Annotated in this window: 54 protein-coding genes and 3 pseudogenes (2 of these 57 cut by a window edge); 11 read left to right on the top strand and 46 right to left on the bottom strand. The window is 62.6% G+C overall.

Annotation, left to right across the window (positions count from 1 at the left end):
* The 5 genes in view from BC1002_RS28100 to BC1002_RS28080 are tightly spaced (at most 37 nt apart) and all read right to left on the bottom strand, a layout consistent with a single transcriptional unit that may run on beyond the window.
* Positions 1–564: the 5' portion of an ABC transporter ATP-binding protein gene (locus BC1002_RS28100; protein WP_013093376.1), read on the bottom strand. The gene continues 507 nt to the left of window position 1, outside the view; 564 of the gene's 1,071 nt are visible here — the first part of the coding sequence; it begins with the start codon at positions 562–564; its stop codon lies off the left edge, out of view.
* Between the two features lie 32 nt (positions 565–596).
* The gene (locus BC1002_RS28095; RefSeq protein ID WP_013093375.1) at positions 597–1,526 is read right to left on the bottom strand and encodes a carbohydrate ABC transporter permease; all 930 of its coding nucleotides are present in this window, start codon (positions 1,524–1,526) and stop codon (positions 597–599) included.
* Positions 1,513–2,424 (bottom strand): carbohydrate ABC transporter permease, encoded by a 912-nt coding sequence (locus BC1002_RS28090; RefSeq protein ID WP_013093374.1) that lies wholly within the window; start codon positions 2,422–2,424, stop codon positions 1,513–1,515. The genes BC1002_RS28095 and BC1002_RS28090 overlap by 14 nt, the downstream gene beginning before the upstream one ends.
* Before the next feature lie 10 nt (positions 2,425–2,434).
* Complete coding sequence (locus BC1002_RS28085; RefSeq protein ID WP_013093373.1) at positions 2,435–3,766, bottom strand: ABC transporter substrate-binding protein; 1,332 nt, start codon at positions 3,764–3,766, stop codon at positions 2,435–2,437.
* A gap of 37 nt (positions 3,767–3,803) precedes the next feature.
* Entirely contained in the window at positions 3,804–4,787 is a 984-nt protein-coding gene (locus tag BC1002_RS28080; RefSeq protein WP_013093372.1) for a TauD/TfdA dioxygenase family protein, read from the bottom strand.
* 132 nt (positions 4,788–4,919) lie between these two features.
* On the opposite strand from BC1002_RS28080, the gene BC1002_RS28075 reads away from it, so the two are divergent.
* Entirely contained in the window at positions 4,920–5,174 is a 255-nt protein-coding gene (locus BC1002_RS28075) for a type 2 periplasmic-binding domain-containing protein (RefSeq protein WP_013093371.1), read from the top strand.
* 19 nt (positions 5,175–5,193) lie between these two features.
* On the opposite strand, the gene BC1002_RS28070 is transcribed toward BC1002_RS28075, so the two are convergent.
* From BC1002_RS28070 to BC1002_RS28005, 14 genes are all read right to left on the bottom strand, one after another.
* Complete coding sequence (locus BC1002_RS28070; RefSeq protein ID WP_041735562.1) at positions 5,194–6,834, bottom strand: rhodanese-like domain-containing protein; 1,641 nt, start codon at positions 6,832–6,834, stop codon at positions 5,194–5,196.
* Positions 6,835–6,875: 41 nt separating this feature from the next.
* Positions 6,876–7,508: a cysteine dioxygenase family protein gene (locus tag BC1002_RS28065; protein WP_013093369.1), complete on the bottom strand. Its 633-nt coding sequence runs from the start codon at positions 7,506–7,508 to the stop codon at positions 6,876–6,878.
* A gap of 58 nt (positions 7,509–7,566) precedes the next feature.
* Positions 7,567–8,616 carry an ABC transporter substrate-binding protein gene (locus BC1002_RS28060; RefSeq protein WP_013093368.1) on the bottom strand — a complete coding sequence of 350 codons (1,050 nt, stop codon included), beginning with the start codon at positions 8,614–8,616 and terminating at the stop codon, positions 7,567–7,569.
* 27 nt (positions 8,617–8,643) lie between these two features.
* Entirely contained in the window at positions 8,644–9,381 is a 738-nt protein-coding gene (locus BC1002_RS28055) for an ABC transporter ATP-binding protein (protein ID WP_013093367.1), read from the bottom strand.
* Positions 9,374–10,207 (bottom strand): ABC transporter permease, encoded by an 834-nt coding sequence (locus BC1002_RS28050; protein WP_013093366.1) that lies wholly within the window; start codon positions 10,205–10,207, stop codon positions 9,374–9,376. Before BC1002_RS28050 ends, BC1002_RS28055 begins: the two co-directional genes overlap by 8 nt.
* 10 nt (positions 10,208–10,217) lie before the next feature.
* Entirely contained in the window at positions 10,218–11,573 is a 1,356-nt protein-coding gene (locus tag BC1002_RS28045) for an LLM class flavin-dependent oxidoreductase (RefSeq protein ID WP_013093365.1), read from the bottom strand.
* 37 nt (positions 11,574–11,610) lie between these two features.
* Positions 11,611–13,275 (bottom strand): rhodanese-like domain-containing protein, encoded by a 1,665-nt coding sequence (locus BC1002_RS28040; RefSeq protein WP_013093364.1) that lies wholly within the window; start codon positions 13,273–13,275, stop codon positions 11,611–11,613.
* A gap of 75 nt (positions 13,276–13,350) precedes the next feature.
* Complete coding sequence (locus tag BC1002_RS28035) at positions 13,351–14,574, bottom strand: acyl-CoA dehydrogenase family protein (protein ID WP_013093363.1); 1,224 nt, start codon at positions 14,572–14,574, stop codon at positions 13,351–13,353.
* 59 nt (positions 14,575–14,633) lie between these two features.
* A complete protein-coding gene (locus tag BC1002_RS28030) occupies positions 14,634–15,791 on the bottom strand; it encodes an LLM class flavin-dependent oxidoreductase (protein ID WP_013093362.1) in 1,158 nt (385 codons plus the stop codon).
* A gap of 32 nt (positions 15,792–15,823) precedes the next feature.
* A complete protein-coding gene (locus BC1002_RS28025; protein ID WP_013093361.1) occupies positions 15,824–16,819 on the bottom strand; it encodes an ABC transporter ATP-binding protein in 996 nt (331 codons plus the stop codon).
* Positions 16,809–17,828: an ABC transporter ATP-binding protein gene (locus BC1002_RS28020; RefSeq protein ID WP_013093360.1), complete on the bottom strand. Its 1,020-nt coding sequence runs from the start codon at positions 17,826–17,828 to the stop codon at positions 16,809–16,811. Before BC1002_RS28020 ends, BC1002_RS28025 begins: the two co-directional genes overlap by 11 nt.
* Complete coding sequence (locus BC1002_RS28015; RefSeq protein ID WP_013093359.1) at positions 17,825–18,688, bottom strand: ABC transporter permease; 864 nt, start codon at positions 18,686–18,688, stop codon at positions 17,825–17,827. Before BC1002_RS28015 ends, BC1002_RS28020 begins: the two co-directional genes overlap by 4 nt.
* Positions 18,685–19,710 (bottom strand): ABC transporter permease, encoded by a 1,026-nt coding sequence (locus BC1002_RS28010; RefSeq protein ID WP_013093358.1) that lies wholly within the window; start codon positions 19,708–19,710, stop codon positions 18,685–18,687. The genes BC1002_RS28015 and BC1002_RS28010 overlap by 4 nt, the downstream gene beginning before the upstream one ends.
* Entirely contained in the window at positions 19,703–21,298 is a 1,596-nt protein-coding gene (locus tag BC1002_RS28005) for an ABC transporter substrate-binding protein (RefSeq protein WP_013093357.1), read from the bottom strand. Before BC1002_RS28005 ends, BC1002_RS28010 begins: the two co-directional genes overlap by 8 nt.
* A 294-nt stretch (positions 21,299–21,592) precedes the next feature.
* Between BC1002_RS28005 and BC1002_RS28000 the strand changes: the two genes are divergently transcribed.
* From BC1002_RS28000 to BC1002_RS27990, 3 genes are all read left to right on the top strand, one after another.
* Complete coding sequence (locus BC1002_RS28000; protein ID WP_013093356.1) at positions 21,593–22,408, top strand: IclR family transcriptional regulator; 816 nt, start codon at positions 21,593–21,595, stop codon at positions 22,406–22,408.
* A 663-nt stretch (positions 22,409–23,071) separates the two neighbouring features.
* Positions 23,072–23,554: a hypothetical protein gene (locus tag BC1002_RS27995; protein ID WP_013093355.1), complete on the top strand. Its 483-nt coding sequence runs from the start codon at positions 23,072–23,074 to the stop codon at positions 23,552–23,554.
* Positions 23,555–23,767: 213 nt separating this feature from the next.
* The gene (locus tag BC1002_RS27990; RefSeq protein WP_013093354.1) at positions 23,768–24,679 is read left to right on the top strand and encodes a LysR family transcriptional regulator; all 912 of its coding nucleotides are present in this window, start codon (positions 23,768–23,770) and stop codon (positions 24,677–24,679) included.
* A gap of 13 nt (positions 24,680–24,692) precedes the next feature.
* Here BC1002_RS27990 and BC1002_RS27985 read toward each other — a convergent pair whose 3' ends face one another.
* The 8 genes from BC1002_RS27985 to BC1002_RS27960 form a co-directional block, all read right to left on the bottom strand.
* The gene (locus BC1002_RS27985; RefSeq protein WP_238538055.1) at positions 24,693–25,403 is read right to left on the bottom strand and encodes a gamma-glutamylcyclotransferase; all 711 of its coding nucleotides are present in this window, start codon (positions 25,401–25,403) and stop codon (positions 24,693–24,695) included.
* A 177-nt stretch (positions 25,404–25,580) separates the two neighbouring features.
* The gene (locus BC1002_RS27980) at positions 25,581–26,765 is read right to left on the bottom strand and encodes a thiolase family protein (RefSeq protein WP_013093352.1); all 1,185 of its coding nucleotides are present in this window, start codon (positions 26,763–26,765) and stop codon (positions 25,581–25,583) included.
* 135 nt (positions 26,766–26,900) lie between these two features.
* On the bottom strand, positions 26,901–27,185 hold the full coding sequence (locus BC1002_RS37990; RefSeq protein ID WP_157874803.1) for a hypothetical protein: 285 nt from the start codon (positions 27,183–27,185) through the stop codon (positions 26,901–26,903).
* The gene (locus BC1002_RS37985; protein WP_157874802.1) at positions 27,142–27,396 is read right to left on the bottom strand and encodes a hypothetical protein; all 255 of its coding nucleotides are present in this window, start codon (positions 27,394–27,396) and stop codon (positions 27,142–27,144) included. Before BC1002_RS37985 ends, BC1002_RS37990 begins: the two co-directional genes overlap by 44 nt.
* 135 nt (positions 27,397–27,531) lie before the next feature.
* Entirely contained in the window at positions 27,532–28,506 is a 975-nt protein-coding gene (locus BC1002_RS27975) for an alpha/beta fold hydrolase (protein ID WP_013093351.1), read from the bottom strand.
* 59 nt (positions 28,507–28,565) lie between these two features.
* Positions 28,566–28,970 (bottom strand): hypothetical protein, encoded by a 405-nt coding sequence (locus BC1002_RS27970; protein ID WP_238538054.1) that lies wholly within the window; start codon positions 28,968–28,970, stop codon positions 28,566–28,568.
* The gene (locus tag BC1002_RS27965) at positions 28,948–29,433 is read right to left on the bottom strand and encodes a hypothetical protein (RefSeq protein ID WP_013093349.1); all 486 of its coding nucleotides are present in this window, start codon (positions 29,431–29,433) and stop codon (positions 28,948–28,950) included. Before BC1002_RS27965 ends, BC1002_RS27970 begins: the two co-directional genes overlap by 23 nt.
* Before the next feature lie 14 nt (positions 29,434–29,447).
* A complete protein-coding gene (locus BC1002_RS27960; RefSeq protein ID WP_013093348.1) occupies positions 29,448–29,984 on the bottom strand; it encodes a tautomerase family protein in 537 nt (178 codons plus the stop codon).
* Between the two features lie 106 nt (positions 29,985–30,090).
* Here BC1002_RS27960 and BC1002_RS27955 point away from each other — a divergent pair, with 106 nt between their 5' ends.
* Positions 30,091–31,164, top strand: coding sequence for a GlxA family transcriptional regulator (locus BC1002_RS27955; protein WP_013093347.1), 1,074 nt, complete (start codon positions 30,091–30,093; stop codon positions 31,162–31,164).
* Positions 31,165–31,327: 163 nt separating this feature from the next.
* On the top strand, positions 31,328–31,642 hold the full coding sequence (locus BC1002_RS27950) for a DUF4148 domain-containing protein (protein ID WP_013093346.1): 315 nt from the start codon (positions 31,328–31,330) through the stop codon (positions 31,640–31,642).
* 262 nt (positions 31,643–31,904) lie between these two features.
* Here BC1002_RS27950 and scpA read toward each other — a convergent pair whose 3' ends face one another.
* The 10 genes from scpA to BC1002_RS27900 all read right to left on the bottom strand — a co-directional run bounded on the left by scpA (position 31,905) and on the right by BC1002_RS27900 (position 41,833).
* Positions 31,905–34,001, bottom strand: a complete 2,097-nt coding sequence (gene scpA, locus BC1002_RS27945; RefSeq protein WP_013093345.1) for a methylmalonyl-CoA mutase — start codon at positions 33,999–34,001, stop codon at positions 31,905–31,907.
* Positions 33,998–34,819, bottom strand: coding sequence for a Pnap_2097 family protein (locus tag BC1002_RS27940; RefSeq protein ID WP_013093344.1), 822 nt, complete (start codon positions 34,817–34,819; stop codon positions 33,998–34,000). The genes scpA and BC1002_RS27940 overlap by 4 nt, the downstream gene beginning before the upstream one ends.
* Positions 34,816–36,117 carry an MSMEG_0569 family flavin-dependent oxidoreductase gene (locus BC1002_RS27935; protein WP_013093343.1) on the bottom strand — a complete coding sequence of 434 codons (1,302 nt, stop codon included), beginning with the start codon at positions 36,115–36,117 and terminating at the stop codon, positions 34,816–34,818. Before BC1002_RS27935 ends, BC1002_RS27940 begins: the two co-directional genes overlap by 4 nt.
* A 70-nt stretch (positions 36,118–36,187) precedes the next feature.
* On the bottom strand, positions 36,188–36,472 hold the full coding sequence (locus tag BC1002_RS27930) for an MSMEG_0570 family nitrogen starvation response protein (RefSeq protein WP_013093342.1): 285 nt from the start codon (positions 36,470–36,472) through the stop codon (positions 36,188–36,190).
* 23 nt (positions 36,473–36,495) lie between these two features.
* The gene (locus BC1002_RS27925) at positions 36,496–37,665 is read right to left on the bottom strand and encodes an MSMEG_0565 family glycosyltransferase (RefSeq protein WP_013093341.1); all 1,170 of its coding nucleotides are present in this window, start codon (positions 37,663–37,665) and stop codon (positions 36,496–36,498) included.
* Positions 37,662–38,648 (bottom strand): sll0787 family AIR synthase-like protein, encoded by a 987-nt coding sequence (locus tag BC1002_RS27920; RefSeq protein ID WP_013093340.1) that lies wholly within the window; start codon positions 38,646–38,648, stop codon positions 37,662–37,664. Before BC1002_RS27920 ends, BC1002_RS27925 begins: the two co-directional genes overlap by 4 nt.
* Entirely contained in the window at positions 38,645–39,208 is a 564-nt protein-coding gene (locus tag BC1002_RS27915; RefSeq protein WP_013093339.1) for an MSMEG_0567/Sll0786 family nitrogen starvation N-acetyltransferase, read from the bottom strand. The genes BC1002_RS27920 and BC1002_RS27915 overlap by 4 nt, the downstream gene beginning before the upstream one ends.
* Before the next feature lie 2 nt (positions 39,209–39,210).
* A complete protein-coding gene (locus tag BC1002_RS27910) occupies positions 39,211–40,341 on the bottom strand; it encodes an MSMEG_0568 family radical SAM protein (RefSeq protein WP_013093338.1) in 1,131 nt (376 codons plus the stop codon).
* A complete protein-coding gene (locus BC1002_RS27905) occupies positions 40,313–41,332 on the bottom strand; it encodes a Nit6803 family nitrilase (protein ID WP_013093337.1) in 1,020 nt (339 codons plus the stop codon). Before BC1002_RS27905 ends, BC1002_RS27910 begins: the two co-directional genes overlap by 29 nt.
* Positions 41,333–41,350: 18 nt before the next feature.
* Entirely contained in the window at positions 41,351–41,833 is a 483-nt protein-coding gene (locus BC1002_RS27900; protein ID WP_013093336.1) for an MSMEG_0572/Sll0783 family nitrogen starvation response protein, read from the bottom strand.
* A 396-nt stretch (positions 41,834–42,229) separates the two neighbouring features.
* Between BC1002_RS27900 and BC1002_RS27895 the strand changes: the two genes are divergently transcribed.
* Complete coding sequence (locus BC1002_RS27895; RefSeq protein WP_013093335.1) at positions 42,230–43,621, top strand: aminotransferase-like domain-containing protein; 1,392 nt, start codon at positions 42,230–42,232, stop codon at positions 43,619–43,621.
* Between the two features lie 125 nt (positions 43,622–43,746).
* Here the strand turns inward: BC1002_RS27895 and BC1002_RS27890 are convergent, their stop codons facing one another.
* Positions 43,747–44,205 carry a YczE/YyaS/YitT family protein gene (locus BC1002_RS27890; RefSeq protein ID WP_193373064.1) on the bottom strand — a complete coding sequence of 153 codons (459 nt, stop codon included), beginning with the start codon at positions 44,203–44,205 and terminating at the stop codon, positions 43,747–43,749.
* Positions 44,206–44,310: 105 nt separating this feature from the next.
* On the bottom strand, positions 44,311–45,084 hold the full coding sequence (locus tag BC1002_RS27885) for an SDR family oxidoreductase (protein ID WP_013093334.1): 774 nt from the start codon (positions 45,082–45,084) through the stop codon (positions 44,311–44,313).
* Positions 45,085–45,178: 94 nt separating this feature from the next.
* Between BC1002_RS27885 and BC1002_RS27880 the strand changes: the two genes are divergently transcribed.
* Complete coding sequence (locus BC1002_RS27880; protein WP_013093333.1) at positions 45,179–45,805, top strand: TetR/AcrR family transcriptional regulator; 627 nt, start codon at positions 45,179–45,181, stop codon at positions 45,803–45,805.
* 508 nt (positions 45,806–46,313) lie between these two features.
* On the opposite strand, the gene BC1002_RS27875 is transcribed toward BC1002_RS27880, so the two are convergent.
* The 3 genes and pseudogenes from BC1002_RS27875 to BC1002_RS27865 all read right to left on the bottom strand — a co-directional run bounded on the left by BC1002_RS27875 (position 46,314) and on the right by BC1002_RS27865 (position 49,327).
* Positions 46,314–46,556 (bottom strand): hypothetical protein, encoded by a 243-nt coding sequence (locus BC1002_RS27875; RefSeq protein ID WP_049870298.1) that lies wholly within the window; start codon positions 46,554–46,556, stop codon positions 46,314–46,316.
* Between the two features lie 60 nt (positions 46,557–46,616).
* A pseudogene (locus tag BC1002_RS27870) lies at positions 46,617–48,642 on the bottom strand (pyridoxamine 5'-phosphate oxidase family protein).
* A gap of 31 nt (positions 48,643–48,673) precedes the next feature.
* Entirely contained in the window at positions 48,674–49,327 is a 654-nt protein-coding gene (locus BC1002_RS27865) for a glutathione S-transferase family protein (protein ID WP_041735830.1), read from the bottom strand.
* A gap of 128 nt (positions 49,328–49,455) precedes the next feature.
* Between BC1002_RS27865 and BC1002_RS36790 the strand changes: the two are divergent.
* Positions 49,456–49,797: pseudogene (locus tag BC1002_RS36790) on the top strand (LysR family transcriptional regulator); the annotation flags it as partial.
* Here the strand turns inward: BC1002_RS36790 and BC1002_RS39125 are convergent.
* The 3 genes and pseudogenes from BC1002_RS39125 to BC1002_RS27850 form a co-directional block, all read right to left on the bottom strand.
* Positions 49,791–50,040 (bottom strand): annotated as a pseudogene (locus tag BC1002_RS39125) (cation:dicarboxylate symporter family transporter); the annotation flags it as partial. The pseudogenes BC1002_RS36790 and BC1002_RS39125 overlap by 7 nt on opposite strands.
* Positions 50,016–50,987, bottom strand: a complete 972-nt coding sequence (locus tag BC1002_RS27855) for a shikimate dehydrogenase family protein (RefSeq protein WP_013093330.1) — start codon at positions 50,985–50,987, stop codon at positions 50,016–50,018. The gene BC1002_RS27855 and the pseudogene BC1002_RS39125, both read right to left, overlap by 25 nt.
* A gap of 188 nt (positions 50,988–51,175) precedes the next feature.
* Positions 51,176–52,222, bottom strand: a complete 1,047-nt coding sequence (locus BC1002_RS27850; RefSeq protein ID WP_013093329.1) for a Gfo/Idh/MocA family protein — start codon at positions 52,220–52,222, stop codon at positions 51,176–51,178.
* 1,132 nt (positions 52,223–53,354) lie between these two features.
* Between BC1002_RS27850 and BC1002_RS27845 the strand changes: the two genes are divergently transcribed.
* On the top strand, positions 53,355–54,872 hold the full coding sequence (locus BC1002_RS27845; protein ID WP_238538053.1) for an MmgE/PrpD family protein: 1,518 nt from the start codon (positions 53,355–53,357) through the stop codon (positions 54,870–54,872).
* A 178-nt stretch (positions 54,873–55,050) separates the two neighbouring features.
* On the opposite strand, the gene BC1002_RS27840 is transcribed toward BC1002_RS27845, so the two are convergent.
* Positions 55,051–55,968, bottom strand: a complete 918-nt coding sequence (locus BC1002_RS27840; RefSeq protein ID WP_013093327.1) for a LysR family transcriptional regulator — start codon at positions 55,966–55,968, stop codon at positions 55,051–55,053.
* A gap of 98 nt (positions 55,969–56,066) precedes the next feature.
* Here BC1002_RS27840 and BC1002_RS27835 point away from each other — a divergent pair, with 98 nt between their 5' ends.
* Positions 56,067–56,159, top strand: the 5' portion of a protein-coding gene (locus BC1002_RS27835) for an SDR family NAD(P)-dependent oxidoreductase (protein WP_041735558.1). Its footprint extends 654 nt past the window's final position; 93 of the gene's 747 nt are visible here — the first part of the coding sequence; it begins with the start codon at positions 56,067–56,069; its stop codon lies off the right edge, out of view.

Here is a 56,159-nt window from a genome sequence, read left to right as displayed (position 1 = left end):
AATCGTGGTGGTACGCAGCCGCTGATGCAAGGCCTTTATCTCCGTGCGCATCTTGACGCGCAAGCTCGCGTCGAGGTTCGACAGCGGCTCGTCGAACAGGAAGGCCTGCGGTTGCCGCACGATCGCGCGGCCCATCGCGACGCGCTGTCTTTGTCCCCCCGATAGCTGGCGCGGCAGGCGTTCAAGCAGCGGAGTCAGTCCAAGGCTTTGCGCCACGTCATTCACGCGTACCGCCATCTCCGCCTTGGACGCGCCTTTTAATTGCAGAGAAAAAGCAAGATTCTGCGCGACAGTCATATGCGGATAAAGCGCGTAATTCTGGAACACCATCGCGATGTTGCGATCTTTCGGCGCGAACTCGTTGATCGATTGATCGCCCAGCATGATGTCGCCTTCTGTGACCGACTCCAGTCCTGCGATCATCCGCAGCAACGTTGATTTGCCGCAGCCCGACGGACCGACGAGCGCCACGAATTCTCCTTCGGCGATTTCGACATCGATGCCGCGAATGGCCTCGGTATTGTCGTAGCGTTTATGAACATTGCGGATGCTGAGCGAAGACATGGCGCGTTGAATCCCCTATTTCGCAATTCCTTTTAGTCCTTCAGTCCGCCCGCGGTCAGGCCGCGCACCAGGTATGTACGGACCAGTACCGTAAACAGAACGACCGGCAGCATGACCAGCGTGCCGGCGGCGGCGACCTTGGTCCATTCCCAGCCTTCGTACTGGAGAAAATTCACGATCGACACCGGCGCGGTGATCGCATTAGTCCGCGTGAGAATCAAGGCGTAGAAGAAGTCGTTCCACGAGAAGATGAAGCACAGCACGGCAGTGGCCGCGAGTCCAGGCGCCGCAAGCGGCAGCGTGACGCGCCAGAAGGCTTGCCAGATGCCGCAGCCGTCGATCTGCGCGGCTTCTTCAAGTGTGCGCGGCACGGCCTCGAAGAAGGTTTGCATGAGCCAGACGACAATCGACAGATTGAACGTCAGATACACGATCACAAGGCCCGCGATTGTGTCCTGAAGTCCGAGCCACCGATAAGCGAGATAGAACGGAATCGTGAATGCGATTGGCGGCGCCATACGCGTGGTCAGAATCCATAGCGCGACCTGCTTGCGTGCGCGAAACTTCCAGCGCGTCAGCGTGTAAGCCGCCGGCACGCCGATCAGCAACGAGAGCAGCGTGGACAGCGTGCTGACTATGAGGCTGTTCACGAACGAGCCTACGAAGCTGCTATGAAATAGACCTCTGAAGGCATCGAGGGTCGGTTTGAAGAGCAGCCCGTCGTCGAATATCGTGTCAGCGGGACGCAACGCCAATTGCACGAGCCACAGGAACGGAAACAGCAGTACCAGCAGCAGCGCGACGACTACCACCGCGCGCGCATGAGATTGCAACGCCGCACCCAGCCGATACATCCTCGTGGCCTTGCGGCGTCGGCGGCCGACAGGCGCCGTGTGTCCGTCTTCGCTCACTCCAATTGCGCCGGGCAGATCGCGATCGATCGAACTACTAGTCTGCGTCATGGCTATTCCATCCGAGTTTGCCGACCAGCCAGCTCAGCAGGAAGACACCGACGAGGATGACCGTCGCTATCGCGCTCCCGTAGCCCCAATAAGAGAAATTGAACGCCTCGATGAAGCTGTAGTAGTTGGTGACTTCCGTTACGGTGCCGGGGCCGCCGTTGGTCAACACGTAGATCAATGGGAACGCCTTGAAGCTGTCGATGAGCCGAAACAATCCGCAGACCACCAGCACCGGACGCAGGTATGGCAGCACGATATAGCGGAACAATTGCCAGCGCCCCGCGCCATCGAGGCTCGCCGCTTCGAGCGGATCGTCGGGAATGGTCTGCAATGTGGCCAGCACCATTAGCATCGTGAACGGGAACCATTGCCACGTGTCGGCGGCGGCGACCGCCCACAGCGCGGTCGACGGATTCGCGATCAACGAACTCACCGGATAACCGGCCGACTCCAGCGCACGATGCAGCGGGCTGATATCCGGCGAATAAAGGATCTTCCAGATCAGCGCGGCGACAATCGGCGGCAACACCATCGGAATTAGAAAAACGGTACGCACGCCCCTGAGAAACGCCGACTTGCCGTCGAGCAGCAGCGCAAGCCCGAGGCCGATAGCCAGTTGTGACGTTACGCTCGCCACCGACAACTTGAGCTGCGTGCGCACCGAATCCAGAAACCGCGTGTCGTGCAGCAGTTGCCGATAGTTGACGAGTGGATCGTCGAAGCGAAAACTCGCGGCCGGGTTCGTGAGGCTCAGCGGAGTCAGACTGACGACGATGAGCACCACAGTCGGCACGAGCGTGACGGCCGCCAAGGCGATCAACGACGGTGTCAGCCCGAGCAGGAATGCGCGCCGCTGTTGCGACACCCAGCTCGCAGCGGGAAGTAATGGCGTCGACATATCGTAGCCGTCAGATCTTGATGCCGGCCCGTCTCAGTTCCGCAATCGACGCCGCTTGCGCCTGCTGCATCGCCTGGCGTGCCGACAGCTGCTTCGTCGCGATGCGCGCGATCGCCGCGTTGAGCTGCTGATCGACCTGCGGATAGACCGCGACTGTGCGGTACTTCATATGACCGGATTTCGCCGCGAGATCGATGGATTGCAGTGAAAGCTCCGCAAGATCGTGACCACTGATCAACTGCCGCGTGCGGAATTCCTTCGAGTCTATGTCCGAACGCCGCGCGGGCGATCCGTAACCGGCAGCGACGGTCCGCCGTGTGATCTGCTTCGACAGCGCCCACTGAATGAATGACCACGCCGCTTCCTTGTTCTTCGAGCCGGCGGGAATGCCCAGGCCGTGCACCGCGACGCCGGGAAAACGTCCGGCCGGTCCCTTCGGCACGAGCCCGAAGCTCGCAGTCTTCACGGTCCTGCTCGCCACGGGGTCGCCGAGTTGGGCGAGGTAGATCTGACCTGCATCCGTAAAATTCGTGCGGCCGAGCATCAGGGCCTGCGTGACCTGATCGGGCGTGTACGTCACACCACCGTCCGGACCGAACTCGCTGATCAGGTTCGCGTAATACTCCGCGGCGGCAATCGCCTCCGGCGTGTCGAGCGTGGGAAACAGGTCGTCTGGCGGCGCGCGGAACACATTGCCACCGAATGCCTGCAGATACGGGACGAAGGTCCAGCCATAGTGGCTGTCCGCGACGTAGCCCGCGACGCGTTCCTTCTTGTTGACGGCCCTCAGCACCTTGACGAGATCGTCGGTCGTGTCGGGATACGCGAAGCCCGCTGCCTTCACGAGATCGAAGCGCGACGAGCCTGACAGCAGTGCTTCGGCATTCCAGGGGATGCCATACAGCTTGCCGTCCTTGCCGGTTTCAGACGCGAGCGCGCCCGGCAGGAAATCCTTGACGTCCCAGTCCGCCGCGGTAAGCGCGGGATTCTTGATGAAGTCGTCGAGCGGTGTCAGCCAGCCCGAATTGATCCAGCGGCTACTGTAGATGAACGTGACGTTCAGCACGTCATACGCGGAACCCCGCGTGGACAACTCGAGGTCAGCGCGCTGGTTGTACACCGGAAACGAAGGTGTATCGAAGTTCACCTTCGCGCCGCTCGCTGCTTCGAATTCCGGCAACCATTGTTGAAGCAGTTTCGTGTATGCGGTGCTGAACACCGATACGTTGAGCGTCACACCGGCGTACTTCTTTGCGCCGGATTGCGCGCGAACCAGGCCCGGCAGCATCGCCGTTGCGCCCAATACGGCGGCGACCTGAAGCAGGCGTCGTCGTTGTGTCATGTGCGGAGTGCCTCGTAATGTTAATCGTCGAACCCGCTCAAGCGGCGGAAGCGGCCGGCTCGCGCGTGGCCTGCCTCGAGTCCACTTGCGTCGTCGGTTCCGGCCGCCGAAGCGTGCGGCTATGACGGCCGTCGACGGAAACCGCGCGCTCGCCCGCCACCGTCACGCGACGCACGAGGCGCTCCTGGGTGCCGTAATCGTTCACCGCGTAGTGTTGCGTTGCGCGGTTGTCCCAGATCGCCACATCGTTCTGACGCCACTGCCAGCGCACGGTGTTTTCGAGGCGGATCACGCGGTTTTGCAGGATCTCGAAGATTCGCGCGGACTCCGAACTCGACAAACCCACGATGCGTTTGATGAAGTGGCCCAACAGCAAGGCTCTTTCGCCCGACACTGGATGCACGTGCACGATCGGATGCTCGGCCTCGTAAACGGCCGAAACGAACACGTTCTGGTGATGCGCGAGACGCGCCGCGGCGGACTGCGTGTCGGTTCCTGCTATACGCTCTGCACCGTAGTCGTAATCGTTGGTATGCACGGCCCACAGGGAGTCGGCGAGCCGCTTCAGATCGTCCGGCAGACGTTCGTAGGCGACGGCCGTGTTGGCCCACACGGTATCGCCGCCGTAAGCCGGAATCTTCACGCCGCGAAGAATGGAAATCTTCGGGAACGCATCGACGAAAGTGACGTCCGTGTGCCAGGAATCTGCACGGCCGCCACCTTTGGACGCGTCCAGCTCGAACAGCGCCGTGCCTTCCGGCGACGGCACGGTCGGATGCGCGACGGTTTGGCCGAATCGTGCGCCGAACGCCTGGTGCGACACATCGTCCAGATGTCCCTGATCGCGAAAGAACAGCACCTTGTACTTCACCAGCGCGCGATGGAGCGTGTCGATCACGGACTCGTCGAGCGCTGGCGAGAGCTTGAAATCCTGAACTTCTCCGCCAATCAATCCCGCCACACGCCGGATGCGCAGATTTTCAAATGAGGTGTCCAGATTCGATTGTGCAGAGGAACTCACGGATGACACTCCTGTATGAAGAGCGACCAAGTGTAAGAACCCGCACGCCACGCACAAACCAATCAATCGGAATATTCATTCCGTGCGTGGCCTGATAAGCATTCTGCAGAATGAAAGAATGCGGTGATCGTGATGCCGTCGGCCGCGAGTGACATTCACGGTCGGTTTGATCGAGCATGCAGGCAGACGGCGCAGTGCCTGTCGCAGAACACGGCTATTCGGCTGGAAATCTGGACGCGGGCGCTGCCGCGGCTCGAATCGGGCGTCCACTATCCGCTCACCGACGAAGTCGTCAAGGCTCAGCAGGACTGCGCCGATCTCGCTTATCGCGAGCACGTCGTCCTGCGCAAGATCGATGCACGCGAAGCCATCGTCGATATCCGGTAGTCCGGGGACCACGCGATCATCAACGAATCGGCTGGGCAAGCGTGTCCGCGTGGGCCGCTTGCACGTCGATGCAAAACTGGCGAAGCTCGTCTGGCGCACACTGCGCAATCAAGCCGGTTTCCCACGCGAGATAGGCCCGCGCCGCATCGAGGTTACCTTCGTGGCGGTCATGCACAAAAAACAGGTAGTCGATCCGCTCACTATCCGCAGGGGTTCGCGGCGACGCTTCGATCGCGTAGCCTGCTTGCCTGAATGTATCGATGCCGTCTTTCGCAATCGATACATCGCTGAAGCGAGCCTCGCGCAGATCGAACGCGGCGAGCGCGGCCAACTCCTGTGAATCCGCCAGCAGCACGATGCGATGCGAGCGCCGCGCTTTCTCAAGTGCCGCAGCTAAGCGTGGACGGATCGACCAGCGCGCCCGCTCGGGATGGCCGCCGCGATACGCGGCGCTGGAGCGCAGATCGAGCACGTGCACGTCTGCTGCGCCGCGCAGCTTGCGCAGTCCGTCCGCATCGATCAGGTCCTCTTCGACCGGGCCATGCGCAGTGGCGTGCGGCCCGTGACGCTTCAGTGCGTGTGCATCCCGCTCCTGGACCAACGCGGTTTCAAGGCCCAGTTGCACGAGCCATGTCGCCATGACAGGCGCGCGTATGCCGTCGTAATCGACCAGCAGCACGCGAGCACGGCGCACGCCGATGGTCTGATCCGTTGCCTGAAGCAATTGTCCGCCGGGTGCGTGCACGGCGGCGGGCACGCCGTCGCGCGCGAACTCGGCGGCGCTGCGCACGTCGAGCAGATAGGTGGTGCGGTCAGCGGCGTCGAGCCATGCTTGCGCGGCTCGTGCGTCGAGCGTGGTCACGGCGAACCGTGCAGCAAGTGACGCCGCACGGTCACGCGCTTCGCTCGATATACTGTCTTCGACGCTATCCGGATAGCGTCGCGCGCTGCCGCGCTCCAGTTCCAGACCGGCAAGCGCCCAGCCTTGTGTGCCGTTTTCGAGCGCGACGACCGGATTCGGCACGCCCAGACTGCGCAGCAACTGCGCGCCGATGATGCTGCGCGTACGCCCCGCGCAATGAATCACGACAGGGGTGCGCGGGTCCGCCGCCAGCGCACCGAAACGATAAGCCAATTCGCCGTTGGGGCAGCTCACCGCGCCCGGAATCGTCATCTTCGTGTGCTCTTCGACGGTGCGTCCGTCCAGCAGAATCAGCGGCGCGCGCTCCGTCTTCAATCTGGCGAGATCGGCCGCCGAAATGTGCGGCGTCTCGTACGCATGCTCGACGAGTTCGCCGAAGGTTTTCGACGGCACGTTCACGCCCTTGAACAGCGTGTAGCCGGCCGCGGCCCAGCCGCGCGCGCCGTCTTTCAGAACGAACAGCCGCGTGTAGCCCAACGCATGAAGCCGACGTGCGGCGCGCCGTGAGATTGCTTCGTCATCCGCGCCAGCATCGAGCAGGACGATGCGTACTTCGCGCCGCGGCGCGAGGCGGACGATATCGAGTTCGAGCCGGCTATACGGCAATGGAACCGCGAAGAACGGATGGCCTTCGCCGAACTCGCCAGCTTCTCGCACGTCGAAGAAAGCGATCTCTTCGTCGTCGTTCAACCATTCACGGACGGTGGTCGCGGGGATCAGCGAAAAAGTGTCTGCCATTGGAGAATCGGAAAGCCCGAAGTTGGGATCGGACGATGCCATCAACCGACTGCCTGGGTCGCGCGCTGCAGGTGTTTCGCGTTGTAGCGCACCACGAGGCCGGTATCGGTTTCGAAGCCGAGGCGGCCCGTCAGCATTTCAAGCGGACGGCCATACAGATGAAGATGCAGCGTCGGCTCCGCGCCGCCGACGTGAATACTGTGGATATCGTCGGGAAGAAAGGCGATCGGAATGCCGGGCCGCACCACCACTTCGTGCAACAGTTCGAGCGTTGCGCGCTCCGGGTCGCGGCCATCGTCGGTGCGCCGGTAGATACGGTTAAGCTCCGCGCCTTCGATCGCCGCGATTACGGCCCATGTGTCGTGGTTGTGCGGAATCGTCGTCTTGCCGGGCAGCAGCGAATTCAGATACAACGCCAGTCCGTCTTCGCCGGGATTGAGCCTGTAGCGGGTCGAGGTATCGCCGCCGTCGAGGCGCGGCGGCGGAAAATCAGCGGCGTCGAACAGTGTGTGACGCGTCGCGAGCTCGAGTAGCAGCGCGCTGATCGCCTTCAATGCTTCGCGCGTAACGCCCTTTTCAAGGATGATCGAGCGGGCGTCGGCCAGCAGATTCTGTATCGCTTCACGGCGTTGTGCGGCGATAACGCTGCTCGATTCGTTCGTGGTTGTCGTCATGGTCGTGTGATCAGTTCTCGTGAGGACGTCGCGCGGCATCCGGGATCGCAACAGCGAATCAGTCCCTGGACGGGATCGGCCAGATCGCTTTCTGCGCGGCATTGAAGCGCGGATCGTATTCGACGTCGACCTTCACCTTCTTGCGGATCGCGTGTCCGTCGTACAGGATGTCGGCGATGTTCTGTTCCTCACCGAGCAGGCCCTTGTCGAACTTGACGAAGCTGCCGCTGCGAACCTGGTACTCGAACGCGGCGCGTTCATCGGAGATCTTCAGCGTGTCCTTGAGGATGCCGATCACCTCATCCTTGTGCGAATCGTGCCAGGACCAGTAACCCGACATGCGGGAGAAGAAATCCTGCAGTGCCGCGACCTTGGCGGGATCTTTCAGGTTGGCGGAAGTCGTCGTCCATACGTTGAGCGCCGGAATCTTCGTGTCGCGGTCGCTCAGCAGAACGTGGCCCGCGCCCGACCTGATCGTCGGCAGGACCGGGCCGAGGGCGCCCGAATAGACGTCGACCTGCCCCGCGTTGAAGCCCGCCGCCGATGTCGCGCCGTCCGCGAACTTGATCGGCTGCACGTCTTTCTCGCTCAACCCCGCCTTGACCAGCGTCGCCAGATATTGCGCATGGTTATAGCCGCCGTAGTTGTAGCCGAACTTGTGTCCCTTGATCGCCTGTACGCTCGTGATGCCCGAGCTCGTGCGCAGCGCCGTGATCTCCGGCGGATAGTCTTTGGAATACGCGTTGCGCCAGCCCGCGACGATGCGCAACGGCGTCGAGTCCTTGGTCCAATCGGTGCGCGCGTTGGCCTGCTCGATCGTGAGCGACGTGTCGCCCATGTGACCCAGATCGATCCGGCCCGCGTACAGTGCGGACAGATTCGCGGCCGGCCCGGTCAGCAGCACCCATTCGATCTGGTAAGGCGTTCCGTCGACCACGCCCGATTTGCGGATCAGCGCGGGAAATGCGGGGTCCTGATAGGCGATCACGAGCTTTGCGTTCTTCAGATCGGCCTGCTGGCTTTGGGCGTGAGCCGTACCCGAGGACGCGAGCGTGAAAGTAGCAAGCAATGCGGCAACACCTCCGAATAGCGATTTCTTTAGCGACATGGCAACCCCGGTGATGAATGAAAAAAGTCAGGACACGCTGAGCGAAAACTGCCGCAGCAGGTCACGCTTCAGTGCATTGAATTCGGGCGAGGTCACGTCACGCTCGCGCGGCAAATCGACCCGCGTTTCGTGGCAGATCCTGCCTTTGGAAAGAATTACGATCCGGTCGGCGAGTATCAATGCCTCGTCGAGGTCATGAGTCACGATCACGAGGCCGAACCGGTAGTGGTCCCACAGCTTCAGCACGAGACTCTGGATGCTTCGCCGTGTGAACGCGTCCAGCGCGCTGAACGGTTCGTCGAGCAGCATCAGGTCGGGCCGCCGATACAGCGCGCGAGCCACGGCCACGCGCTGCGCCTGGCCGCCCGAAAGGCTGACGGGCCAACTCGACAGCTTGTCTTCGAGACCCACGTCTTGCAGCGCGGCGCGCGCCCGTTCTTTTGCATCCGGCTTGCGCGCGTCGTCCAGCAGCACGTTCGCCCACACCCGCAGCGCTCCGATCAGGCGCGGTTCCTGGAACACCACCGAGGTATTCGCCGACACTTCCGCGCGGCCGCTCGTTGCCGATTCGAGTCCGGCGAGCAGTCGCAGCAACGTGGTCTTGCCGGTGCCGGACGGTCCGACGAGCGCGACCACTTCGCCCTTGTGCACCGTGAAGTCGACCTGATCGAGCACAGCGTTCTCGCCGTAGCGCTTGCCGACGCGCGACAGGCTCGCGACGACTGACGCCGTCTGCCGATCCGTCTGGTATGCGAGCTCAGACATGCGCACCTCGCCAGGCGAGCGCTTTGCGCTCGATGTAGCGCAGCAGCGCGTCGACGCTGATCCCCAGCGCCGCATACACGAGGATGCCCGCGATGATGATGTCGGTACGCTGGAACTGGTTGGCGTTGTTCAGGATGTAGCCGATGCCCGCGCTTGCGTTGATCTGCTCAGCGGCCACCAGCGCCAGCAGCGAGATCGCCGCCGCGTAGCGAACGCCGACGAGTATGCCGGGCAGCGACATCGGCAGGATGATCAGGCGGACCTGATGCGCGCGCGTCAGCCGGAACGTGCGGCCGAGTTCCAGCAGCTTGGGGTCGATACCGCGGATCGCGTGATAGGTGCTCAGATACATCGGCGAAATGGCCGCTCCCACGATCAGCGCGACCTTCGACACTTCGCCGATGCCGAACCACACGACGAAGATCGGCACGAGCGCGATGAACGGTATGGTACGCAGCATCTGCAGCACGCTGTCGAAGCCGCGTTCGGCGGACTTGCTCAAGCCGGAGGCCACGCCCAGCAGCATCCCCGCGCCCCCGCCGATCAGCAGGCCCAGCGCCGCACGCGCGAGCGACACCTTCAGCGCGTCCTGCAGATCGCCCGACTGCCACAACTCGCGATACGCGGCGAGCACCGACGCGGGCGACGGCAGCACGAATTCGCTCGCCACGCCCAGCGACGAAGCCAGCTGCCACACCGCGATCAGCAGCACCGGCACGAGGCAACGCAGCAACGGTTCGCGCAGCGTCAAGCGTCGCAGTAACATCGCGCCGGCAGCCGGCGCGGGAGTCACCGCAAAAGTGGAATCACGTGTGGTCATACTCATTTTCCCTCCTTCAAGAGACCGCATCGGCCGCGGCGGCGAGGCCCGCTTGCGCATCGGCATAGCGGCTGGGCGGCCGTGGCAGACCATAGTGTTCACGCAGCGTCGTGCCTTCGTACTCGCGGCGGAAGATGCCCTTGCGCTGCAACAGCGGCACGACCTGATCGACGAAATCCGCGAGCCCCGACGGAAACACATCCGCATTCAGATTGAAGCCATCCGCCGCGCGGCCGGTGAACCAGCGCTCGATGTCGTCCGCGATGGTCTCCGGCGTACCCACCAGCATCCGGTGCGCGCCGGGATTGCGATCGAGCAGATCGCGCACCGTCAGGTTCTCGCTGCGGGCGAGCAGCACCGTCGAGCGGATAAAGCCGCCGGAGACGTCGGAGCGCGCACCGCTGTCGATCAGCTCATACGGCAGCGGCTCATCGAGACGCAAATCGGTGGGCTCGACACCGAGCGCGCCGGCGAACTTCGCGAGTTCCGCACTGCGCTCGAGCAGCGCGTCCATCTCGGCCTTGCGTTGGCGCGCCTCGGCGAGCGTGCCGCCGATCACCGGATAGAGGCCGGGCAGGACCAGCAGATGAGCCGGATCGCGGCCGTGCGCTGCGGCGCGTGCCTTGATGTCGCGGTAGAACGCCTGTGCGCCCTCGAAAGTGGTCTGCGCGGTGAACACCGCGTCGGCATCGCGTGCGGCGAGTGCAACGCCGGCTTCCGATCCGCCGGCCTGCACGAGCACCGGCCTGCCTTGCGGGCTGCGCGGCAAATTCAGCGGCCCGCGCACCTGAAAATGCGGCCCACGATGCCCGATTGCGTGCACGCGCGCCGGGTCCGCATAGAGGCCGCTCGCGCGATCGGCGACGAGCGCATCGTCTTCCCAGCTATCCCATAGCTTCAGCACGACGTCGACGAACTCCGCCGCGCGCGCGTACCGCGCCGGCTTGTCCGGCGCTTCGCCGAAACTGAAATTGGCGGCCGCCTGCGGGTCGTAAGTCGTCACCGCATTCCACGCGACCCGCCCAGCGCTCAGATGGTCCACCGACGCGAAGCGGCGCGCGAGGTTGAACGGATCGTTGAACGTCGTCGATGCGGTCCCGATCAGCCCGACGTGTTGCGTCACGCCGGCGAGCGCCGTGAGCAGCACGGTCGGCTCCAGCGACTGCGAGGGCCCGTGCGCGTGACCGCGCAACGCCAGCGCGTCGGACAGGAACACCGCATCGAGCTTGCCGCGCTCGGCGATCCGGGCGATCGAGGTGAAGAAGCCGAGGTCGACAATCGACTTCGGGTTGTCGAGCGTGCGCCAGCCGGCGGGATGACGGCCCATGCCGGTAACGTTTGTGTTCAGATGCAGTCTGCGAGACGCGCTCATGTTTGTGTCCTTTGCAACGATCGATGGCCGTGCACGCTCACACCGTGCTCTGTAGCGTCGCCAGCCATTCGGCGCTGCGCGCGCGGGTGGCGGTGTCGAAGTCGATCACGTCGATCGACGCGATGCCGTCGCGTTCGAGCTGCGCCACCAGTTGCAGCTCCCATGCGAGGTACGACTCCATTTGCTGCGCGGCCTGGCCCGGCGGGTAGTGATACGGGCTGTACCACGCATCGTCGTCGCCGGTCAGATTGCCGTCGTCGCCCGCGGCCTGCGGCAGACCGAGTGCGAGCCAGCGCGCGGTACCCCCGAGCAGCGCCGCGACGTTCGCGTGCCGCTCGCGCAACTCGTCGGCGAGCAGGCCGGCGAGCACGCCGTCGCTCGACGTGAGCACGAGCTGGCGCGCCGGGTCGTCGATGCGAGGGACAAGATCCTGCAACGCGCTCGCGGCAATGAAGCGCGCGCCGGCGATATGCGCGCGGCGAAACGCGAGGCTGCTGTCCACGTCCACCACCTGCACGCTGCCCGCTTCGAGCGCGCGCGCGAGCCGATCCGCTTCGATCCATCGCGTGCGGCCAGGAGTCCGCAGCACTTCGCGCGGCTCGGGGCCGGCTTCGAAAGCGGCGGAAGCGTCGTCATCGGCCAGCACGAACACCTGCAGATAACCGAGCTGCACGAGCCACGACGCGGTCATACGCGCCCGCACGCCATCGTCGTCGCCGAGCACGACCCGCGCGTGCAACGTGCCGACGTACTCGTCGGTCGCCTGCACGAGCTGCCCGCCGGGCGCCGAGCGCCAGCCGGCGCGATGGCCCGCTTCGTATTCCAGCGGACTGCGCACGTCGAAGCGGTACAGCGTATGCGTCGCCGTTTCGCTTTCGAAGCGCGCAAGCGTCGCGCGGTCGATCTCGACGACACCCGCTTTGGCCGCCGCGCGCTGTGCAAGCGTGCGCGCGCCGGCGAGCGCGGTCTCGTCGGGACGCGGGGCCGTGCGGATCTGACCGCGCTCGAGTTCGAGCCCGGCCAGCAGCCATGACATCGAACCGCCGGTCAGCGCGGCGACCGGATTGGGGATGCCGGCATTGACGAGCGATTGCGCGCCGAGAATGCTGCGCGTGCGCCCCGCGCAGTTGACGACGATCAGCGTATCGGGCGAAGGCGCTGCCGCCAGCGCGCGATAGACGAGCTCGGCGCCGGCGCATTCGATGCCGCCCGGAATGTTCATCGTCTGGTATTCGGGAAACGGGCGGCTGTCGAGCACCACGATGTTCTCGCCCGCATCCTGCAGACGCTTCAGCGTCGGCGCATCGATATTCGGGGTGTGGAGGCGCTGCTCGATCACTTCGCCGAACGCCTTGCCGGGCACGTTGGTCCCGCTGAACACCTCGAAGCCGGCCGCCTCCCAGCCTGAGACACCTCCTTCGAGAATCGACACGTTCGTATAGCCGAAGCGGGCCAGCAGCGCGGCGGCGCGCGGCGTGTATTCGCCGGCTTCGTCGACGAGCACGATCGGTGTGGTACGGCGCGGCACGAGCTGCCCGACCACGAGGCCGAGCCGCCCGACGGGCGCGATGGACGAATAGAACAGCCGGCGGCGTGCGCAGACGCCCTCTTCGCGCACGTCGAGGATCGCGAGTTCGTCGCGGGCAGCAAGCGCGGCGCGCAACGCGGCGGGACCAATAAGCGGAACGTTGGATTGACTCATCGTCGGATGTCGGGGAAGTAAGAACTCTCGGGGTCCGCCTGTGGCCTCGCGGGCAGCAAGCGGAGCGGCAATCACTCAGAAGAAGGCGGCGGCCGGCAGCGGTACGCCGTTCAGCGCGTGGTTGCCGAGCACTCGCGCCTTGTAGAGCCCCGGGTTATGCGAGGCAATCGTGCGGATGTTGCGCCAGTGGCGGTCGAGTTGCGACGCCTGCTTCGCGGCGGACGCGCCGCCCACGTCGAAGATGCGCGTCGCGCCCTGCAGCGCGAGCTGATCGATCACGACCTTCGCTTTGGCGCTGCGCAGTGCCGCTTCCACGAACAGCGCATCGTCGGGCTGGCCGGCGATCGCGCTGTCGAACGCCTCGCCGAGCACGGCCGCCGCGTTCAGCACCGCGGCCTCGGCGACGAACGCCGCGCTCTGCAACTCGCCCACCGTTTCCTGCAGCAGCGGATCGTCGGCCGGGCGCGGCGCCACTGCGTGATAGAAGTTGCGCTGGCGCTGCTGCACCAGTTCCACCGCGTCCTTCGCGACGCGGCGCAAGATGCCGGCGATGATCGTCGTCAGATAGAGCTGCGCGAAGGTAGCCTGCTGCGGCAGCTGCACTTCGTCGGCGTAGACGAGCACGTCTTCGGCCGCGACCTCGACGTTGCTAAATACCGTGGTGCCGCTCGCGGTCTGGCGCTGGCCGATGCCGTCCCAGTCGTCGCGCACGTCGACGCCGGGCTGCCGCACCGACACGCGCGCGCCGACGAACCGGCCGTCCGAAGTCTTCGCATTGACGATGATGTGATCGAAGTACAGGTTGCCGGTGCTGTAGTACTTGGTGCCCGTCAGCCGGTAGCCGGCGCCGGCCGGCTCGAGGCGCGTATTGCCGTCGCCGTCGCCGATGTTCTGCGTGCCGAGCTCGCTCGCGCCGAGGCCGAACAGCTCGCCTGCGAGCACGCGTTGGGTCCAGCGCTGGTACTGCGGCAGTTGACGCGCGCGCAGTGCCTTCTCGACGAAGGCGAAATGGTTGCGCAGGATGTGCGGAATATTCGAGTCGGCCTCCGCCAGATCGAGCACGAGCTCGAACAGCTGCGGCAACGTGGCGCCCGCGCCGCCTTCGTGCTTCGGTACGCGGAAGACGCCGAGGCGCGCGGCGCGCACCAGTGCGATCGCGTCGCGCGCATCGCCCTCGCCGCGCTCGCGTGCCGCCGCGCCGGCCGCAATCGCCGTGACGAGCTCGCGCAGCGCCGTCGATTGCGGCTGCACGACTGCGAGCCCGGAATCGGCGGCCAGATTCGAATCGATCGTTCCCATCAGCAAGACTCCTCGTGTATCGGATGAAACCGTATGTGTTGTTTGCGCCTGCTATGTCACTAACCCGCGGACTGCACACGCACCCGCAGACCGGCCTGCTCGAGCAGCGGCAGCACCGCCTCGCCGAAGTACGCGAGATCGGGCTCGAAATCGTAGAAAGTCAGTTGCACGCCATCGATGCCAGCCGCTTTCAGACGCAGCAGATCGTCGACGACATGCTCGGGTGAACCGATGATCTGGATGTTGCCGCCGAGCACCCGCTGCTCGCGCTGATGGCCCTTCCAGGCCTGGGCGTCGCTGCGGCGTCCGGTGAAGCCATCGACCGCGCCGAAATCGGCATGCGAAAGGATCGCGTCGTGATACGCGCGCGCCTCGCGCTCGGTCGGCCGGCAGACGATGGTCGGGTTGATCAGCGTGCGCACCTGCCGGCCGTGCGACTGTGCCGTCGCCCTCACCTGGGCCGTGTGCGCCGGTAGCACGTCGAGCGCCGCGTCGATCTGCGCGCCGGCCGAGCTCGTGATGAAGATCAGGTCCGAGTGTTTCGCCGCGTAGTTGATCCCGGCCGGCGAACTCGTCGCGTTGACGAGCACTGGGCGCCCATAGCGCGGCTTCGGCGACACGAACGCGTTGCGCGTGTGATACCACTTGCCGTCGAACGTCAGGTTGTCGTCGAGCAACCACAGCCGCTCCATCAGTTCGATGAACTCGCCCGCCATCTCGTAGCGCTGGTCGTGTTCGAAATGGCCTTCGCGGCCGAACATTTCGGCCTCGTCGATCGAATGGCCAGTCACCATGTTCAGCCCCCAGCGGCCGCCCGAAATATGGTCGAGCGTCGCGCCGAATTTCGCGAGATGCAGCGGGTGCCAATTGCCGTACAGAATGTGCAGCGTCGAAACCAGCAGGATGCGATGCGTGATCGACGCGAGCGACGCGATCGTGATGAACGAATCGAGCGATTCGCGCCGGTAGCGCAGCGCGCCGCCGTGGCCGTCCTTGCCGAGCCACTGCGCGAGCCCGAACACGAGATCGAAGCCGAGGTCCTCGGCCTTGCGCGTGAGGCGCGCGTTGTAGTCGAAGCTCCAGTCGGTGGTGCGCGGCAGCGTCGACATCGACCAGCCGCCGCTCTGGATCGGCAGGAACAGACCGAGCATCAACGGCTGGGCGAGCGCTCGCGACAGCGGGCTATCGGGGAATTCAGCGGGAGACGGAATCGACATAAGCCACCGGATAGAAAATGAATGGAGCGCCGTCAGGCGTCGTGCACCGATGCGATCGGCGCCGGGTTCGAAACGTTGGACACATGCGCCCGCGCGTCGCGGCCGTATAGATGACAGGCCACCGCATGCGCGCCGCCGAGTGGGATCAGCTCCGGCGGCTGCTCGCCGCACCAGGACTTCGCATGCGGACAGCGCTGCTGAAACCGGCAACCGCGCGGCGGTGCGTACGGATCGGGCAACTCGGCCGCCGACGGCGCGGCGAGCCGCGCACCGCGCGCCGGGATCGAGTCGATCAGCAACTGCGTGTACGGATGCGCCGCGTGCCGCCAGAGCGCTTCCCGCGGCAGGATCTCGACGATCTGACCGAGGTACATCACGGCGATGCGATCGGCCAGATAGCCAACCGCCGCGAGGTCGTGACTGATGAACAGGCACGCGATGCCGCGCTCGCGCTGGAGGTCGGACAGCAGATTCAGCACCTGAGCCTGCAACGACACGTCGAGCGCCGAGACGGGCTCGTCGCAGATCAGCACGTCGGGATTCACGCTCAACGCCCGGGCGATATTGACGCGCTGACGCTGGCCGCCCGACAGCTCATGCGGCATCCGCTCGGCAAGCGTGGCGGCGAGGCCCACCTGGTGCAGCAGCGCATCGACGCGCTCGCGCCGCTCGGCCGGTGTGCCGACCCGGTGCACTTCGAGCGGCAGCGTCAGGCTGCGGCGCACGGTCTTGCGCGGATCGAGCGCGCTCAGCGGATCCTGGAAGACCATCTGCATGCGCCTGCGCCAAGGCAGGCGTTGCCGCTGCGAGAGCGCACCGAGGTCCTGGCCGTCGAGCCGCACGGTGCCCTCGGCGGGCTCGATCAGATGCACGATGGACTTGCCGAGCGAACTCTTGCCGCAGCCGGACTCGCCCACGAGCCCGAGCGTCTCGCCGCGCCGCAGTTGCAGCGACAACCCATCGACGGCGCTCAATACGCCGCGCCGGGTCGTATAGCGCACGCTCAGGCGATCGACTTCAAGCAGCATGACTCCCCCTGTCGTGAGCGTTAATGGCCCCAGCCCGAAGATCGAAAACACAGCCCACTCCGCCCTCGCCGATCTGCCGCCACGCCGGCACAGCTTCGCGGCAAGCCGCCTGCGCGAACGTGCAGCGCGGCGCGAATGCGCAGCCGCGCGCCACCGCGCCCGGGGCCGGCACCGCGCCGGGAATCTCCGCGAGCCGTGCCCGCGCGCCGCCGCGCAGCGGCCGCGCCTGCAGCAGACGTTGCGCGTACGGGTGCCTCGCATCGTCGAAAAGCTCCGCGGCGGGTCGTTCCTCGACCTTGCGGCCCGCGTACATTACGGCGACACGGTCCGCGAGTTGACCGACGATGCCGAGGTCGTGCGTGATCAGCAGCAACGCCATGCCGGTCTGCTGTTGCAGCCGTGCGAGCAGCGCGAGAATCTGCGCCTGGATCGTCACGTCGAGCGCGGTGGTCGGCTCGTCGGCAATCAGCAAGCGAGGCTGACCTGCCAATGCCATCGCGATCACGACGCGCTGACGCATCCCGCCCGACAGCCGGTGCGGATAATCGTCGATACGTCGCGCGGGTTCCGGAATGCCGACCTCGTGCAACAGCGCCAATGTTTCGTTGCGCGCTGCGCGCCCGGACAGACCACGATGCAGCTTCAACGCCTCGCCGATCTGGCGGCCGATCGTGCGCACCGGATTCAACGCGGCGAGCGGGTCCTGAAAGATCATGCCGATGCTGCCGCCGCGCAGACCGCGCCACGACGCCTCGGGCAATTCCAGCAAATCGGTGCCGGCGAAACGCAGCCGCGCGGCCTCGATGTGCGCAGCGCGCGCATCGAGCAGACCCATCAGCGCGAGCGCCGTCGTGGATTTTCCGCAGCCCGACTCGCCGACGAGCGCGAGCGTCTCGCCCGCGCGGATCTCGAACGACAATCCGTCGACCGCCCTCGCCGACGCACGGCCATGAGCGCCCGCGAAGGTGATGTCCAATTGCTCGACCTCGAGCAGAGCGGCGCCGTTCACAGCGTCCTCCCGCGATGCGGATTCGCGAGGTCGTTCAGACCGTTGCCGATCAGGTTCAGGCCCAGCACCGTAACCAGTACCGCACTGCCCGGCAGCGCGGTCATGTACCACGCGGTCTGCAGTGCCTCGCGGCCCGAGCCGATCATGCTGCCCCAGGTGATGACATTCGGATCGCCGAGGCCGAGGAACGACAGCACGGCTTCGGTCAGGATCGCGTTGCCCGCGAGAATCGACATCATCACGATGGCCGGCGTCGCCACATTCGGCAGCACGTGGGTGAGCACGATGCGCGGCCGGCTCATGCCGAGCACGGTCGCGGCCTGCACGAATTCCGCGCGGGCGACGCGCAGCGCATCCGCCCGCACCAGCCGCGCGACCTGAGGCCAGTTCGTCAGCGCCACACCGAGCACGATGGTCAGCACGCTCGGATGCACGACCACCACCAGCACGATCGTGAAGAGCAGCGCGGGCATCGTCTGGAACAGCTCGGCGATACGCATCAGCACGTCGTCGACGAGGCCGCCATAGAAGCCGGCCACCGCGCCGATCAGCAGGCCGGCGAGCGTGGCCAGCAACCCGGCCGCGATGCCGATCTCGACCGACACTCGCGCACCGTACGCAATGCCGCTGAACACGTCGCGCCCCATCATGTCGGTGCCGAGCGGGAACGCCGGGTCCGTTTGCGGCCACGTGAACGGCGTGCCGGCCATGTCGAGCGGGTCGTTATGCGTGAAGTACGGCGCACCGATCGCGAGCACGCAGATCGCGGCGAGCAGCAGCACGCCGATGCTCAGGCTCGGCGACTGGATGACACGCCGCCACGGGCGTGCGGGTTTCACCGTGAGCACGATGTCACTCATCGCTGCTCCTCGATGCGTGGATCGAACCACCCGTAGGCGAGGCCCATCGCCAGATTGACGATGAGCACCAGCACGGAACTGAAAAGCAGAATGCCGAGCAGCAGGTTCAGATCGCGCGAGGCGACGGCATCGAGCGCGAGCTGACCGAGCCCGGGCCAACTGAACACCGTCTCGATCGCCACCGAGCCGCTGAACAGCGTGCCGAACTGCAACGCGGTCATCGTGACGATCGGCAGCAGCGCATTCGGCACGACGTGCGCGCGGATCGTCGCGGCCCGCGACAGACCTTTCGCCCGCGCGGTACGGACGAAGTCGAGACCGGCCACCTCCAGCACGGAGGCGCGCATCAGCCTTGCGTAGATCGCGAGGTAATACGCGGCGAGGCAAAACACAGGCAGCGCCATGTGCGCCGCGATGTCGCCGACGCGGGTCCAGCCAGTCGCGGCGAGGCCCGGCGTCGTGATGCCGCCCGCCGGCAACCAGTGCAGATGCGCGGAGAACAGCACCATCAGCATCAGCCCCAGCCAGAACAGCGGCGTCGCGAAACCGAGTGTGGCGAGGATCGAGATCGCGATGTCGATCGAGCGCCGGCGCGACACCGCCGCCACCGTCCCGGCGACACAGCCGAACAGCAGCGCGATCACGAGTGCGCCCACCATCAGCAGCGCCGTCGCCGGCAAGCGTTCGAGAATCAGCCGCAGCACCGACTCGTTGTAGCGGAACGACCAGCCCAGATCGAGGTGAGCCATGCGGTCGAGGTAAGCGAGAAACTGCAGCGCGAGCGGCTGATCCGTGCCGAACTGATGGCGAAGCGCGGCGAGGTACTCGGGGGTCGCGGCGCCCGCCTCGCCCGCCATCACGTCGGCCAGATCGCCCGGCGCGAGACGCAGCCAGAAGAAGTTCAGCACCGCGATCGTGACGACGAGCGGCAGCGCCTGCAGCAGCCGGCGCAGCGGGTATGGGAGTGGCCGGCGGCGCTGGCGGGACGCCGACCTGCTGGCACGGATCGGCACGTCAGCCATGGGCGGACGCGCCGATGGTCACGTCGTCGAGCGACGCGTATACACCGATCGGTGTCGTGTTGACGTTCTGCAGGCTGCGCGAATAGATGCGGAAGAACTTCAGTTCCGCGAGCGAGATGGACGGCAGATCGCGTTGCGCAATCACCTGCATCTGGTGAATTGCCTGCGTGCGCTTGTCCGGGTCCTGCTCGGTCTGGATCGCCTCGATCACGCGATCCATCTCGGGCGACGCGTAGCCGGAGCCGTTGCTCCACGGGGCGCCGCTGATGATGTTCTTCGACCAGAAGCGGCGGATCACGCCGATCTGCGGATCGGCGAACGCCGCATAGAACACGTTCATTGTGTCGAAGTCGTGTTCCGTATAAATCTTCCGCAAATAGGTCGGCAGATCGTAATTGACGAGCGTGACCTCGACACCGATGCGCTTGAGTTGCTGTTGGATGAACTGCCCAGCGCGTTGGTAATCCTCACCATACGTGTGGTTCAGGTGATTGAAGCGCAGGCGCACGCCGTCGCTGCCGCGCGGAAAACCGGCGGCATCCAGCAGTGCCTCCGCTTTTTGCGGGTCGTACGGATACTGCGGTGTGTCCGCCGCATAGAAGCGGGTTTGGTAGCTGGGCACCGGTCCCGTCGCGGGAGTCGCAAAGTCGTAGAACACGGTCTTCGCCAGCAGCTTCAGGTTGATCGCATGCGCGATCGCCTGCCGCACGCGCACGTCCTGAAACCGCTTCTGACGCAGATTGAAGTCCATGAAGAACATCGGTGCGTTCGAGCGCCAGCCTTTCGTATCGAGGACGAGATTCTGGTTCTGCTCGAGACGGCGCGCTTCGACGAGAGAGACCGGCGTCAGCGGCGCGTACTGCACGCTGCCGTTTTGCAGCGCGATGCTGCGCGCGCTCGCATCCGGAATGATGCGGAAGATCAGCTCATCGACGCGCGGCCTGCCCTTGTCCCAGTAGTCGGGGTTCTTTACCAGGCGAATGTAGTTGCCGCGGTTCCATTCCTTGAAAATGAAGCCGCCCGTGCCGACCGGCTTCGCGTTGTACGGATTGGTCAACGGATCGGTGCCGGCGTACAGATGCTTCGGGAAGATGAATGCCGAAGACGTGTCGAGATACGACCAGATCACGGGCGATGGCTGCGCGAGCCGGAACACCGCGGTGTACGGATCGGGCGTGTCCACCGCGACGATCTGCGCGAACGTGGGCCGCGCGATCGGATGCACTTTCTTCGACACTTCCATGATCGAGTACTGCACGTCCGCCGACGTGAACGGCGTACCGTCATGCCACTTAACGTCGTTGCGCAGCCTGAACGTGATCGTGCGGCGATCGACCGACTCCGTCCACGAGGTGGCGAGCTGTGGCACCGGACGGAACGCTTCGTCATAGGTGACCAGTCCATCGAACATATTGCTCGACACCACGTTGGTCGGATTGGCCGGCGTCGATCCGGCTGCGAGGCCAGCCGGCTCCGGCAACGTATTCGCGACGAGCGTGGTGGAGGACGCGCCCCAGGCGAAGTCGCCAAGCAGGCTCCCGCCGACCATCGCGGTGGCCCCGATCAGAAACTCTCTACGTGTCGACATCAGTGCGTCTTTTTTATCAAGGTAGGGCGTCCTGATCAGCGGACGCTGGACAAGGTCCGAGACAGCGGGCGGCTTGCGCAGGCGGGGTGGACCCTTTGCGATTCCCGATGCCGGGGCTATTTCACAAACTGTGCTGCCTGTACAATATTTCGGAAGAAAAATTCCGTTTTATTGTATGGACCTCCCCGGGGCTCACCAACCAAGCAATTCATATATGCAATTCTGTCCAGCCGGTTTCGTGATGTACGCTGCCTACCTTCAGTGCCTGCCTGCCCTCGCCGGATCCCGCTAGCCATGGCATCCATTCCCAGCACAGAAGGCGCCGCCGAACGACGCGAGACCGAATCGGGCGCGCTCGCGCGAGGATTGAACGTCTTGTCCCGTCTGCACGAAGCCGCGCGCCCGCTCAGCCTGCAGGAAATCGCGGATAGCGTCGGGCTAGCCGCCAGCACGTGTCACCGCCTGCTTCAGTCGCTCGATCAGGCAGGCTATGTGTATCGAGAAGGTTCGCTCTACTGCCCGACGCCACGGGCCGCCTGCCCCCTGCCGCTCGAACACCCACTGAACCGTCTGCGGCGCGACACCGCCCCGCTGATGCGCGAGTTGCAGGAGCGTCACGGTCCGTCTGTGCTGCTGATCGCTTTCATGGGCAACCATCGGGCGACGGTGGACTCGGTCGCGGGCAACTACAGCGTGGCGCCGTATTTCGACACCAATGTCAGTGCGCCGCTGCACGCGTCGGTTTCCGGCAAGCTCTTGCTGAGCGATCGCACGCCTGAGCAACGTGACCTGCTGCTCGGCCCCGCGCCCTTTCCCGCTCGTACAGAGTTCACCATCCGTGATCGCGCGGCGCTCTATGCCGAGCTTGACCAGGTTCGGCAACGCGGTTGGGCCACGAACGAGAACGAGAACGTGATCGGGATCTGTGCGGTAGGCACCCGGCTCAGCGCGCCGTCGGGGCGCGCGGTGGGCGCAATAGTGCTCACCGGTCCGAGCCGCTTTTTCAAGAAGGGCAACGAAGCGATGCGCGATGACCTGCTGAAGTCAGCGGAACTGCTGAACTCGACCTCGCATGCGGTTCGGGCGATGTCGCAGTTTCTTGGAATCTAGATCGCCGGTTATACCGGCGGATGAAGGAGCGTGCGAAGCGAATCATCGATCACGCGGTCAGCCTGCCGCGCGCTTCGGTCGGAGCGCAAAAGGACGGGTGTGTTTCAAGCGTATAGAACCGGGCGTTGTGCCTGCTACAAAACCTGGGGGATGGTACCGAACCGTTGCAGTATGTCGTAGTCGAGGATGCGAAAGAGTCTGCTCCAATGCGGCGCGAGACGTCGGAGCGTATTCACTCATCGTGGGCAAAGGACAAGTTTCGCCTGGAAACGTCTTGACCGCCGAGGCTTCGAGGGAGTGCGCGACGTTCCGATGCGACCATCGCAGCACATCCCGGCGCAGACGTTTCCTCGCTGGCCGTTGTGCTTGCATCCGCGCAACCTCTTTGGAGTTGTCGGTCCGACCTTTGCAGGAAGGCTCGCCTGCGGCCGTTCGGCGGAACACTTAGGCTTTTATGCGCGTCCCGCGATGTGTTCGCTTGCGAACACATCCATATCGAATGCGTCCATGCTGTGATTCATTGTCGGGCTGGCCATGTGAGACTATGTGCTCTCCCACGCTGGCCAAGCGGCCTGCGATAACAAAGTCGACCGTTGGCGACGCGCATTTCATTGGGAATCCTTTGGGGGTTTTTACCAATAACTCGACCATATGAGGATTTCGATGACACTGAACGTGGACGGCACGGCTGGCGTGCCGGATGAGATCGTTACGACGCCGACCGATGAGTCAATCCAGGAGCCCAATGCGTCAGGGGACGATGCGGATCTGGCGGTAGCTGAGTCAGCCGACGTTGCAGATGCGGCGGTAGCTGAGTCAGCCGACGTTGCGGATGCGGCGGTAGCTGAGTCGGGCGACGTTGCGGATGCGGCGGTAGCTGAGTCGGGCGACGTTGCAGATGCGGCGGTAGCTGAGTCGGGCGACGTTGCGGATGTGGTGGAAGCTCAGTCAGGCGACGTTGCAGATGTTCCGCAAGCTGAGTCAAGCGACGTTGCAGGTTTGGCGGAAGTTGAGTCAGGCGACGCCGTTGATGCGCAGGTTGCTGAAAGTTTGAGGGAGGATGCCGACGCACCCGCTGATGAGAACCCAGCGGCCGATCCAGTAGATCCGGCCGTCGACCAAGACGGCGAAGTCAACGAGGATTGACGGTCGGCACTCCGGGCAATCCTTGTACCGCCCCTGTCTCGCACCCGGCATCGGGAGTTGCATACCCGGTGCCGGAGCCTCAGCCGGGGACTTATCGCGCCACTGCGTCCGCGTCCTGTCATGGACTTCAACGGGCATTGAAAGCGCGCAAACAGCAGGTGTCGAAATTGTGCGGTCTAATGGCGTCTTCCCCATCGAACTGAGACGCCCGTCATGGACCGCATCGCAGCGATGAACGCTTTTGTCCGCGTAGTCGAAGCCGGCACGTTCACGAAGGCGGCTGAAACGCTCGACATGCCGAACGCTTCGTTGACGCGGCTGATCCAGAAGCTCGAGGAAGACCTGAAGGTGCGGCTGCTGCAGCGCACGACGCGCTCGGTCACCGTCACGCCGGAAGGCGCGATCTACTACGAGCGCGTCGTGCGCCTGCTCGCGGAGTTCGCGGATATCGAATCGTCCACCACCCATGCACGCATGAAACCGTCGGGCAGGCTGCGTGTCGATGCCGCGACGGCGATCGGCGCGCTCGTGCTGGTGCCGGCGCTCGACGACTTCTACCGCACCTATCCGGACATCGGCATCGAACTGCAAGTCGGCAACGAGCGCACCGACCTGATCGCAGAGGGTTTCGACTGCGCAATCCGCGCCGGCAGGGTCGACGAGCAGTTTCTGGTCGCGCGGCAGATCGGCAGTTTCGGTTTTACGACCTGCGCGACGCCGGCGTTTCTCGCCGCGCACGGCACGCCGACATCGCCGGACCAGCTATCCGCGCTTCCGACTATAGGCATGATTCCGTCGCACGCGGGCTATCCGCCGTCGTTTCCGTTCTTGTACGACGATCGGAAAGACGGCCTCCAGTTAAAGCACCGGCTCGTCGTGAACGATACGAACGCTTATCTTGCCGCGGGTCTCGCTAGTCTCGGGATCATCCAGGCGCCCACCTACTCGGTGCGCGACGCGATTGCCGCGGGCAAACTCGTGCCGCTTCTCGAAGACTGGCCGCAACCGACCATACCCGTCCATGTGATCTATCCGCCCAACCGTTATCTGAGTGCGAAAGCGCGCGTGTTCATCGATTGGCTCGTCGAACTTTTCGAGCGCGACGAGCTGTTGCGCCGGCGGTGATCCGTCGTGACCTTTACCTGGTGGAGTCGGCTACGTCTGCATCGCGTATCGCCCGCCGCAAGCGTTCGATGCCCGCATCGAGCAAGCCGAGGCGCTCGAGGGTCAGCGCAGTTTCGTCGAAGTACGCGCGCGAGGTGCCGAGCGGTCCGCGTCCGGTGCGGATCAGGTGTGCAACATGATCGATCGGAGAGCCGCCGATATAGCGCTGGTGCCCGCGATTGACGACGAAGGTCAGCGCCCGGATGTTGCGGCCGCCGGCCGTCGCCCGAACCCATCGCGCGTCGTACGCGCCGGCCAGCATTTCGCGCCGCCACAACAGACGCAGCTCGGCTTCGACCTTCGCGGCATCGATCCGGTGCAGCAGGCCGTTGCACGCGCCACCGCGGTCGAGCCCCAGCATCGCGCCGGGCTTTTCGGGCGTGCCGCGACCGAAGATCATCCGCAGACAGAATCCACGGTGCCAGCCATGCACGCGCGCGACGCTGGTCTCGACCACTTCGAACGCTGGATTCCACATCAGCGAGCCGTAGCCGAACACGTGAAGGTCCCGCCCGCCCTCGTGAGAATCGAGCACCGCACGCAGCGTCCGTTCGAGCTCCGCATCGCTGCGCAACGTCAGGCCAGCGGGCGGGTCCGCGCGCAGCGCGTGCAGCAGCGTCCCCTGCGCCAGGTGTTCGCGCGTCAGCTCGTATAGGGAAGCCGGATGTTTCTGGTCGCCGGACATGAAATGATGTGGGTTGCCATGACAGAACAAAAGTAAGTTGCAACGGCTCGCTGACCAGGCGTGCTTGCCCCAGCCGATCGCCGGATGGCTCGAGCGCGCGTAACGGGGCAACGTGAATTGCCACTCGTCGCACGAGACCATCCAGCTCGCCACTCCCGGCGCGACCTCAGACCGCCGTTACAGGATCTCCAGCGCGAGCGCGATACCCTGACCGCCACCGATACACAGCGTGACGATGCCGCGCTTCAGGCCATCGCGACGCATCGAATGGACGAGACGCGTGATCAGGACCGCGCCCGTAGCTCCGATCGGATGACCATGCGCAATCGCGCCGCCTTCGACATTGACGATGTCGTGCGGGAGTCCAAGCTGCCTGGCAACCGCGAGCGGCACGGCGGCGAATGCCTCGTTGATCTCGACGCGTTCGACGTCGGCGAGCTTCCAGCCCGCTCGCTCCAATGCGATATGCACCGCCGGCACGGGACCGAGACCGAACATGCCGGGCTCGACAGCGGCGATGCCGAAAGCGGCAAGGCGTGCGCTCGCTTCGATACCCTTCGTGTCGGCGTAACCGCGCTCGGCCACGATCATCGCCGCCGCACCGCTGTTCAGGCCGGGCGCATTGCCCGCGGTGATCGTGCCATCAGGACGGAACGCGGGACGCAGCCTTGCCAGTGTTTCCACGGTCGTTTCCGGGCGCGGCTGCTCGTCGCGCGTGAACTGAACGCTCCCCTTACGCCCTTCTATTTCGACGGCGACGAGTTCGGCATCGAATGCGCCGCGTTCCTGCGCGGCCGCGAAACGCTGCTGCGAACGCGCGGCCCACTCATCCTGGGCGCGCCGCGTCAGGTCGGTCTTCGTCGCGAGATCTTCCGTGTGCCAGCCCGAGTGCTCCCCCGAGAATGCATCCACGAGACCGTCGCGCAGCATGCTGTCGTGCACTTGTGCGTTACCCATGCGAGCACCCCAGCGAGCGGTGTCCAGCAGATACGGCGCGCGCTCCATGCTTTCCATGCCACCGGCAACCGCGACTTCACCATAGCCAAGCGCGATTTCCTGAGCCGCCGAGACGACCGCCTGCGCGCCCGAGCCACAGACGCGGTTGACGGTGAGTGCCGGCACCGATACGGGCACGCCGCCGCCGATGGCGGCCTGTCGCGCCGGATTCATCCTGTTACCGGCCTGGACGACATTGCCCATCACGACGGACGACAGCGATTTCGGATCGAGCGCGGCGCGCCGCAACGTTTCCCTCACGACCAGCGCGCCAAGCGCAGTCGCGGGGACGTCCTTCAACGATCCACCGAACGCGCCAATTGGTGTACGAACGGTATGAGCAATGACAACTTCACGGGTATTCATCGATGTTCCCTGGAATGAAATGCTGCACTGGTGTGCCTCTAGCGAAGGCGGCCGACCAAGGTTGGTCGATTCGCTGTCCCCCGGGTCTGGCAGATACTGTAAGAAGGGTCCGCACAGGAAGAAAGAGTGTGCCGATCAAAGCATCATTCCAAAGCCATCAATAATCACGGCGGAAGCTGGAAAGCGCTTTTCATCAAGCGCGGCGCGCGCATTGACACCACGATGATCGAGCGGTACCGAGCTGCTCTCAGGTTCACCGTGGAGGCTGTTATTCGAATTGATCGGTGGTCCAACAACCGCACAGCAACCCATCGCCATCAGATGCTCTTGACGGCTCGACGGGGCGGCGCCGCCGCCGATGAGCACCGATTCACGATCAATGATCGACCGGTTTGATGGGCAAGAGACCCGTCTGGCCATAGAACTCCTGCATGGTGAAGGCTTCACGCTCCCGCTGAGCGCCAGCGCGGCGATCCAGCATCGAGAAAGTCCAGATGCCGACGAACGCCAGCGGCACCGAAATCAACAGGCGTCGTCGACGCCTTCTCGGCAGCGCGGCCGTTGGTGTCGGCGCGCTCAACCTCGGATTGAATGGCTGGGCAGATGCACAGTCTATTTCAGGAACATGCACCGGTTCGAACTCGTTTCGCCAGGGACTTGTCCGCACCCGGCGACACCGGGCCAGCATGAACAGGCCCGATTCACGGCAAATAATGCACCGCAGTGCCGGAGATCGGGCTACCTGCGCCTCGACGACGCACCCGCTCTAGTCACTGACAGGATGGCTCCCCGCGCTAAACGCGGTGTGAACTTCATGCACCGTCTGTTCAGGCGCTTGCAGATGCGGATAGTGGCCGAGCTTCGGGAGAATCGAAAGCTCCACGCCGGTACGGTTCGCGTACTCAACGCCCATTTCCTTCTTGATGTAGATATCCTGTTCGCCCCACACCACCTTTACGGGGACCTTCAGCTTTGCCATATTGGCTTCGAAGTAGTCCTGGTCGCGGGTGAAGGAGGAATAGTAGTGGAAGAAGGCGTCTGCCGACGTGACATAGCCGGCCCAACCTTTCGCGATATCGTCCCTGAACTCCTGGGGCAATGCGTAGCGCTCCTGCGCCGACATGCCGCGGAAGAAAGTGTTTGCCAGGATTTCGTCGCGGTTCTTGTTCATCGCGGCACGCACGGCATCGGACGAAGGCTTTGACTTCAGGCCCTGCAGGCTTTCGTACATGTACTGCGGGCGGTTGAATGGAGCAAAGTCGCCAACGATGATCTTTCTGGCGATATCCGGTTTCTCCAACGCTGCCAGCAGCGCAGGCAACGCCCCGATATCGGTCGCATAAATCACCAGCTTCGAACTGTCGATGCCAGACGTGCGGATATAGTCTGCCAGCACACGCGCATAATCCTTCGGCGCATAGGAGAAGCGATCGGCGCCTGGACGCGAAGACTGTCCATAGCCCGGCCAGTCGAACGCGTGCACCTCGTAATCGCTGGACAGGGATTCGGCAATCGGCTTCCACGCATACATGGTCTCCGGGAAGCCATGCAGGAACAGTACCGAACCCTTTGGATGCGCGGGCCGGTAGACCATATAACGCAGCTTGATGTCAGGATTGACCTGCACCTCGCCGACTTCAAGCTTCGGCGCCGACGACGATGAGGTCGGCACAATCTTGCATGAGGAAACGCCCGCAGCTAATGCGGGGAAGACTGTCGCGTTCATTACAGGTTTGAACATGATCGTGGCTCCCGTTTAGTACGAAATTGCGCCTGCTAACCAGTGTGCTTCAGCGCTTTCTATTGAGGGGAAGTCGGATTCAAAAGCTTACCCAACGGCTTCAGTGGGCCGATTGGGAGCAGCGAGAATGTCATCAAGTGCGCTTTCCCCAATGGAAGTGCCTCGAGCATCTCATGCGCTTGACTTACGTCGGTAACGTTCAGAATGAAGGCCACCCCGGCCCGATCTTGCAGTGAATACCACTGATCAACCTTGCCATCGAGGTAGAGTTGCACCGTCTCGCGGACTTCGCTCGGAAGAATGTGTTGGACAAGCTGCATGTCCGTGCCCGGTGGAAAGGTACCAATCGCCAATATCTTCGTGGTTGGCGTGGTTGGCATCGGAAGGGTGTGCGCCATGGAGACTCCAGCAAAAGCGACCAGCACAGAGGCTGTTGTCAAATTAAGAAGAAGCCGTTTCATCATGCGGCCTCGAACATCCGCTGCGAGTGCAGTCTTCAGATACGGTATTCAAAGCCGCTGCTTCCGGTCCTGTCAGATAGCGATCGCGGAAGCGCTCGTCGACCCGCTCCCACATCAGTTTCGAAAACAGCAGCATCGCATTGAGCGGACGATGATTGATGATCACGGACTCCGTCTCGCCCTGTTCGTTCATGTGTGCGACGACCACCGTCTCGATCGGCACGCCCTGGATCTGCGAGCGATAGGACTCGATATACAAACCATTACCCATCGCGGCCTTATAGCTGTGATGCTGGAATTCGTAGAGCGAAACCGCGTGTTTGATCACGGAGAGAATATCGGCTCGTCCTTCGATCGGACGCTTGAGGACGGTGGCCTCAAGGGTCGCGCTTTCAGCGAGGTTCGTCAGCCAGAGCGGCGGACCGCCAGCGGGTTCCATCACGGGGGCTGTGTCGTTGAATTTCATGCTGGGCGCTCCAGTTATGGTTTGCTCGCGATGCCCGCGCTGGCGGCATCGAGCGCCGCTTCGAGCGTGATGCGCGCCTTTTCGAGGCGGCGTCGTGCAAGCCGTCTAACGCCTGCGCCGCGCTCGGACTCGCCCGCCAGCAGCGCATGAATATCGGGCAGCATCCAGATCGCGCCGCGCGTCCCCCAGGCGCCATCCGGTATCTCGGTCGGAAAGACCCAGACGCGCGGCGCGACGTCATCGAACGGCCGGTTCTCCGCGCGCGCCACCGCTTCCGTGACCTCTCTGACGAGCGAGCGACGCGATTCGTCGGTGTATTGCCCCTCGGGTGCAGACGGGATGATGCGATAGCGGACCGTGCCCGTCCGTTCGCCGCCGACATAGATCGCAGCAGGCCGATGAAGATGGAACACCGTGGCACGCTGGGCGATCTGACTGGCAGGATCGTACCCTTCCGCCTCGATGAGGATGTCGCTCAGTTCCTTGACGAGACGGGCTTCGGCCTCAGGCGTCAAGGCGTCGTCGGGCCATAGTGCGTCGATCATCGGCATGGCGCTGCTCCTGCGTTCAGTTAATTGGATGTGGCCATGATCGGGGTTTACTCGCGCTGCCAAAAGTGGCAGCATCGCCATTATTCGAGGAATTTCAGACACGCTTATGGCTATCGTCCGCATCTGGGTCTATGACGGAATCCTCGCGTCCGGCGTCGCGGGCCCTGTCGACGTCTTCAGCGCGGCCAACCAGTTTTATGCGCGCAAGGCTGCAACGGGCACGACGTCCGCACCCATGTTCGTATGGCGCGTGGAATCGCTCGACGGGCGTCCCGTTACGGCTGCATCGGGTCAGACCATTCAGGTCGACGGAAAGATCGACCCCCGCAAACGCGCGGACGCCGTTCTGCTGACAGCACCGTTTTTCTCGAACATCGACGAGTTCATCGGGCGCCGCGAACAGTTGAACGAGCTGTCTTCCGCGCTGCGGCGCCAACGCAAGGCAGGCGCCGTGCTGGCGGCTTATTGCACAGCCAATTACCTGCTCGCCGAGGCCGGCCTGCTGGATGGCCGCGCCGCGACGACGCACTGGGCGAGAGCTGCAGACTTCGGGCGCCGCTATCCGCGTGTCGAAGTCCGCGCACACGAACTGCTGATTGCGCAAGACGGCATCATTTCGGGCGGGTCCGTGACGTCGTATCTGAATCTCGCGGTGCGGCTCGTCGAAACATTCGCCAGCGAGGAACTCGCTACGATGACCGCGAAGGCGCTGTTGATCGACATGAACCGGACGTCGCAGGCTTCCTTTGCAACGCTTCTCGACGAACATGGGCATACCGATACGCTCGTCGCGCGCGCTCAGCAGCAGATGGAAGCTACGTTGCAGCAGGGATTCCGGTTGAGCGATCTGGCAGCATCGCTTGCTGTCAGCGAACGCACGCTCAATCGCCGTTTCAAGGAAGCCGTCGGGCTAGCACCGTTAGCGTATCTGCAAAATCTGCGCATCGAGGTCGCGAAACGCTTGCTGGAAACGCGGCCGATCGGCCTCGAGGCGGTGAGTCAACGTGTCGGTTATGGCGATATCAGCACATTTCGACAATTGTTCAGGCGCAAGACCGGATTGTCCCCGAGTGAATATCGAAGCCGGTCTTCGCGTGGCGTGAAGAATATCGAAGCCGAGCCAGGCCGCAAAGGCGAGACAAACCCGACGTTTCGATTTAGCTGGCACGACGACGTTTGAACATATTGGGGACAAGTGATTCGCGACAAGATGCCAGCATTCTGCTGCCAGTTGGAACAATGCCTTCGAATACTAGAGGTTAACCCCGGGGCGGAAGGCTCCTAGACTTTCGCTGTCGGTGCAGACGCGTTGTCGCACCGCTAACAAAAGTCGGTGGAGAATCATGAAGTCCCTCATCCAGGCAGTTGCAGTTGCCGTTGCAGTCGTAGTGCCAGTTGCCTCGTTCGCCCAGTCGAATGGGCCGATTACCCGCGCCCAGGTGCGCGCGGAACTTGTTCAGCTTCAGAAGGCGGGTTATCGCGGTGGTGACGGCGATCAAGCGCACTATCCAGACGCGGTCCAAGCCGCGGAAGCGAAGGTCGCCGCGCAGCAAGTTGCAACAAACGGTGGTTACGGCGGTGCCGCAAATGGTTCGTCGAACGCAGGTCGCCCGGCGGTGTCGAAGGCCGACTGGGACGCGATGTACAGCCACCCGTAACTTGACGGTGTTGAGCGCCTGAGCGCAATTTTGGATTTCGCAGGGACCCTCCGCGCCCTTTGTCGTCGCTCCATCGAGGACCGGCATACCAGTGACATTGCGACGGCCTGGGTTCCTCGTCGGAGCGGGGTCTAACGGTTGTTATCCCGCGATCAATTCTCCAGCATGCTTGCAGTGGCGACGTGCTTGTACGTTTCGCATGTCTCATGTGCCTCGACCATGAAGGCCGAACGGAGCCCCTCTGGTTGAACCCATTTACGACTTAGCTCATGAATGCGTTCGGACGCTCGACAAGACCCCGGCAAGACAGGCCGGCCAATTTCGCTACGATATGCGCTACGCTGGTACCTGTCGGAAAACACTCAGCCACACCGAGTCTTTTCAGCACTGCCTGACTGCTGTCGTCGATGTTGCCACCCACGACGATGGGGATCGTCGCGTTTCGCGCCTGCAAGTCGGCTATCAGAAGCGATGCCAGTTCAACATGCGCACCTGCCAGCGACGAAACGCCGATCACATCTACATCATGCTTCAACGCCTTTATGCCTGTTTCGGCGGCCGACGCGAACATCTGGCCCGTCACGACGTCGAAGCCGGCATCCGCCAACGCGGCCGCGACGACGCTCACACCGCGATCATGTCCGTCCTGCCCCAGCTTGGCAATTAGTACGCGCGGTGCGCGCCCCAGCTGCGACGCGGCGCTCTTCACGGTCTTTAGAGCAGCGCTCCATCCTGGATCTGCCGAAAGCCTCTCGCCAAATTGCCCTGCCGCTGCCTGAATCTGTATCGGGTGACGCGGCCATACCGCTTCGAGTGCTTGCGTGCATTCGCCGACAGTCGCTCGTGCACGCATGCATTCGATTGTCAGTTCGAGCAGATTGCCCGCGCCATCGCGAGCGGCTCGTTCGAGTGCGCCGAGTGCCGCGCGCACGCGCGCGGAATCGCGTGCGGCTTTAACTTCCGCAACCCGCCGAGCCTGATGCCTGCGAATCTGCTGCACGTCCACTTGAGAGATCGCAATGGGCGCGTCGTCATCATCTCGCTCAAAGCAGTTGACGCCTAAAATCGCGCGCTCCCTACTTTCAATTTCCGCTTGCACGCCAAGCGCCGAGTGACGGATGCGCTCGCGAATCCAGCCGGAATGTATCGCCTCCATCACGCCACCACGCGCTTCGATCTCATCGAGTTGTAGTCGCACGCGGTTCGCGATGTCCGCCGTCAACGACTCCATCATGTACGAACCCGCCCACGGATCGACGACATCGCACACGCCTGTTTCATGCTGAAGCACCAATTGCGTGTCGCGCGCGAGACGCGATGATGATGCACCCGGCAGCGCCAGTGCTTCGTCGAAAGCATTGGTGTGCAGCGACTGCGTGCCACCGAAGACCGCCGCGAGCGCTTCGATAGCCGTGCGCACGACATTGTTCATCGGCTTATGCGCGGTCAGCGACCAGCCCGAGGTCTGACAGTGCATCCGCAGCGCACACGCCCTGTTGGAGCGTGCGCCGCTTTCCCGTGCGAGTGTCGACCACACGAGACGTGCCGCTCTCAGTTTCGCAATCTCGACGTAAAAATCGGTCCCCACGCCGAAGAAGAAGCTCATGCGTTCGCAGACGTGATCGGCCTCCATGCCTTGCCGGATCAGCGCATCGACATAGGCGCGCGCATTGGCCATCGTCAGCGCGAGTTCGAGGACGGCGTCCGCCCCTGCTTCCTGAAAGTGATAGCCGGACACCGACAACGCATTAAAGCGAGGGACCGCCGTCGCGAGATAAGCGACGACATCGGTCACGATCCGCAACGAAGGTTCAGGCGCGAAGATGCAGGTGTTGCGTACGATGAACTCCTTGAGGATGTCGTTCTGTATCGTGCCCGTCAGTTGCGACGGGCGCACGCCGCTCTCCTCGGCCACGACGATGAAAGCGGCGAGCACCGGCAGCACTGCACCGTTCATCGTCATCGAAACGGATATCCTGTCGAGGGCGATGCCTTCGAAGAGGCGCGCCATATCCTCGACGGTGTCGATGGCCACGCCCGTCATGCCGACATCGGCACTCACGCGCGGGTCGTCGGAATCGTAACCGCGTTGTGTCGGCAGATCGAATGCGACAGACAGCCCTTGCGCGCCTTCCGTCAGAGCCGTGCGAAACGCGCGGTTCGAGTCGGCGGCTTGCGCATATCCTCCGTACTGACGTATCGTCCACGGCCTTTCGGTGTACATCGACGCAAACGGCCCGCGGACGAAGGGGGCCTCGCCAGGCATGCTGTCCAGGTGAGCGAGCCCTTCGAGATCGGCACGTGTATAGACGGGCTTGAGCGACACCGGGCGGCTGCGCGTCGTACGGTTCGCGTTCATCGGCGCCTCCAGTGCTTTTCCGTAATCACGTCCGCGATCTTTTCACCGTCGCTATTGCGCGTGACTTCCGTCCAGTGCCTGATGCCCTGCTCGTTCTCGCTCTCGCCTATGATGCGAATTCTCACCGCATCGCCGAGATCGACGTTGCCGTAGTAGAACAACGAGCGGCTCGCGACGACGGGTGGCTCGTCGAACCGACGCCTCTGCCATTCGGCGCGATCGACAAAAGCCTGGAAGCTCGCGAAATACAGAAAGGCCGCGCCGTTGAAGTCACCGTACGGACACGGGAGAAACTCGATGGCTTCGCTGTCCGCGGCCGTGAGAGTTTGCGTCAACGCGCCATCGCCAGCACGGATGCGTTTGCCAATCTGTAGCATCTGCGCGGCATCCGCGGGCATCGGGCTCACTTCGCCGGGCAGCGCCGCGAGCGCCGCGCGCGCGACCGACCGATTGTTGCGTGCCTCGCCGCGCGTCACGAAGGTCGACGACATCGACACCTGCGCAAGCCGCGCATCGCCCCGACCGACGCAATGCGTGCTGAAATGGCGCACGGCCCCCGTTCTGCACAGGGCGCTGCAAATCTCGAACTCGTCGTTTTCCTCGACCGCGTCGAAGCCATACGCCTGCAAGCGTATGGCGGTGAAGGCCGCATACGAACGGCCGCCATGATCGTCGTGAAAGTCGGGATGCTCGCGGCCCGCGTGGGCCGCCAGCGCCTGCCAATGCAGATGCCCGCACTCCTTGAGCAACCAGTTCTCCGACAGCCCGGTGAAACCGAGTTGCGGCATACCTGCGCGATAGCGATGAATCAGCTTCATGCAGCGAGACTTGCCGATGCGGTACGCGATACATCGATGGCCGCGCGGATCGCATCGACGACATGCGCAGCATCGCGCGCAATGCCGGAGAAGCGGCCCGACCCCCAGGTATGCAGCCATGGCAAGCCGATGAAATACAACCCGGCTTGCGGCGTCACGCCGCGTACGTGCGCAGGGTAGCCTCGTCCGTTGAACACGGGGGCGTCGATCCAACTGAAGTCCGGCGTGAACCCGATGCACCAGATAATCGACGTGATCCCGCTCGCCGCCAGATCGAGCGACGTGCGTTCGCCTTCGGGCTTCCACACGGGTTCATACGGCACGCCCGGCGGCGCGTCGATGCCCTCTCTGTCGATGAAGGCATCGATGCTCGCATTGATGCGGTTGTACGTGTCGTCGGCGCTTTCCAGATTGCTGGTCAGGTTCGGCGCGAAATGAAGACGGCCGTCGCGCAGATCGTCGAGCCGCCCGTACAGTTCCATTCCTTCGAGCGCAAAACGTCGCAAGTCGATATCGCGGCCACCATCGCGGCCCGTGACATAGTGATTCGTGTTGTCCCGCACGCCTTCGCGCAACGGATGCTGATCGACGGGCATCTCGTAGTAGCCCATGTCGGCGAGCCAATCCACCACATCCCGGCCGCGATAGAAGCGCGCGCAACGCGGCGCCTCGCCGACCGCCAGATACACCTTGCGACCCGCGATCTGCAGGTCCTCCGCGATCTGCGCGCCGGATTGCCCCGATCCCACGACCAGCACCGCGCCTTCGGGCAAGCTCTGCGGACTGCGGTAGTGCGACGACTGCAACTGCACGATGCCGTGCGGCAAGCGTTCCGCCATCCGCGGCACGATCGGCGTGTGATAGCCACCCGATGCGACGACCACATGATCGGCCGTGAATTCGCCGTTCGACGTCGACACCACATAGCTGCCGTCATGCTGGCGCCTGACACGCCTGACCTCCGTATGATCGACCACGGGCGCATCGACCATTTCGATGAAACCATCCAGATACGCGATGATCTCGTCCTTCTTCATGAAGCCGTGCGGATCGTCGCCGCGATACGGATAGCCCGGCAGCGCGCATTGCCAGTTCGGCGTGACGAGACAGAACGAGTCCCAGCGCTGCGAGCGCCACGTATGGGTGACCGTGTGTTTCTCGATGACGAGATGATCGATGCCCGCTTCTTTCAGATAGAAACTGATCGACAGACCAGCCTGACCGCCGCCGACGACGATAACCGTATAGTGCGGAGCCTGGTTCGATCCGGTTTGCGTCATCACATTCGAGTTCGACATGATTCGTTCCTGCTGTTCATTGGATGGGCCGGCGCGCCGTCCTGCTCGTGACGTGCGCTGCATCCGGGTTTCACAAAAGTTCGACGATACTCACCTTGGCCTGCGCATCCGATGCGAAGCGCTCCGCCTGCGCCTCGATGCGCGCAAGCTGGTCCATCGCAGCCGAGCACGCGAAACCGTACTTCTCGCGTACACGTTCCGAGCCGATATGGAGCGCTTCGCGCGCCCGTTCGACGAAGTCGTCGAGCGCATAGCGCTGCCCGGCAACGAAGTATTCGCCGACAACCGTTGAGGGCGAATAGCAGTTGGCCTCGGTGCCGTCCGGCCACTGGACCCTGAAATGCATGACAGGCATCGCGTTTCCTTTGAAAGAGAGATTCAGGCGGCGGCCGGCTGTGCATAACGCCGGTACAAGCCGATATGGCAGCGGGCGCTCTCGCGCCAACTGAAGCGATCCAGCAGGTCGGGTACCGCGTACTCGAAGTCGATGCCACCGCGCCGGTCCAGCGCGTATTGCAGCGCTTGCGCGATGCTGCCCGCGTCGTCAGGTTGCGCCCAGCAGCAGACGCGATCGTTCAGATACTCCGTAAACGGCTCGATCCTCGAGACGACGACGGGCGTCCCCACGGCCAGCGCTTCCAGCACGACAAGCCCGAAACCCTCGCACAGCGACACCATCGAAACGACATCGGCACGTCGCATCAATGCGGGAATCTCGTCGTCATGCAGCGCACCCGTGACGACGATCGGCTCGCCTCGTCCAATCGCGAGATTCAATTCTGTGGCCCGCGCCACGAATCGCCGAGTGTAAGCGTCGTGATCGAGCAGACTTGCGCCGCCTGCGATAACCAGTTGCCCACCGGAGTGGGTGCGCCGGAACAAAGCAAACGCGTCGAGAAGTTGCAGTGTGTTCTTGCGCGCCTCGATACCGCCCACCGCCAGCACGACCGGCGCACCATCGATACCGAACTTCGCAAGCGCTCTCGTATCGTTCCCCGCGTACTCGGCCCGGAAACGCTCGACATCGACGCCGTTGCTGACAGTCGATGCCGCGGTGCCGTAATCCTTCAACATTCTGCGCGTCCATGTGTCGCTGACGCAGAAGACCGCGTCGGCATCCGCATACGCGCGCCGCTGCCATTCGATCAAACGAGGGTCGCTGAACGCATCGAGATGATGGACGGTACGCACGAAGCCGCGTATCGCTCCTTCCTGACGAAGCTCGGCGAGCGCATTGCCGCCGATCCCGTCTTGCGCGTGAAGGACGTCGTAGTCCGATGGGGCATCGTCGCGCAATGCGGCTTTGAGCGCGTCGATGCGCATCTGCACCATCGATACCGTATCGTTGCCGTGCGCATCGACCGGAGCGAGCACGATCCGGCACGGCGAAGCACGAAACATCCGCGCGCCATTAACCGAAGGCGCGAAGATCGTCACTTCGTGCCCCGCGTCTTGCAGCGCGCGCCCGAGTTCGAGCGTGTGCACGACGCCGCCACGCGGATTCACCGAGTGCGTGAAGAGCGCAATGCGCAATGGCGTGGTGCTCATACTGACACCTGCGCTGGCGCACCGATAAATGGACCATCGGCGAAACTCCATAGCAGCGCGGCATCCGTTTCTTGCGTGACGACGACTTCGCGCGATGCGTCCACGCGCCCTATCATTGCGCAAGCCAGATCGCGCTGCCGGAAGCGCGCAAGCACTGCTTCGAGATGTTCTTCGCGCACCGACAGCAGGAAGCCGAAGCTCGGAAACGCGTTGAGCCAACGTTCGAAATCGACGCCCGTTGGCCGCGGAATCGCGTCGAGATCGATACGCGCACCAACACCCGAGCATTCGAGCAGCATCAACGACGTTCCGAGCACACCCGCCATGCTGATGTCTTTCGCCGCATCGCAAAGACCGCTTTCCGCGAGCAGCGGCAACAGTTCCAGATCGTCGCGCAAGCGTTGCGCCGGTGCGCCCACCGATGCGTTCCAGAACGGATAGGGATCTTCAAAACGGCCTCGCAGATCGACGGCCATGATCAGACAGTCGCCGGGCCGCGAGTTGAAACTCGACAACAGTCTGCGTGCGCGGCCGACAATCGACACCGCCAGTTGCGGCTGAGCGCTGCGCGCATTGCTATGCCCGCCGACCACAGGGACGCCATACGCTCTCGATGCCGCCGCCATACCCGCGAGAATCTCTTCGGCGGCGCCGAGCCCGTCGCTCCACAGCGCATCGACGACCGCGAGCGGCCGGCCGCCCATCGCATAGACGTCGCTAAGGTTGACCATCACGCTGCTATAGCCCGCGAACCAGGGCATCGACGCGACGAAATCTGACACAAGCCCTTCGATCGCAAAGAGCAGATAGCCGTCGCCATCAGCGATCGCCGCGCAGTCGTCGCCCACTGCGACGGCCTGGGCGAGATCGCGCGCGCCATGCGGCAAATGCGCCGCCAGCGATGCAACCACGCCCGCTATATCGGTCTTGTGGCGAAAGCCGCGGCTTTCACGCAGGCGTTCGACGAGATCGCGCAGGCTCATGATCGCCCCCGCGACGACGTGACGAAACCGCTCTCCGGCGTATGGCACGGCGGGTAATGCGCGAGGTCCGCCTCCATCAGGTGATGCGGCCGGCCGAACAGCATTTCCTCCGCGACCGTCTGCCAGTGCAGCCGCCGGAACAACGGTACGTTCTGGCTCTGCACATGCGCGAGAAAGGTCTCGCATCCAAGCGCATGCGCGCTGCTGACGGCCAGCCTGATCAGCGTCGAGCCGAGCTTGCCGTGCGAACGGAACGCGGCGTGCACCGCGAGGCGCGAGCCGAGCCACGTGCGCGGCTGCGTCTCGTGAATCCGCACCGTCCCCACCACCTGTTCGGGCACGCCGGCAACGCAGCTGAGCGCGACGAGCAGCTTCGCGTGACGGTCGATGTCGTCGCGGTCGTCGCCGACGAAGATGCCCTGTTCGACACAGAACACCGCGCGCCGCAGTGCATACGCCTGGTTGCTTTCCCATGGCAGCGTGGCCCATTTCACGCGGTATTCGGCGGGCGTGAACGCGAGCGGCAACGCGTCGGATTCGTCAAAGGTTTCGCAGTACATGGCTAGGCCTCGTACGATGCCAGCGACGAGCACGCGCCGCATTTTCCGCAACCGGCCTTGATGTCGGCGGAGCGCATCTTCGCATCGCGCAGCATCGCGCCGAGCGGCGCGAGTATCGACTTCATGAACTCGGGCGTGGGCGCGGGGTGATCTTCGAGCGGCGTGCCGCTGATCGGCACGAACGGCACGACGAACGGATACACGCCGATGTCGATCAGCTCGCGCGAGATCGACAGGATCGCCTCGGCCGTATCGCCGAGACCCGCGAGTATGTACGTGCTGACCTGTCCCTTGCCGAACACCGCGACGGCCGCCCGGAACGCTTCCATGTAACGCGAAATGGGCACGCTCGCCTTGCCCGGCATCACGCGGGCGCGCACTTCGGGGCTCACCACTTCGAGATGCATACCCAGCGTATCGATGCCGCTCGCCCTCATTCGCTCGAACCAGACGTCGTCGTCGGGCGGCTCGCATTGCGCCTGGATGGGCAGATCGACGGCCGCCTTGATCGCGAACGCGCTCTCGCACAAAATCCGCGCGCCGCGATCGGGCGTGGGTGGCGTGCCCGTCGTGAGCACCATGTGCCTGACGCCATCGAGCAGGACTGCGGCGCGCGCGACCTCGGCCAGCTGCTCCGGGGTCTTGCGCGCGATCGTGCGACCCGCCGCGAGCGACTGGCCGATCGCGCAGAACTTACATGTCTTCTTGCGGCTTTCGTAGCGGATGCAGGTTTGCAGCACCGTCGTGGCGAGCACATCCGTTCCGTGCAGCGTCGCGATGTGCGAATACTGCACGCCGTCGAGCGTTTGCAGCCGCGCGAAGCGTGGCGCTTTAGGGAAAGTGATGTTCGCGATCGGAATCGTGCCGCGCATCAGCGCGCTTTCGCCCGCTTCGTCGGGCACGCCCGCGACGAACGGCGAATTCCACGCGGAGCTCGTGTGCACCGGCACCATGATCGTCACGCCATCGACCGTCACTGCCTTGTGGTCGGAAGGTCCCGCGCCACCGCGCCGGCTGGCGGCGCCCGCGTTCGGATCGACGAGCCGCAGGCCCGTCGACTGCAACTCCGTGCGCAATTCCATCATCTCGCGCGCACTTGCGCTCTCAGACGACAGATTCATGCTGGCATTCATCCTGACCTCCACTCGTGGTTTCGAAGCCAATGTCCGCACTCGCGGCCGCAAACGCCGCTGACATCGGCGCGACCGGCGTCGCGGGGCGATCGTTGATCGCTAGACTGAGCAATTCAGGGCGCGCATAGTGGCCGACCGAATCCATCATGCGTTTGCGCTTGGTGATCAGCGCCATGTCGAGATCGGCGACGACCATCCCTTCGCCTTCGCGCAACGGCTCGGCAAGGTGCTGACCTTCGGGCGAAACGATTGCCGTCATGCAACCGCCGCGCAGCGCCTTTTGCAGCTTCGGATCGGTTGTCACCGACTCGATTTGCGCTTCACTGAGCCAGCCCGTCGAATTGACGACGAAGCAGCCCGATTCGAGCGCGTGATGGCGGATCGTGACCTCGATCTGCTCGGCGAAAATCGGACCAACGAGAGAGCCGGGAAACTGGCTGCAATGGATCTCTTCGTGCTGCGTCATCAGCGCATAGCGCGCCAGCGGGTTGTAGTGCTCCCAGCACGCGAGCGCGCCGACCCGCGCGATGCCCGTGTGCGCAACCTTGAGGCCCGCGGCGTCGCCTTGTCCCCAGATCATCCGTTCATGAAACGTCGGCGTGATCTTGCGGCGCTTGAGCACGAGGCGGCCGTCGATGTCGAACACGAGTTGCGTGTTGTACAGGCTGCCGTGATCGCGCTCGTTGACGCCGAGCACGACGACCATCGCATGGCGCCGCGCCCGTTCCGACACAGCCTGAGTGACTGGCCCCGGCACGGCGACAGCCTGCTCATAGAGACGCATGTGATCGGCGCCCGACGCCACCGGTGGACGTACGAAAGAGAAGTACGGGTAGTACGGCACGAACGTCTCGGGAAAGACGATCAGCCGTACGCCCTGTTGCGCGGCTTCGTCGATGGCGGCGCACACTTTCTCGAGCGTGCCGCCGGGACGCTCGAACTCCGGCGCAATCTGCACCGCCGCTGCACGGATGATTCGTTGCTCGGACATGATCGGCACCCGGCGCGCTCAAACGGTCCACGTGTGGATGATCAGCGCGTCTTCCTTGCGATGGAGCAACTGGAGATCGAGCACATCGAGCGGATTGATCGGCCGGATGCCTTCGATCAGCGACGCCTCGCCGTGACCGTACAGTGCCTGCAATGCAAAGCGGCACGCGTAGACTTTGCCGCCCTCTGCCATGAACTTGACCAGTTGGTTGTTGAAATTCAGATGACCGGGAAACGCTTCGTCGCCGAGTGTCGGGAAACCGCGTTGCAGGCCCAGCGTCACGCCCGGGCCATAGAGCAGTACCGACGTATCGAAGCCCTTGCGCTGAAGGCGGGTCGCCTGCAGCAGATTGACGAAGCCGATCGATCCTTCGAATGCGACCGTGTGAAACGTAACCAGTGCTTTTTCACCGGGCTCGGCCTTGACGTCCGGAAAAACCTTCTCTTCGTAGTCGACCAGGTAGTCGCCTTTCTGATGCAGAGGTTGATTGACGGCGGGCATTTCGCTCTCCAATAAGTCGTGTCATTGATCGGATTGCTCAACCGAAAGGAACCGGATGGCGAATCGTTTATTGCAACGCGTGTGCCAATTTCCGGCCCGGTTCATGCAATCAACTTCCAATCAATCAGAACAGGATGGTTCGAGCGATCCGAAAAATTTCCTTACGCGCCTCGTTCGACGGGGCTTTTCATATTTTTTCAAGTTTGGTCGCGCACCGTCTTTGGGCAGCGAAAAGGCATTGTTCGCGTCTGCATGGTGCGCAATACCCCGTAGGCGGGCACTCGTCCGATCAATGCGATCAAGTCTTGAAGTGAACGAATACCGATTATTTTTTCGGGCGACCGCTGTGCTACTTTTGAATAAGGCAATCGGGAATCCATATTGGAAATTACTGGCATGGACAGTCTCACGCATCACTGGCTCAAACGGCTGACTGAAAGCCGCAAACCGGCGTATCTCGTGATACCGGATCTGATCGAAGAGGATCTGGCGAGCGGACGTCTGCGTCCGCGGGACCGCTTGCCCGGCTTACGCGATCTTGCGGGTGCCTTGCATCTGAACTACACGACCATCGCGCGCGCCTATGCGGAGGCGCGCAAGCGCGGCCTGCTCGATGCTCGAGCGGGCAGCGGCACCTTCGTGCGTGGACGTACGCAGACCTTGCCGCTAGCCGGCGGAAGCAGTGTCGAAATGTCGATGAACATGCCGCCCGAGCCCCCCGAGCTCGCGGCACGATTGCGGGAATCGTCGGCGAGCCTGCTGGCGCATACCGATCCCTATCGCCTGCTGCGCTACCAGGATTTCGGCGGAACGCCCGACGATCGCGCGGCGGGCCGAGCGTGGCTCAAGCAACGCTTGCCCGATTGCGAGGAAGCTAATGTGCTGGTGTGCCCCGGCATTCACAGCGCGCTCGTCGCGCTCGTATCGCAGCTTGCGCGACCGGGCGAGACGATCTGCCTCGATACCCTTGCCTATCCGGGCATCAAGGCGATCGCATCGCAAATGGGTGTGCGCCTGCAGCCACTGCCGCGCGACGATGAAGGTCCACTGCCGCATGCATTCGAAGCGCTCTGCAGGAGCGAAAAACCGGGCGCGTTCTACTGCAACCCTACGCTGCAGAACCCGAGCACGCTCACGCTGTCGTTACAGCGGCGCGAGGCGCTCGCGGATGTCGCGCTGCGCTACAGCGTCCCCATCATCGAAGACGATGCATACGGATGGCTGCCATCGAACAAGCCTGTGGCACTTGCCACGCTCGCCCCGGAACTGACGTGGTACGTCACCGGCTTTTCTAAAACGCTGGGTGCGGGCTTGCGTGTCGCCTATCTGCGCGCGCCGACTGCGCGGCAGACACAACGTGTGGCAGGCGCGTTGCGTGCCACGACGGTGATGCCGAGTCCTTTTACCGTGATGCTGGCAACGCAATGGGTCAATGACGGAACCGCGCATGAAATGCTCGATGCGATCCGCAAGGAAGCCAATGCGCGCCAGGCGATCGCGGCACAGGAACTCGCCGACTGGCACTACGACGCGCACGACGATGGCTTCCATTTATGGCTGCGGATTCCGCCGCATTGCGACTGGAACGCGCCCGAACTCGCGCTGCAATTGCGCAACCAGGGCGTAGGCGCGGTCGGGGGCCCTGCTTTCTCGACGGACGGCAATCCGCCGAATGCAATCCGGCTTTGTCTCGGGGGCCCGCAAGATAGGGACGATTGTCGCTACGCGTTGCAATGTGTGGCGCAGACCTTGAACGATCCGCATCATTTGCATATTCCGATGATGTAAGCCTACGTCATGCAGGCACGGCTTTCGGACCAGTTGCGGTAAGTCCGCGTAGGAGTAGCCTCGCGTCGGCGCTGACTTCCGATCGAGGAAATCGAGCGACCGGTCTTGAACTCATTCCATACCCGTCAACTCTTGGGGTCAAGGGTAACCATCACCCACGGCAAGAACGTTTGCGTCAGTGGACCAATACATAGTGCAAACAACACCGTGCCGATATTGAAAAGCCCCATACCTGCCAGTAGCAGCCCCCCGATCAAGACCGTCACCTCGAGCACGGTACGCACGAGCCTCAACGACAATCCTGTTATACGGTGAAAACCCGTCATCAGGCCATCACGGGGTCCCCGACCCAACTGTGCTCCGATGTATAGCGCCGAACCCAGCCCACATAAAAGAACTCCACCGATGGTGAACGCGACGCGCTGACCGAAATGCTGGGGCGTTCCCAGCACCTGCATCGTGAGATCGGCTACAGCTCCAATGGTCACAGAATTGGCAAGGGTGCCGAGGCCCGGCATCTCACGCAAAGGCCCTTTCCCTGTCTGCCCAGTCCCCATCGCGCTGAACCAGCGCTGATCGAACATAAGCGTCCAAAGAAAGAAACGCCGTAGCGATTTTGACCTACGGCGCTTTTTCGACTAACCCCTTGCTCGCCCACTACTGGGAGCGAAACGCGGTCGACGCAGTGATCAAAGCCGAGCGCCACCCGTGGCATCGATCATTTGTCCGGTAATCCACCGCGCCTCAGGAGATGCGAGGAAAGCGATGACGTCAGCCACATCCTGGGCTTGACCCACGCGCTTGAACACGGACATGGCTTCAGCTCCGGCCTTGGCCTCCGGATTCTTCAGCCAGTCGGCGTTCATATCCGTGTCCGTCACGCCCGGCACCACTGCGTTGACCGTGATACCCCGAGGACCGAAGTGCGGGGCCAACGCCAGCGTCAGCGTTTCAATCGCACCTTTCGTTGAGGCATAGGCCGGGTGCGTCGGAGCTGCAACGCGGGTGAAGCCCGTCGAGATGTTGATGATACGACCGCCATCACGGAGGTGATCTGAAACAGCCTGGGTCAGGAAGAACGGTGCCTTGTAATTGATCGTCACGACCTCGTCAAAAGCTTCCTCCGAGGTCTGTTCCAGCAGCGCCGCCGGTGCGATCCCAGCGTTGTTGACGAGGATATCGAGCTTGGGCTCGCCAGTGACTTCGATGGCTGCGGCCTTGAACTGTTGCCAGATACTGTCAGTAGCTGCTTTCCCGCGAGTCAGGTTCGCAGCGATGGGCACGGCTTTCACGCCCAGAGCCTCGATCTCGCGGACCGTAGCGTGAGCAGCATCAGCGTTGCTGCTGTAGTGCACACCGATCAGTGCGGGACCTTCTTTCGCCAGGGTCAGAGCCACAGCACGACCAATACCACGCGAGGCTCCCGTCACGAGGACGGTTTTGCCCGACAGTTTTGCAGACATGAAACTCTCCTTTTCGACTACGTTGTGTAGTGACTGCTATAATAATAATCGTGGAAGATTCCCGTCAACGGTTTTTTATAGGACTTGCTAAAAAATGAACGGGCCTGTTCGTAAACGTGGCAGACCACGGTTGCTCGACCGCGATGTAGGGCTTGAAATAGCCGCGAGGATGTTCTGGGAGCGTGGATACGAGGGCACCTCAATTGCCGATTTGACCGAGGCTATGGGTGTTCCGCCGCCATCCCTGTATGCGACATTCGGCTCGAAGGAAGACCTGTACAGACTGGCAGTCGATTACGTGAGCGCACGTGAGAGCAAGCAATTCATGGAAGCTCTGCAGGGGAAGATGACGGCCTACGATGCTATATCGTTTTACCTGCACGACGCGGCATCACGCTTTACCGACCCGAAAAGGCCGCGCGGCTGCATGATTTCGAATGCTGGTCTTCAGCGTGGCGAAAAGTGCGAGTCTGCCGCGCAGGTAGCCGCCGCACGACGGTCCCTTGCGATAGAGACCGTCAAGGCACGCCTGGACCGCGCCGTCGTAGAGGGTGAGCTAGGTAGTGAGACCGACACCGAAGCGCTCGCACGCTTTTACGGCGCCGTTGTGCAAGGCATGTCCGCACAGTCCTGTGACGGGGCGAGCAAGGCAATGCTGAATCACCTGGCGGATATTGCGTTGTCAGCATGGCCCAAGGTTCAAGGCAAGCGCCGGAAGTGAGATTCGCCCGGAGTTCTTCGCACCCCCGTCGCGCGAAAGCTGATCTTCTCGCTAGAAGGCATCGCAGACTGGATGCGTCGCTATGGTCCCCAGCTTCCTGGTGTTTAAGTCCGTGGACACCGAAGTCGCATGACAGCCCGAAGAGATCAATCAGCAAATGAACGAACGCTTTGCTTTTGGCGCTATAGTCGTAGGCCATGCTATCGACTCGCGATTTCGGGCGAGAGCCATTACCTTGGCTCCGAACAGCATTAATAGATTGGTCGGTATAACGAACACATTGAATGGCTGAGCAATCGGTGCCGCGAAGGGGGGCGCGTCGCACACGCAACTGAGAGGGCAAATTGCTTATCTCTCATTTGCTAGCCGGCTACCAGAGGTGGCCTCGCTCGTACAATCAAGTTTTCGAGATTTTGAGTGCAACGGCCGAGACAATCATGCTGCGGATTTGATCGCAGGCAGCGTCGCGAGGTATGCCCGATCAGCCGCCCATCGACAGGCGAATGACCTAGCCCAGCACCGCTCCGGTGAACGCACCCGCAGTAAACTGGCTGCCCTGATCCGTGTTCACGATGTCCGGCAGTCCGAGCGGACAAAAGCTTCTCTCAGCGCCAAGACGGCATCCGCGGCTTACAGGGATGCGCCCTACCGCTGTCAGGTACACGAAGCTGCGCACCATCGGAATGTACGTAGTGTCCAGTGCGAACACCTGATTGGCGCGGTCGATCTTCACGCCGCGCAGCAGATACAACCAGACCTTGTGCCGCGATGCGCAACATGCGAGCCCGCAATGGACATCTGACAGCCGCGACTAAAGGTCTATCACAATGCTCCGCTGCCCGCCCTCCGCACTGACTACTGGCTTCGCGATGCAGAGTAACGCGCAACCCGGCCCCGGCTCGGCGACAGCCTCGGCGGTATAAACCACACTGCCCTCCAGCACGCGCGCAGCGCATGTGCCGCAGGTACCGGCGCGGCACGACGAAGGTGCAGCTATCCCATTCGCCTCGGCCAGTTCCAGAACGCTGCCCTGTTCCGCCGACCAGTTGACCGTGCGGTCCGACCGGCGGAACGTCACCGCGGCGCCCGCAGCTACCGCCGTTTCGACTACGGGAGGCGCGACGCCTTTCGTGCGTGTTCGAGTAACGGTTGATGGTCCGAATGCCTCGAAGCGGATACGCTCATCGGCGACGTTCAGTGCGCGCAGACCTTCGTAGAGATCACGCATGAACGAGGCCGGTCCACACAGATAAAAATCGTAGTCGTCGAACGGCAGCATCTGCTTGAGCCGCTCCACGTCGATCCTTCCGTGAGCCATCTCGCCCCGCTCGCTGTTCAGCAGGTGCACAAACAGTTTGGGATGCCGCGCAACTGCCCGACGCAGGAAACCGCCAAACGGCCGCTCGCTTTCCGTGCGAGCGCCGTGAAAAAAATAAACCGGCCGATGCGGCGACGACGCACCGACGCCGCCAAGCGCCTGTTCGAGCATCGCGATCATCGGCGTGATGCCGATGCCCGCCGAAAGGAACACGGCGGGCCGCGGGCTCGAGGCATCGAACGTGAATGTGCCACGCGGCGCCATTGCCTCGATGGTATCGCCGCTCACCACCGTGTCGTGCAGCCACGACGATGCCGCGCCGTGCCGCTTCACGCTGATACGGTAGCGGCGGCGGCCATCGCGCCCCGACAATGTATAGCTCCGCACCACCGGCGCGGCGTGGCCCGGCACGGCGAGCCGGATCGGCAGAAACTGGCCTGGCTCAAATTCCGGCAGCGCGCCCCCGTCCTCGCGCTCCAGCAGGAACGAGCGGATATGAGCGGTCTCCTGCTCAATCGCCGCCACGCGCAAGCGAAACCATGTCTCGGACGCAGGTGCCAGTTCGCGCGCAAATTGCGCGGACGTCCAGCGAAACGGCAGTACCGCCTCGCTACGCCGCACCTCGCGAACATGAAAGCGCACCAGCCGCTGGGCACCCTCGAACATCGTAAGTCCGGGCCCGTCCCAGACGACCTCCGCCTCGGTGGCGACGTAGAGTAGGTCGCCGTGCTCGAAGTCTGCGAATACGAGGCCCGCGCGCGGGTCGGCCAGCAGATTTCCAATTGTGTTGAGAAACTTGTTGCCCGCGAAGTCGGGCGTGGTCAGCGTGACATCATCGTCGACGCGCACGAAACCGGGAAGGCCACCTCGGTGCGACACGTCCACGCCGCGCGCGACACCGGCGTCGTCGGAGACATTAGCCGTGGCGATGAAGAACGTATCGGCGCGCTCGAGCAGCGTACGGTCTTCCATCGGACAGCCGCGTGGCACGCCGTTGCCTGGACAGCGTGTCCGTTCCGTCGCGAGGGGTCCGCTCAGGTGTTCGGCTCTGAATGTACTGCGCGCAGTTGCCGAAGGCCTGGCTCACCCGGATCGTCACCACTTCGCTGTCGACCGACGTCACCACGCCGTTGACGCGGTTGCGACGCCGCGTCGGCAGTTCGATCCCGAGACCGCCGATCAGCGCACCTTCCCGCCACGTGCCAACGAGCGGATCACCAGGCAACTCGCCGCCCGCGATGCGCAGCGTCCGGTTGTCCGGCGATGCGACGAAGCCCGGCTCGCCCACGCGCCAGGTCGGCCATGGTTGCCCGTCTGCGTCGATGCCTCCGACGATCATGAACGGCAGTTGCGCGTAGAACTGCCGGTGCTGGTCCGGCATATAGTCACGAATGCCGCGACGGCCGGCCGCGTCGGCAATCTCCGTGTAGCCCGCGCGTGCCTGGGCTTCCAGTTCACTCGCGTGAAACGGCGTCGACGGTCCGGGCCAACCAGCAGCGAAGGGTATGGGCGCGTTCATCGTGGTCTAGGTCTCGTACAAGTAAGCGTGCCTACTCAGCCAGCAATCCGGCCTTTGTCGCCGGCATCGGCACGAAATGCGGAAGCGCCTCGACGCGGCGCAGCCACGCGCGCAGATTCGGATAAGGTTCGAGCGAGACGCCGCCTTCCGGCGCATGCGCGATATAGGCGTATGCCGCTACGTCTGCGATCGTTGGCTGGTCGCCGATCGCGAAAGCCTTCGCTGCGAACTCCGGCTCGATCACATCGAACAACTTGACGGCAATCGCTTTGGCCGTCTGATGATCGAGCGGCGCTCCGAACACCGTGACAAGTCGCGCGGAACACGGACCGTATGCGATCTGCCCCGCTGCGAGCGACAGCCAGCGCTGCACGGCCGCTGCACCCAGCGGATCGTCGGGTAGCCACGTGGTATCGCCGTAGCGCTTCGCGAGATAGACGAGAATCGCGTTCGAATCGAACAGTACGACCTCGCCGTCTGCGATGACTGGCACCTGCCCGAACGGACTGATCGCAAGAAACTCTGGTTTGCGGTTCTCCCCCGCGGCCATATCGACAAGCGCGGTCTCGTAAGGAATTTGCAGCATTTCGAGGAACAGCCAAACCCGGTGGCCGTGACCGGATAAGGGTGTGGTGTAGAGGCGGATCGGCCGGGTCGGCCGAGTCGGCTTAGGGGCAATGGGCATGGCATCAGTTCCAGGTTCGAAAAAAACTCGCTGCACGACGGCGACAGGAATCACAGCGTAGCGCGCGTGTTCGAGCCGCGGAAGATAGACAATCATGATTTCAGTGTCCTTCGAAGGTGGACAATGTCATGGCTGATCTACGCAATGTGAATCTGAAACGGCTGGCCGTGTTCATCGAAGTTGTCGAGGCCGGATCATTGACGGCGGCGGCCGAACGCTTGCGGCTTGCCAAGACCATGGTAAGCACGCACATGCAGCGGCGCGAGGTCGAAATTGGCGCGAGCCTGCTTGCGCGCATGACGCGGCGGCTCAACGTGACCGAAGCGGGGCGCCGCTTTTACGAGTCAGCTCGCGAAATTCTGCATGCCACTTAAGCGGCGCGCGACAACGTAGCTGGCGATGCGTCGACGCTTCGCGGCAAGTCGAGCGTCAGCACGCCTATCGACTACAGTTCGCTCGTCGTTGCGCCACCCGCGCGGATACCGAAACGGCCCACAGTAAATGCCGTCGCTCCGAACGCACCAAGCTGGGAGTCGCATGATCATCGCCAGGATGCCGAAGAGTGTCTGCGCAATTCCATCGATGAGCGCAAGCACCGGCCTACCCACGTCCGGAACCGAATTTAGCGCGAAGCCGAACAGCAGCCAGATTAGCCACACTGGCAATACCTCGCCTTTCTCGAACGCGCCTACAACGGTCTCGGGAATGATGCTTGCGACCCCAGCGAGCGACATTGGGTTGATGTACTCGATTGCAGCCAGTGGCGGATACACCCACGTTGAGCGTCGAGACCACGGTACAGGGTCTCTCCATTCCAGTCGAACGACGCCGGCAAGCCGAAAAAATCCGCCGCTATCGGCATGGCGTGATTCATCATATTTCGTCCTTGATGAACGTGGAGTCCGCGGCGACGCGCGGCCCCGAGCAGCGCGGTTATCGAAGGCTCCATGATGGCGTCTGCAACGGTTGCATGCCCTGGCAGAGCTTCGACAGTGAAAGGCAACGGATCGCCGGCTTCCAGACCGACGGGCGACGCATTAATGGCGATATCGATTTCCGCCATCGAAGGCGAGCCGGATGTCACGCGCGCGTTGGATACAGCTGCAATGGAACGCGCCAAACCACGCGCGCGGCGTTCATCGACATCATAGACAGTGAGGCTAGCGATATTTTCCATTGCGAGCGTCCATCCAATGCACCCGCCCACGCCGCCGCAGCCATGCAGATAGACGTTGGCACCGTCCAGGCTAACGCCGTCCGCCCGCAAACCCGCGAGAAAACCGGCCCCATCGACATTGTCGCCCTCCCATGCACCGTCGGCGCGTCGGCGAAGAAGATTCAGAGAACCGACGCGCCGCGCACGCTCCGTCAAAACGTCGGCGTGATTCATCGCAGCGACCTTGTGCGGCATGGTGAAGATCGCTCCGTCGACATTTTCGGTGAGCTTCAAGCCTTTCATAACCGTATCGAAGTTTGAAGCGGACACGTCCGCAGGCAACATCAACGCGTTCACCCCATACCGCCGCATGAGCGTGCTCCAGACCACCGGTGCGCGAACATGTGCGATGGGAGAGCCCAAGATGTAAAAGAGACGCGTCAGCGCATCAACGGGTGCGTCAAGCAAGCGCTTTTCGTCTGCCAGCTTCGAACTTTCGACCATTATCTACTCCTTGGCGCGGCCGCATTCCACGACCGCAGTGATATGTCTTTTATCTGGACAGTGCAATTCGCAGCAGCAGCATCATCCTGTCGCCAGGGCGACAGCCGAGGTATGCGGCGACGATTGCAATATCAATTGGTACGCTCGCGATTGGGCTCAAAGCGACCTCTTTGATGCTCCCAACCGTTCTAAGTAGCGCCTCCTGCTGCTTTGAACCGCGCATCGGTGCGCAAATCAATCTTTTGCCCGGTCTGCGCGGCCTCCATCACCGCAAGAGTCACCGCAAGCGTCTGCGTGGCATCCTGCGCACTGGTAAGCGGCTCGGCCGTGCCGCGAACTACGTCGACGAAATGGCGCAATTGGTTTGCATACACATTCCCCTCTTCCATTGATATGCGCTGATCATGAATGGGACGGTCGCGGCCTTTTTCGCCGGCATATGACCAGAGTGCACAATCAGGCAACGAAAGCGCACCGTCCGTACCTGCGAAGAAATGCGTTGGCACCGGCCGATAATCAAAGAGCTGCCGATCCTCCCCCGCAGCCGTATCCCAATTCCAAGGGGACGCGGCGGTATCGGAAAGGCTGATGTTGACGACTGTCCCGCTCTCGAGCTCCAGGGTGCACGCCGCAGAGTCCTCGACTTCGTACCCGCGGGTCCGGTTCGTTGAAGCCGCCTGCACGGTAACGACCTCACCGCAAAGATGCCTGATCAGATCGATCTCGTGGATCATGTTGATCAGGATCGGACCACCGCCGGCGCGGCGGCGCCATGGTACCGAGAAATAGGCCTCAGGCTTATAAGCGAGGCACATGACGTTGGCGGCCACCACGTTGCCGATACGCCCCTCGACGATCGCTTTCTTTGCAGCGCGCACCGCCGCGTTGTGCCGCCGATGATGTCCGACAAGCACCGGGACACGCGCAACGCGTGAGGCGTCGGCGAAAGCGCGTGCGCACGCCAGATCATCGGCGATAGGCTTTTCGACTAAAACTGGAATGCCCCGGTTGATGCAAGCTCTACCGATCTCTACATGCGTGCCATTTGGCGTGCACACGACGACCGCGTCGATGCGATCTTCCTCCAGCAGTTCGCGATAGTCCCTGCGAAGGGGCACACCCAGGGAGGCGGCACAAGCCGCAGCTTCCGTCGACGGATCGACAATGGCCGCGAGCCGGCACTGATCGCTGTGCGCGATCCTCCCGGATGTGACGTTTGCCGATGACGCCCGCACCGACTAACTGTGGTCACTACGTTCCGGAAGAGCAGCCTGTTGAATTCGCGAAAGCGTTGAGCGAATTCATATAGAACGGAACGGCGTAATCGGATTAGCAGTGGACGAAACGGACCGAGCGCACGGTAATCAGCCAGGAACACAGATCAGGGGATGAAATATGGTTGGCGTGGGAGGACCATTGTCTCTCTCCGCCATCGCGGCACCGTTGTGTTAATACGCCTCGTGCGCTTGAACTTGTAGCTGGCCCGCATCGATGCGACGAATGCCACGATCTCTGCGATCTCTTTAGGGCGCGCCGCGCGCCCGATAGGCGCTCTCCGGCCATGCCAGCCGTCCGGTTGAATGAGCATTGGATGTTGGTAATGACATCACCGGAATCGAACGCGTTGATCCGAATGCCGTGTCCGATCGCTTCCGGGGAGAGCATACGCGCGAGTTGACGGCACCGCGAAGCCACCACACGGTTGAACTGCACTTCAGTGCGCCGGACACGCTCGCGATCTTTGCGCAATGGCCCGATTCTCAAGGCGGAACGCCGAACTTCCCGTTGTACTCGCTACTCGCGCCTCCTTGAAAACGCTGTGAAGACTGGCCCATTGGGTCACAGCGCGTCCCCCAAACACGATTTGCAATCTTTGGCCTGTGAAACAGTAGGTCGGGGATTTACCCTATTTCCGTCTTTGGCTTACAGGTGCAACATCGCATCGAATTGCATACGATCTGTGTATACAAAACAGCCGTCCAAATTAACTCAAGTGAAAGTTGTGATCAATCCGAGTGCGCTCCCCCAAAATAGGTTGGCTATTGCGTTGATCCAAATTACGGAAGTGTAGATACCTACGCTTCCGCCTCTCTAGTTTGATCACAGAAAGTGGATGTCGCGGATAACGTCAAGCCGCCCGTATCCGCAAAACAGGACCTTGCGGGCGGCGGGTGACGCTGCTGACCACACCTGCGCTGCTGCCATCTCTCGGCTGGATTAATCCGGGGTAATGGCTCTTCGTTTTGTCATGCGCAATGATCACCAGGCGGATGCACTGTCAATCGGCCGCTCTTTCGGGCCAGGGCCGGGTAGTGACTCTGAAGATACAAGAACAATGGTTGACGCTAATCCGTTTTAGGAAACGAAATGACGAAATTAAATCGCAGATCATTTATCCATACCTCAATCGCATCGGTAGGCGGATTGATGCTGACTCCCGCGTCCGCTTATGCTGATGCGACGGTAGCACCGAAGCCTCCAGCACAAAGATCCTCTGGTCCGGATGACATCGTTGCACTTGCGGATTATTGTTTGCAGACCACTTACGACAACCTGCCCAGTGCGGTGATTGCCATAACCAAGAATCAGATTATGGACACAGTGGGCGCGGCTCTAGGGGGCGCCAATGAGCCCGGAGCCAAAGAGATCCGCGAGTTCACCATCGATATGGCCGGTAAGCGCGAAGCCGCCATCTGGGGTACCAATATTCTGGTTCCCGCCCAGGATGCCGCTCGCGTCAATGCAATCATGGGTGACGCGCTCGACTATGACGATACCTATGAGCGGTCTTTCATGCACCCCTCAGTCATCACGATTCCGGCCGCATTGGCCGTAACTGATATGCTCGGCAATGTCAGCGGCAGGGATCTAATTACGGCTACGGCTTTGGGCGTGGACCTTGCCTGCCGCCTGGCCAATTCGGCACAGCCTGGCGTCGATGCATTCATTGTTGGCTGGCACAACACCAGCCTTTATGGATATTTTGCTTCAACTTTTGTCGCAGGCAAGCTGATGGGCTTGACGCGTGATCAGATGGTATCTGCACTGGGTATTGCATTTCATCAAGCTTCGGGTAATTCCCAGGCACATCTCGACGGTGCATTGACCAAGCGTATGGGCGCTGGCTTCGCTTCCTATGCCGGCGTAATGGCTGCGCGTCTATCTCAGCAGGGCGTGCAGGGAGCCAAAAATATTCTGGAAGGCCCCCGTGGCTTTTATTATCAGTTTCACGGTAACAAGTATTCGCGCGATTTCCTCTTTGAAGGACTTGGAAGTACTTTTGCCGCGACTGAGGTCTCGTTCAAACCATGGCCATCGTGCCGTGGTAGTCATACAGCGGTGGATGCTGCACTGACTCTGTTTGCAGAGAACAAAATTGAAGCACCCGATGTGGAAAGCATCACCATCTACAATGGACCGGGTGAGTATCTGCTTCTCGATTTTCCGCTTAGCAAAAAGCAGAACCTAACATCTGTCGTGGACGCACAGTTCAGCAATCCTTGGGTAGTGGCGTGCGCCTTGGTGGACCATAAGGTGGGATTCGAACATTTCACTACGACGGCGATCAGGCGCCCTGATCTGCTGGCTACGGTCAAACGCATTAAAACGGCGGAAGACAAGAGCCTGGCACGTCCGGGCGGTGGACCTGGCGCTACGCGCCTTGACGTTTCTCTGAAAGATGGCCGGAGGTTTACCAAAACGGTGGCATTTGCCAAAGGCGAACCCAAGAATCCAATGTCGCCCATCGAGTTCCGTCAAAAATTTCTCGATTGCACGACAAAGGCGGGAATGAGCAGTGCGCAGGCCCAAGCGTTGATGACCGATATTCAACGACTGGAGACCCTGCCAAAGGCTAAGATCTTGACCGCAGCTATGGCCTTGTAGCCGCGATCCTCCAGGAATTATATGGGCGGATTTGCTAATCCGCGCCGAGGATTTGTTCTCACTCGTCTGTCGAGGGGTGTCAGATAACGGGTCCCCTGCCGCATCCGATCAACCAGACGAACGAAAAGTCGGATGCATACTCATGCGCGTCGACGTGGTGGGACTGAAATTGTTTCGGCTAAGCGGTTCGAGCAGAATCGGGCGAATGACGATTGCCAAGGAGTTCGACCAGCCGTGTCTCGCATTCGGAAAACGAGTACCCGCGCCGCTGCGAGATCATAAACGTGAGGGGACGCATGTGCCATGCGCGCCGTTGGAGTTCGACAAGTGTTCCCTTCGCGAGGTCTTCCTCGACCAGATGGCGCGGCATGTGCCCCCAGCACAAGCTTCCCCTGAGCAGATCGTGCTTCGCGCCGAGGTCATTCACCCGCCACTGGCGTTCACTGGCGACCCCCTGTTGGGTCTTTTCCGCATCGGGCTGATTGTCGGTCACGACGAGCTGGATGTGCCGGCCAAATTCCTCCCGCGGGATCGGCCCCGCGATTGAGGCCAGCGGATGGGATGGCGCACAGACGGTCACCATTTGCGCGTCACATAGATGCTGCCTTTCTATGGTGCCGGGGCTCAGCTCCGGCACGTCCGTGATCGTCACCGCCAACGCGCACATGCCTTCGCGAACCAAACGCTCGCCGTCCTGCATGGTCGTCATGCGCAGATTGATTGCAACCGTTGGAAAGTCCGCCTGCAAGGTGCGCAGGCATTCGATCAGGTGTGCACGTGGAAAGTAGGTATCCACGGCAACCGAGACCTGGGGGACCCCGGCTTCAGCAATCGCAACTGCACGCATCTTCATTTCCTCGGTGCGCGAGATCACACCGCGAGCATCAGGCAGGAGGCTGCGGCCAGCAGCGGTCAGCGTCGCTTTGCGAGTGTTGCGCTCGAACAGCACCACATCGAAGGCGCTCTCGAGCGCGTTGATCGCGTGACTGATCGCCGACTGTGCACGCCTCAGCTCCCGTGCAGCCCCGGAAAAGCTTCCCTGATCGCACACGGCGACGAAGGCCCGAAGTTGATTGATCGTGACGTTGTCGAGCATGGATATCTAAATAGTAGATGGAACATATCCATATTTAGTCAATTGGCTTCATGAATCAAGAGCCGCAGAATCCTGTTTCCCGCTTTTCGTTTCGAAGGATGCGTGACATGAACAACAGACTGCATGGAAAGACCGCGGTGATCACCGGCGGCGCTACCGGTATCGGCCGCGCCGCGGCTAAGCGCTTCATC

The sequence above is a fragment of the Paraburkholderia atlantica genome (assembly GCF_000092885.1).
GTDB classification, from domain to species: Bacteria; Pseudomonadota; Gammaproteobacteria; order Burkholderiales; family Burkholderiaceae; genus Paraburkholderia; species Paraburkholderia atlantica.
This window is presented reverse-complemented; position numbering and strand designations above follow the sequence as displayed.

Bases quoted from the DNA above. Each gene is read 5' to 3' on its own strand.
- BC1002_RS28095 (WP_013093375.1), bottom strand. From the start codon at position 1,526: ATGACGCAGACTAGTAGTTCGATCGATCGCGATCTGCCCGGCGCAATT.
- BC1002_RS28090 (WP_013093374.1), bottom strand. From the start codon at position 2,424: ATGTCGACGCCATTACTTCCCGCTGCGAGCTGGGTGTCGCAACAGCGG.
- BC1002_RS28085 (WP_013093373.1), bottom strand. From the start codon at position 3,766: ATGACACAACGACGACGCCTGCTTCAGGTCGCCGCCGTATTGGGCGCA.
- BC1002_RS28075 (WP_013093371.1), top strand. From the start codon at position 4,920: ATGCCGTCGGCCGCGAGTGACATTCACGGTCGGTTTGATCGAGCATGC.
- BC1002_RS28070 (WP_041735562.1), bottom strand. From the start codon at position 6,834: ATGGCAGACACTTTTTCGCTGATCCCCGCGACCACCGTCCGTGAATGG.
- BC1002_RS28065 (WP_013093369.1), bottom strand. From the start codon at position 7,508: ATGACGACAACCACGAACGAATCGAGCAGCGTTATCGCCGCACAACGC.
- BC1002_RS28060 (WP_013093368.1), bottom strand. From the start codon at position 8,616: ATGTCGCTAAAGAAATCGCTATTCGGAGGTGTTGCCGCATTGCTTGCT.
- BC1002_RS28055 (WP_013093367.1), bottom strand. From the start codon at position 9,381: ATGTCTGAGCTCGCATACCAGACGGATCGGCAGACGGCGTCAGTCGTC.
- BC1002_RS28050 (WP_013093366.1), bottom strand. From the start codon at position 10,207: ATGAGTATGACCACACGTGATTCCACTTTTGCGGTGACTCCCGCGCCG.
- BC1002_RS28045 (WP_013093365.1), bottom strand. From the start codon at position 11,573: ATGAGCGCGTCTCGCAGACTGCATCTGAACACAAACGTTACCGGCATG.
- BC1002_RS28040 (WP_013093364.1), bottom strand. From the start codon at position 13,275: ATGAGTCAATCCAACGTTCCGCTTATTGGTCCCGCCGCGTTGCGCGCC.
- BC1002_RS28035 (WP_013093363.1), bottom strand. From the start codon at position 14,574: ATGGGAACGATCGATTCGAATCTGGCCGCCGATTCCGGGCTCGCAGTC.
- BC1002_RS28030 (WP_013093362.1), bottom strand. From the start codon at position 15,791: ATGTCGATTCCGTCTCCCGCTGAATTCCCCGATAGCCCGCTGTCGCGA.
- BC1002_RS28025 (WP_013093361.1), bottom strand. From the start codon at position 16,819: ATGCTGCTTGAAGTCGATCGCCTGAGCGTGCGCTATACGACCCGGCGC.
- BC1002_RS28015 (WP_013093359.1), bottom strand. From the start codon at position 18,688: ATGAGTGACATCGTGCTCACGGTGAAACCCGCACGCCCGTGGCGGCGT.
- BC1002_RS28010 (WP_013093358.1), bottom strand. From the start codon at position 19,710: ATGGCTGACGTGCCGATCCGTGCCAGCAGGTCGGCGTCCCGCCAGCGC.
- BC1002_RS28005 (WP_013093357.1), bottom strand. From the start codon at position 21,298: ATGTCGACACGTAGAGAGTTTCTGATCGGGGCCACCGCGATGGTCGGC.
- BC1002_RS28000 (WP_013093356.1), top strand. From the start codon at position 21,593: ATGGCATCCATTCCCAGCACAGAAGGCGCCGCCGAACGACGCGAGACC.
- BC1002_RS27995 (WP_013093355.1), top strand. From the start codon at position 23,072: ATGACACTGAACGTGGACGGCACGGCTGGCGTGCCGGATGAGATCGTT.
- BC1002_RS27990 (WP_013093354.1), top strand. From the start codon at position 23,768: ATGGACCGCATCGCAGCGATGAACGCTTTTGTCCGCGTAGTCGAAGCC.
- BC1002_RS27985 (WP_238538055.1), bottom strand. From the start codon at position 25,403: ATGTCCGGCGACCAGAAACATCCGGCTTCCCTATACGAGCTGACGCGC.
- BC1002_RS27980 (WP_013093352.1), bottom strand. From the start codon at position 26,765: ATGAATACCCGTGAAGTTGTCATTGCTCATACCGTTCGTACACCAATT.
- BC1002_RS37990 (WP_157874803.1), bottom strand. From the start codon at position 27,185: ATGGCCAGACGGGTCTCTTGCCCATCAAACCGGTCGATCATTGATCGT.
- BC1002_RS27975 (WP_013093351.1), bottom strand. From the start codon at position 28,506: ATGTTCAAACCTGTAATGAACGCGACAGTCTTCCCCGCATTAGCTGCG.
- BC1002_RS27970 (WP_238538054.1), bottom strand. From the start codon at position 28,970: ATGATGAAACGGCTTCTTCTTAATTTGACAACAGCCTCTGTGCTGGTC.
- BC1002_RS27965 (WP_013093349.1), bottom strand. From the start codon at position 29,433: ATGAAATTCAACGACACAGCCCCCGTGATGGAACCCGCTGGCGGTCCG.
- BC1002_RS27960 (WP_013093348.1), bottom strand. From the start codon at position 29,984: ATGCCGATGATCGACGCACTATGGCCCGACGACGCCTTGACGCCTGAG.
- BC1002_RS27955 (WP_013093347.1), top strand. From the start codon at position 30,091: ATGGCTATCGTCCGCATCTGGGTCTATGACGGAATCCTCGCGTCCGGC.
- BC1002_RS27950 (WP_013093346.1), top strand. From the start codon at position 31,328: ATGAAGTCCCTCATCCAGGCAGTTGCAGTTGCCGTTGCAGTCGTAGTG.
- scpA (WP_013093345.1), bottom strand. From the start codon at position 34,001: ATGAACGCGAACCGTACGACGCGCAGCCGCCCGGTGTCGCTCAAGCCC.
- BC1002_RS27940 (WP_013093344.1), bottom strand. From the start codon at position 34,819: ATGAAGCTGATTCATCGCTATCGCGCAGGTATGCCGCAACTCGGTTTC.
- BC1002_RS27935 (WP_013093343.1), bottom strand. From the start codon at position 36,117: ATGTCGAACTCGAATGTGATGACGCAAACCGGATCGAACCAGGCTCCG.
- BC1002_RS27930 (WP_013093342.1), bottom strand. From the start codon at position 36,472: ATGCCTGTCATGCATTTCAGGGTCCAGTGGCCGGACGGCACCGAGGCC.
- BC1002_RS27925 (WP_013093341.1), bottom strand. From the start codon at position 37,665: ATGAGCACCACGCCATTGCGCATTGCGCTCTTCACGCACTCGGTGAAT.
- BC1002_RS27920 (WP_013093340.1), bottom strand. From the start codon at position 38,648: ATGAGCCTGCGCGATCTCGTCGAACGCCTGCGTGAAAGCCGCGGCTTT.
- BC1002_RS27915 (WP_013093339.1), bottom strand. From the start codon at position 39,208: ATGTACTGCGAAACCTTTGACGAATCCGACGCGTTGCCGCTCGCGTTC.
- BC1002_RS27910 (WP_013093338.1), bottom strand. From the start codon at position 40,341: ATGAATGCCAGCATGAATCTGTCGTCTGAGAGCGCAAGTGCGCGCGAG.
- BC1002_RS27905 (WP_013093337.1), bottom strand. From the start codon at position 41,332: ATGTCCGAGCAACGAATCATCCGTGCAGCGGCGGTGCAGATTGCGCCG.
- BC1002_RS27900 (WP_013093336.1), bottom strand. From the start codon at position 41,833: ATGCCCGCCGTCAATCAACCTCTGCATCAGAAAGGCGACTACCTGGTC.
- BC1002_RS27895 (WP_013093335.1), top strand. From the start codon at position 42,230: ATGGACAGTCTCACGCATCACTGGCTCAAACGGCTGACTGAAAGCCGC.
- BC1002_RS27890 (WP_193373064.1), bottom strand. From the start codon at position 44,205: ATGTTCGATCAGCGCTGGTTCAGCGCGATGGGGACTGGGCAGACAGGG.
- BC1002_RS27885 (WP_013093334.1), bottom strand. From the start codon at position 45,084: ATGTCTGCAAAACTGTCGGGCAAAACCGTCCTCGTGACGGGAGCCTCG.
- BC1002_RS27880 (WP_013093333.1), top strand. From the start codon at position 45,179: ATGAACGGGCCTGTTCGTAAACGTGGCAGACCACGGTTGCTCGACCGC.
- BC1002_RS27865 (WP_041735830.1), bottom strand. From the start codon at position 49,327: ATGCCCATTGCCCCTAAGCCGACTCGGCCGACCCGGCCGATCCGCCTC.
- BC1002_RS27855 (WP_013093330.1), bottom strand. From the start codon at position 50,987: ATGGTCGAAAGTTCGAAGCTGGCAGACGAAAAGCGCTTGCTTGACGCA.
- BC1002_RS27845 (WP_238538053.1), top strand. From the start codon at position 53,355: ATGACGAAATTAAATCGCAGATCATTTATCCATACCTCAATCGCATCG.
- BC1002_RS27840 (WP_013093327.1), bottom strand. From the start codon at position 55,968: ATGCTCGACAACGTCACGATCAATCAACTTCGGGCCTTCGTCGCCGTG.